Source organism: Pseudomonas sp. CMR5c, assembly GCF_003850545.1.
Classification (GTDB): Bacteria; Pseudomonadota; Gammaproteobacteria; order Pseudomonadales; family Pseudomonadaceae; genus Aquipseudomonas; species Aquipseudomonas piscis.
Window position 1 is genome coordinate 565,012 of sequence record NZ_CP027705.1, and the last position, 56,675, is coordinate 621,686.

52 protein-coding genes and 1 riboswitch (2 of these 53 only partly in view) are annotated in these 56,675 nt (G+C 63.7%); of the genes, 39 read left to right on the forward strand and 13 right to left on the reverse strand.

From position 1 onward, the window contains the following. The 10 genes from C4K40_RS02555 to C4K40_RS02600 all read left to right on the forward strand — a co-directional run. Positions 1–283, forward strand: the final stretch of a protein-coding gene (locus C4K40_RS02555) for a lipopolysaccharide kinase InaA family protein (protein WP_022641022.1). The gene continues 452 nt to the left of window position 1, outside the view; the window shows 283 of its 735 coding nt (coding positions 453–735); its start codon lies beyond the left edge, outside the window; its stop codon occupies positions 281–283. Beyond that, positions 280–1,032, forward strand: a complete 753-nt coding sequence (locus C4K40_RS02560) for a lipopolysaccharide kinase InaA family protein (protein ID WP_053132399.1) — start codon at positions 280–282, stop codon at positions 1,030–1,032. Before C4K40_RS02555 ends, C4K40_RS02560 begins: the two co-directional genes overlap by 4 nt. Next, positions 1,032–2,486, forward strand: coding sequence for a lipopolysaccharide kinase InaA family protein (locus C4K40_RS02565; protein ID WP_053132396.1), 1,455 nt, complete (start codon positions 1,032–1,034; stop codon positions 2,484–2,486). The genes C4K40_RS02560 and C4K40_RS02565 overlap by 1 nt, the downstream gene beginning before the upstream one ends. A gap of 236 nt (positions 2,487–2,722) precedes the next feature. Further along, entirely contained in the window at positions 2,723–4,480 is a 1,758-nt protein-coding gene (locus C4K40_RS02570; protein ID WP_053132393.1) for a carbamoyltransferase, read from the forward strand. Beyond that, entirely contained in the window at positions 4,464–5,594 is a 1,131-nt protein-coding gene (locus C4K40_RS02575; protein WP_022641025.1) for a glycosyltransferase, read from the forward strand. The genes C4K40_RS02570 and C4K40_RS02575 overlap by 17 nt, the downstream gene beginning before the upstream one ends. Beyond that, positions 5,594–6,490, forward strand: a complete 897-nt coding sequence (locus C4K40_RS02580; RefSeq protein ID WP_053132390.1) for an antimicrobial resistance protein Mig-14 — start codon at positions 5,594–5,596, stop codon at positions 6,488–6,490. The genes C4K40_RS02575 and C4K40_RS02580 overlap by 1 nt, the downstream gene beginning before the upstream one ends. An 8-nt stretch (positions 6,491–6,498) precedes the next feature. After that, on the forward strand, positions 6,499–7,923 hold the full coding sequence (locus C4K40_RS02585; protein WP_053132388.1) for a PIG-L deacetylase family protein: 1,425 nt from the start codon (positions 6,499–6,501) through the stop codon (positions 7,921–7,923). Beyond that, a complete protein-coding gene (locus C4K40_RS02590) occupies positions 7,920–8,876 on the forward strand; it encodes a glycosyltransferase (RefSeq protein ID WP_053132386.1) in 957 nt (318 codons plus the stop codon). Before C4K40_RS02585 ends, C4K40_RS02590 begins: the two co-directional genes overlap by 4 nt. 42 nt (positions 8,877–8,918) lie before the next feature. Next, entirely contained in the window at positions 8,919–9,686 is a 768-nt protein-coding gene (locus C4K40_RS02595; protein ID WP_053132384.1) for a glycosyltransferase family 2 protein, read from the forward strand. After that, the gene (locus tag C4K40_RS02600; RefSeq protein ID WP_053132381.1) at positions 9,676–10,836 is read left to right on the forward strand and encodes an O-antigen ligase; all 1,161 of its coding nucleotides are present in this window, start codon (positions 9,676–9,678) and stop codon (positions 10,834–10,836) included. Before C4K40_RS02595 ends, C4K40_RS02600 begins: the two co-directional genes overlap by 11 nt. 24 nt (positions 10,837–10,860) lie before the next feature. On the opposite strand, the gene C4K40_RS02605 is transcribed toward C4K40_RS02600, so the two are convergent. Then, positions 10,861–11,505: a phosphotransferase gene (locus C4K40_RS02605; RefSeq protein WP_053132378.1), complete on the reverse strand. Its 645-nt coding sequence runs from the start codon at positions 11,503–11,505 to the stop codon at positions 10,861–10,863. Positions 11,506–11,622: 117 nt separating this feature from the next. Between C4K40_RS02605 and msbA the strand changes: the two genes are divergently transcribed. From msbA to hldE, 4 genes are all read left to right on the forward strand, one after another. Next, on the forward strand, positions 11,623–13,425 hold the full coding sequence (msbA, locus tag C4K40_RS02610) for a lipid A export permease/ATP-binding protein MsbA (RefSeq protein ID WP_031320614.1): 1,803 nt from the start codon (positions 11,623–11,625) through the stop codon (positions 13,423–13,425). 184 nt (positions 13,426–13,609) lie between these two features. Next, complete coding sequence (locus C4K40_RS02615; RefSeq protein ID WP_022641330.1) at positions 13,610–14,314, forward strand: sulfotransferase family 2 domain-containing protein; 705 nt, start codon at positions 13,610–13,612, stop codon at positions 14,312–14,314. After that, complete coding sequence (gene cysC / locus C4K40_RS02620) at positions 14,307–14,918, forward strand: adenylyl-sulfate kinase (protein WP_053132375.1); 612 nt, start codon at positions 14,307–14,309, stop codon at positions 14,916–14,918. The genes C4K40_RS02615 and cysC overlap by 8 nt, the downstream gene beginning before the upstream one ends. Positions 14,919–15,020: 102 nt before the next feature. Next, positions 15,021–16,454 carry a bifunctional D-glycero-beta-D-manno-heptose-7-phosphate kinase/D-glycero-beta-D-manno-heptose 1-phosphate adenylyltransferase HldE gene (gene hldE, locus C4K40_RS02630; protein WP_031320616.1) on the forward strand — a complete coding sequence of 478 codons (1,434 nt, stop codon included), beginning with the start codon at positions 15,021–15,023 and terminating at the stop codon, positions 16,452–16,454. Between the two features lie 44 nt (positions 16,455–16,498). Here hldE and C4K40_RS02635 read toward each other — a convergent pair whose 3' ends face one another. The 4 genes from C4K40_RS02635 to C4K40_RS02650 all read right to left on the reverse strand — a co-directional run bounded on the left by C4K40_RS02635 (position 16,499) and on the right by C4K40_RS02650 (position 19,941). Next, a complete protein-coding gene (locus C4K40_RS02635; protein WP_053132372.1) occupies positions 16,499–17,470 on the reverse strand; it encodes a hypothetical protein in 972 nt (323 codons plus the stop codon). A gap of 41 nt (positions 17,471–17,511) precedes the next feature. Further along, on the reverse strand, positions 17,512–18,324 hold the full coding sequence (locus C4K40_RS02640; protein ID WP_053132369.1) for an aldo/keto reductase: 813 nt from the start codon (positions 18,322–18,324) through the stop codon (positions 17,512–17,514). Next, positions 18,321–19,496, reverse strand: coding sequence for an FAD-binding oxidoreductase (locus C4K40_RS02645; RefSeq protein WP_022641335.1), 1,176 nt, complete (start codon positions 19,494–19,496; stop codon positions 18,321–18,323). Before C4K40_RS02645 ends, C4K40_RS02640 begins: the two co-directional genes overlap by 4 nt. A 112-nt stretch (positions 19,497–19,608) precedes the next feature. Continuing rightward, positions 19,609–19,941, reverse strand: a complete 333-nt coding sequence (locus tag C4K40_RS02650; RefSeq protein ID WP_022641336.1) for a multidrug efflux SMR transporter — start codon at positions 19,939–19,941, stop codon at positions 19,609–19,611. Between the two features lie 104 nt (positions 19,942–20,045). On the opposite strand from C4K40_RS02650, the gene C4K40_RS02655 reads away from it, so the two are divergent. Both C4K40_RS02655 and waaA read left to right on the forward strand, forming a co-directional pair. After that, the gene (locus tag C4K40_RS02655; protein ID WP_022641337.1) at positions 20,046–20,936 is read left to right on the forward strand and encodes a LysR family transcriptional regulator; all 891 of its coding nucleotides are present in this window, start codon (positions 20,046–20,048) and stop codon (positions 20,934–20,936) included. Between the two features lie 22 nt (positions 20,937–20,958). Then, entirely contained in the window at positions 20,959–22,242 is a 1,284-nt protein-coding gene (gene waaA, locus C4K40_RS02660; protein WP_022641338.1) for a lipid IV(A) 3-deoxy-D-manno-octulosonic acid transferase, read from the forward strand. 64 nt (positions 22,243–22,306) lie between these two features. Here waaA and C4K40_RS02665 read toward each other — a convergent pair whose 3' ends face one another. Then, positions 22,307–23,740 carry a TolC family outer membrane protein gene (locus C4K40_RS02665; protein ID WP_031320617.1) on the reverse strand — a complete coding sequence of 478 codons (1,434 nt, stop codon included), beginning with the start codon at positions 23,738–23,740 and terminating at the stop codon, positions 22,307–22,309. Between the two features lie 196 nt (positions 23,741–23,936). Beyond that, positions 23,937–24,041: riboswitch (TPP riboswitch) on the forward strand. Positions 24,042–24,206: 165 nt separating this feature from the next. Here C4K40_RS02665 and thiC point away from each other — a divergent pair. After that, on the forward strand, positions 24,207–26,096 hold the full coding sequence (gene thiC, locus C4K40_RS02670) for a phosphomethylpyrimidine synthase ThiC (protein ID WP_022641340.1): 1,890 nt from the start codon (positions 24,207–24,209) through the stop codon (positions 26,094–26,096). A gap of 118 nt (positions 26,097–26,214) precedes the next feature. Then, positions 26,215–27,501 (forward strand): putative hydroxymethylpyrimidine transporter CytX, encoded by a 1,287-nt coding sequence (gene cytX / locus C4K40_RS02675; RefSeq protein ID WP_053132367.1) that lies wholly within the window; start codon positions 26,215–26,217, stop codon positions 27,499–27,501. On the opposite strand, the gene C4K40_RS02680 is transcribed toward cytX, so the two are convergent. Further along, the gene (locus C4K40_RS02680; protein WP_022641342.1) at positions 27,470–28,216 is read right to left on the reverse strand and encodes a DUF3298 domain-containing protein; all 747 of its coding nucleotides are present in this window, start codon (positions 28,214–28,216) and stop codon (positions 27,470–27,472) included. The genes cytX and C4K40_RS02680 overlap by 32 nt on opposite strands. Positions 28,217–28,440: 224 nt before the next feature. On the opposite strand from C4K40_RS02680, the gene C4K40_RS02685 reads away from it, so the two are divergent. The 9 genes from C4K40_RS02685 (at position 28,441) to C4K40_RS02725 (ending at position 37,702) form a co-directional block, all read left to right on the forward strand. Then, positions 28,441–29,058: an NUDIX domain-containing protein gene (locus C4K40_RS02685; protein ID WP_022641343.1), complete on the forward strand. Its 618-nt coding sequence runs from the start codon at positions 28,441–28,443 to the stop codon at positions 29,056–29,058. Beyond that, complete coding sequence (locus C4K40_RS02690; RefSeq protein ID WP_022641344.1) at positions 29,049–29,501, forward strand: DUF1249 domain-containing protein; 453 nt, start codon at positions 29,049–29,051, stop codon at positions 29,499–29,501. The genes C4K40_RS02685 and C4K40_RS02690 overlap by 10 nt, the downstream gene beginning before the upstream one ends. 119 nt (positions 29,502–29,620) lie before the next feature. Next, the gene (gene cpdA / locus C4K40_RS02695) at positions 29,621–30,436 is read left to right on the forward strand and encodes a 3',5'-cyclic-AMP phosphodiesterase (RefSeq protein ID WP_053132939.1); all 816 of its coding nucleotides are present in this window, start codon (positions 29,621–29,623) and stop codon (positions 30,434–30,436) included. A 65-nt stretch (positions 30,437–30,501) separates the two neighbouring features. Next, a complete protein-coding gene (locus tag C4K40_RS02700; RefSeq protein WP_022641346.1) occupies positions 30,502–31,110 on the forward strand; it encodes a YqiA/YcfP family alpha/beta fold hydrolase in 609 nt (202 codons plus the stop codon). A 42-nt stretch (positions 31,111–31,152) separates the two neighbouring features. Continuing rightward, a complete protein-coding gene (parE, locus tag C4K40_RS02705) occupies positions 31,153–33,057 on the forward strand; it encodes a DNA topoisomerase IV subunit B (protein ID WP_022641347.1) in 1,905 nt (634 codons plus the stop codon). Beyond that, complete coding sequence (locus tag C4K40_RS02710) at positions 33,057–34,040, forward strand: esterase-like activity of phytase family protein (RefSeq protein WP_022641348.1); 984 nt, start codon at positions 33,057–33,059, stop codon at positions 34,038–34,040. Before parE ends, C4K40_RS02710 begins: the two co-directional genes overlap by 1 nt. Beyond that, positions 34,037–34,558 (forward strand): TIGR02281 family clan AA aspartic protease, encoded by a 522-nt coding sequence (locus tag C4K40_RS02715; RefSeq protein ID WP_022641349.1) that lies wholly within the window; start codon positions 34,037–34,039, stop codon positions 34,556–34,558. Before C4K40_RS02710 ends, C4K40_RS02715 begins: the two co-directional genes overlap by 4 nt. A gap of 7 nt (positions 34,559–34,565) precedes the next feature. Further along, positions 34,566–36,824 carry a DNA topoisomerase IV subunit A gene (gene parC / locus C4K40_RS02720; RefSeq protein WP_053132365.1) on the forward strand — a complete coding sequence of 753 codons (2,259 nt, stop codon included), beginning with the start codon at positions 34,566–34,568 and terminating at the stop codon, positions 36,822–36,824. 167 nt (positions 36,825–36,991) lie between these two features. Next, a complete protein-coding gene (locus C4K40_RS02725; protein ID WP_022641351.1) occupies positions 36,992–37,702 on the forward strand; it encodes a membrane integrity-associated transporter subunit PqiC in 711 nt (236 codons plus the stop codon). A gap of 279 nt (positions 37,703–37,981) precedes the next feature. Here C4K40_RS02725 and C4K40_RS02730 read toward each other — a convergent pair whose 3' ends face one another. Beyond that, positions 37,982–39,514 carry an AhpA/YtjB family protein gene (locus C4K40_RS02730; protein WP_031320620.1) on the reverse strand — a complete coding sequence of 511 codons (1,533 nt, stop codon included), beginning with the start codon at positions 39,512–39,514 and terminating at the stop codon, positions 37,982–37,984. A gap of 133 nt (positions 39,515–39,647) precedes the next feature. Here C4K40_RS02730 and serB point away from each other — a divergent pair, with 133 nt between their 5' ends. Beyond that, a complete protein-coding gene (serB, locus tag C4K40_RS02735) occupies positions 39,648–40,862 on the forward strand; it encodes a phosphoserine phosphatase SerB (protein WP_022641353.1) in 1,215 nt (404 codons plus the stop codon). Between the two features lie 73 nt (positions 40,863–40,935). Here serB and asd read toward each other — a convergent pair whose 3' ends face one another. Genes asd through C4K40_RS02750 form a run of 3 tightly spaced genes read right to left on the reverse strand, consistent with a single transcriptional unit; the run spans position 40,936 to position 44,213 of the window. Next, on the reverse strand, positions 40,936–41,796 hold the full coding sequence (asd, locus tag C4K40_RS02740) for an archaetidylserine decarboxylase (RefSeq protein WP_053132362.1): 861 nt from the start codon (positions 41,794–41,796) through the stop codon (positions 40,936–40,938). Between the two features lie 19 nt (positions 41,797–41,815). Beyond that, positions 41,816–42,631, reverse strand: coding sequence for a thiosulfate sulfurtransferase (gene rhdA, locus C4K40_RS02745; RefSeq protein ID WP_022641355.1), 816 nt, complete (start codon positions 42,629–42,631; stop codon positions 41,816–41,818). Positions 42,632–42,674: 43 nt separating this feature from the next. Further along, positions 42,675–44,213 carry an HDOD domain-containing protein gene (locus tag C4K40_RS02750; RefSeq protein ID WP_031320621.1) on the reverse strand — a complete coding sequence of 513 codons (1,539 nt, stop codon included), beginning with the start codon at positions 44,211–44,213 and terminating at the stop codon, positions 42,675–42,677. Between the two features lie 165 nt (positions 44,214–44,378). Here C4K40_RS02750 and motA point away from each other — a divergent pair, with 165 nt between their 5' ends. Next, entirely contained in the window at positions 44,379–45,230 is an 852-nt protein-coding gene (motA, locus tag C4K40_RS02755) for a flagellar motor stator protein MotA (RefSeq protein ID WP_022641357.1), read from the forward strand. Between the two features lie 3 nt (positions 45,231–45,233). Next, the gene (motB, locus tag C4K40_RS02760; RefSeq protein ID WP_083456917.1) at positions 45,234–46,334 is read left to right on the forward strand and encodes a flagellar motor protein MotB; all 1,101 of its coding nucleotides are present in this window, start codon (positions 45,234–45,236) and stop codon (positions 46,332–46,334) included. Positions 46,335–46,406: 72 nt separating this feature from the next. On the opposite strand, the gene rsgA is transcribed toward motB, so the two are convergent. Further along, entirely contained in the window at positions 46,407–47,438 is a 1,032-nt protein-coding gene (gene rsgA, locus C4K40_RS02765; RefSeq protein WP_022641359.1) for a small ribosomal subunit biogenesis GTPase RsgA, read from the reverse strand. Between the two features lie 108 nt (positions 47,439–47,546). On the opposite strand from rsgA, the gene orn reads away from it, so the two are divergent. Then, positions 47,547–48,089 carry an oligoribonuclease gene (gene orn / locus C4K40_RS02770; protein WP_022641360.1) on the forward strand — a complete coding sequence of 181 codons (543 nt, stop codon included), beginning with the start codon at positions 47,547–47,549 and terminating at the stop codon, positions 48,087–48,089. 102 nt (positions 48,090–48,191) lie between these two features. Beyond that, positions 48,192–48,803: a trimeric intracellular cation channel family protein gene (locus C4K40_RS02775; RefSeq protein WP_022641361.1), complete on the forward strand. Its 612-nt coding sequence runs from the start codon at positions 48,192–48,194 to the stop codon at positions 48,801–48,803. Here C4K40_RS02775 and queG read toward each other — a convergent pair. Next, on the reverse strand, positions 48,785–49,864 hold the full coding sequence (gene queG / locus C4K40_RS02780) for a tRNA epoxyqueuosine(34) reductase QueG (protein WP_053132359.1): 1,080 nt from the start codon (positions 49,862–49,864) through the stop codon (positions 48,785–48,787). The genes C4K40_RS02775 and queG overlap by 19 nt on opposite strands. Positions 49,865–49,928: 64 nt before the next feature. On the opposite strand from queG, the gene C4K40_RS02785 reads away from it, so the two are divergent. The 7 genes from C4K40_RS02785 to hflX form a co-directional block, all read left to right on the forward strand. Further along, a complete protein-coding gene (locus C4K40_RS02785; RefSeq protein ID WP_053132355.1) occupies positions 49,929–50,789 on the forward strand; it encodes an NAD(P)H-hydrate dehydratase in 861 nt (286 codons plus the stop codon). Then, positions 50,777–51,247, forward strand: a complete 471-nt coding sequence (gene tsaE, locus C4K40_RS02790) for a tRNA (adenosine(37)-N6)-threonylcarbamoyltransferase complex ATPase subunit type 1 TsaE (protein ID WP_031320622.1) — start codon at positions 50,777–50,779, stop codon at positions 51,245–51,247. The genes C4K40_RS02785 and tsaE overlap by 13 nt, the downstream gene beginning before the upstream one ends. Positions 51,248–51,250: 3 nt before the next feature. Next, a complete protein-coding gene (locus C4K40_RS02795) occupies positions 51,251–52,678 on the forward strand; it encodes an N-acetylmuramoyl-L-alanine amidase (protein WP_201770013.1) in 1,428 nt (475 codons plus the stop codon). After that, positions 52,675–54,588, forward strand: coding sequence for a DNA mismatch repair endonuclease MutL (mutL, locus tag C4K40_RS02800; protein ID WP_053132353.1), 1,914 nt, complete (start codon positions 52,675–52,677; stop codon positions 54,586–54,588). The genes C4K40_RS02795 and mutL overlap by 4 nt, the downstream gene beginning before the upstream one ends. Further along, a complete protein-coding gene (miaA, locus tag C4K40_RS02805) occupies positions 54,588–55,559 on the forward strand; it encodes a tRNA (adenosine(37)-N6)-dimethylallyltransferase MiaA (protein ID WP_053132349.1) in 972 nt (323 codons plus the stop codon). The genes mutL and miaA overlap by 1 nt, the downstream gene beginning before the upstream one ends. Before the next feature lie 92 nt (positions 55,560–55,651). Further along, positions 55,652–55,912 carry an RNA chaperone Hfq gene (gene hfq, locus C4K40_RS02810; RefSeq protein ID WP_007921378.1) on the forward strand — a complete coding sequence of 87 codons (261 nt, stop codon included), beginning with the start codon at positions 55,652–55,654 and terminating at the stop codon, positions 55,910–55,912. A gap of 12 nt (positions 55,913–55,924) precedes the next feature. Further along, on the forward strand, positions 55,925–56,675 hold the 5' portion of the coding sequence (gene hflX, locus C4K40_RS02815) for a ribosome rescue GTPase HflX (RefSeq protein ID WP_022641367.1). It continues 551 nt past the right edge of the window; the window shows 751 of its 1,302 coding nt (coding positions 1–751); it begins with the start codon at positions 55,925–55,927; its stop codon lies beyond the right edge, outside the window.

Below are 56,675 nucleotides of genomic sequence, written 5' to 3' on the forward strand. Positions count from 1 at the left end.
CCATCGCTTCACCCATAACGATTTGAAATGGCGCAACCTGCTGGTCGATGACCAGGACCGCCTGTACCTGATCGACTGTCCGAACGGCGATTTCTGGCGTGGGTTCTGGCTCAAGTACCGGATCACCAAGGACCTGGCCTGCCTGGACAAGGTGGCCAAGTACCATCTTTCCGCCACCCAGCGCTTGCGCTTCTACCTGCAGTATCGCCAGCGCGATCGCTTGAGTGCCTCCGACAAGGAGCGCATTCGCCACGTGGTGAGATTTTTCGAGGGACGTGAATGACTGATTTCCTGGCGTCCGAGGAGCGTGCGCTGCTGGAGCGCAACGGCCTTGGCACTTTCGATCAGCTGTGGGCCAGGCAACTGGATGCGGTGGACGAACCCAATACCGGCCGTGGCGGCCATAGCAGTGTCTATCGCCTGGACGTGGAGGGGCATGGGTTCTACCTCAAGCGGCAAACCAACTACCTGACCCGGACCCTGCGCCATCCGTTCGGCGAGCCGAGCTTCTCCCGCGAGTTTCGCAATATCCGGCGCTACCAGGAGCTGGGTATCCCGGCCTTGCAGGCGGTGTTCTTCGGCATGCGCAAGGTCGCCGGCGAGACCCGGGCGATCCTCATGACCCGGGCCCTGGATGGTTGGGACGACCTGGATGCACTGCTGGCGCAATGGGCGCAGATGGCCGAGTCCCAGCGCCAGGCCGTGCTCGAGGCTTGTGGTCAATTGGCCCGGCAGCTGCACGGCCTGCGCCAGGTACATGGCTGCTTCTACCCCAAGCATATTTTCCTGCGCCCGGAAGGCGCGGGTTACCAGGCGCAACTGATCGACCTGGAGAAAACCCGGCCATTGCTGTTCGGCCAGCGCGATCGGGTCAAGGATCTCGAGCCCTTGTTGCGCCGGGCTTCGGTGTGGAGTGTCGAGGATGTGCGCTGCCTGTTGGCGGCCTACCTCGACCAGCCCCTGGACAGCTCCCTGCTGGACGCCTGGGTCGCTCGACTCAGTGCCCGCAGCAGCCACAAGGAATCTCGCTGATGCGTTTGTCCGAGCTGAAGCACGCAGGGCGCAATCCGGCCCTGCCCCTGAGCCTGGAGTTGGCGGACGCCGCCGGTGCGGCGCAGTTGCAGTTGTTGAGCCTGCTGCGCGTGCTGCCGGGGCAGCGTTATGTCGGTGCCGGGGTCTGGCGTGGGCGCACGGTGCTGGCCAAGTTGCTGGTCGGTTCCAAGGCGGCACGGCATTTCCAGCGGGAGCTGCAAGGTGTGCGCCTGCTGGCGGAGCAGGGGCTGACCACGCCATTGCTGCTGGCCGATGGCTTGCAGGAAGGCGAGGGCGGCTGGCTGCTCTTCGAGTTCCTGGAGGGTGCCCAGAGCCTGGGCGACGCCTGGAGCCAGGTGCAGGCCTTGCCAGTGCTGGCCGATGAGCAGGGCGAGGTGCTGGCCGAGGCGCTGGGGGCGATTGCCCGGTTGCATGCCAAGGGCCTGTGGCAGGAAGACCTGCACCTGGACAACCTGTTACGCCACGATGGCCAGTTGTACTTGATCGATGGTGCGGGCATCTGCGTCGAAGAGGCGGGCAAGCCCCTGTCGCGGCAGAAAGTCCTGGAGAATCTCGGGGTGTTCTTCGCCCAGTTGCCCAAGAACCTCGAGCCCTTCACCGAGGAATTGCTGGTGCATTACCTGCTGGCCAATGCCGAGCATGCGCTGCCCCTGGAGGCATTGCAGAAGCAGGTGGACAAGGTGCGAGGCTGGCGCCTGCGGGATTTCCTGAGCAAGGTCGGCCGCGAGTGCACGCTGTTCAGCGTACATCGCGGACCCTTCGTCCTGAGGGCGATCCGGCGCGAGGAAGAGGCGGCGATGCTGCCGGTGCTGGAGCAGGCCGACGCCCTGCTGGACCAGGGGCATCTGTACAAGACCGGTGGCGCGGCCAGTGTCGGGCGGATCGAGTCCGCGGGGCGCACCCTGGTGCTCAAGCGCTACAACATCAAGGGTTTCGCCCACTGGCTCAAGCGTTTCTGGCGTCCCAGCCGAGCCTGGCACTCATGGCGCGAAGGCAATCGCCTGGCCTTCCTCGGCATCGCCACGCCCAAGCCCCTGGCTGTACTGGAACGGCGCTTCCTCTGGCTGCGCCGGCGGGCCTACCTGGTGACCGAGTACCTGCCGGGGCCGGACATCATCGAGCGCTTCGCGCCGTTCGTCGACAGTGGCGAGGCACCTGAGCCGGAGCTGCGGGCCCTGGACCTGCTCTTCGCCAGTTTGCTCAGGGAGCGCATCAGCCATGGCGATCTGAAGGGCCATAACCTGTTCTGGCAGGAGGATCGCTGGTCCCTGATTGACCTGGACTCCATGTGCCAGCATTCCAGCGTGGAGAGCTTCGCTGCGGCTTATGCCCGTGATCGCGCACGTTTCATGCGCAACTGGCCTGAAAGCAGCAAGTTGTATCAAGTGATTGATCAGCGCTTGCCCAAGGCTCCCGACGCGTCTGAGGCCTGACCTGCGACCTGTGGTCGCTGCCATCGCCGCCATGAGCCCTGGAGGATCTTCCTGGGTCGTGGCGGCGATGGCGCGGGCGCGCCGCGATGTAGTCTGGCTTGTGGCTTGCCGCTAGAGGCTTGCCCCTGCTTTTACGCTATAATCCCGCCCTTTCGTTGTTTCTCGCCCTCTTGCGAGCACACTTTCTTTTCAAGGCGCTTTGCGCCCGCATGCAGACTAAACGAGGCTAGACCCCTGTGGCATTGACGATTCTTGGCCTGTCCGGCGCCCTTAGCCATGATCCTTCGGCGGCCCTGTACATCGACGGCAAGCTGATTGCCGCTGCTGAAGAAGAGCGTTTCGTGCGCGACAAGCATGCAAAGAACCGCATGCCCTACGAGTCGGCGAAGTTCTGCCTGGAACAGGCCGGGATCAAGCCTTCCGACGTCGATGTGGTAGCGATTCCATTCGCCCCGATCAGCCTGTTCGGCAAGGCGCGCTGGCACTACGCCAAGCGCTACTGGTATGCCCCGGACCGTGCCCTGGATGCGATCCTGATGGGCAACCGTCGCTACAAGCGCTATCGCAAGAAGATCGTCTGGTGCCTGGAACAACTGGGCTTCGATCCGAAGAAGATCAAGATCGAACCGGTCGAGCACCACCTGGCCCACGCTTCCAGCGCCTACCACTGTTCCGGCTTCAAGGAGAAGACCGCGATCCTCGGGATCGACGGCAAGGGTGAGTACGCCACCACCTTCTTCGGTTATGGCGAGAACGGCAAGATCCACAAGATCAAGGAATTCTACGATCCGGATTCCCTGGGCGGCCTGTACGGCGCGATCACCGAGTTCCTCGGCTTCGAGATGCTCGACGGCGAGTTCAAGGTCATGGGCATGGCGCCTTACGGCGATGCCAGCAAATACGACTTCTCGCGCCTGGCCAGCTTTGAAAACGGCGAGTTGGTGATCAACACCGACTACGCCAACGTCATCGGCCTGCGTCGCTATAAAGAGAAGGGCAAGGGTTTCTACTTCTCGCCGAAGCTGATCGAGTGGCTGGGTCCCAAGCGCGAAGGCGATATCGCCGACGAGCCATACATCCACTACGCCGCCAGCATGCAGGCACTGTTCGAGAAGCTGGCCCTGCAGATGATCGACCATTACCTGGGCGACACCCTGAAGGAAACCGGCAAGTTGGTCTTCGCCGGCGGCTGTGCGCTGAACGTCAAGCTGAACCAGAAGATCATCGCCCGTCCGGACGTGAAGGAACTGTTCGTCCAGCCGGCCTCCGGCGACGCCGGTACCGCAGTCGGTGCCGCGGCCTATGTGTCCCACGCCCGTGGCGTACCGGTGGAGAAGATGGAGCACGTCTACCTCGGCCCGGCGTACTCCAACGAAGACGTGATCGCTGCCTGTGCCCGGCACCCGAACCAGCCGGCCTGGCGCCAGATCGACAACACCCCCGAGCGCATCGCCAAGATCATGGTCGATGGCAACCCGGTGGCCTGGTTCCAGGGCCGCATGGAATTCGGCCCGCGCGCCCTGGGCGGCCGTTCGATCATCGGCTGCCCGAGCGCCACGGGCGTGGCCGACCGGATCAACGAGCAGATCAAGTTCCGCGAGCGCTGGAGGCCTTTCTGCCCGTCGATGCTCGACACCGTCGCACCACAGATGATCAAGGTCGACCATCCGGCACCGTTCATGACCTTCACCTTCGAAGTGGCTGAAGAGTGGAAGACCCGGGTACCGGAAGTGGTCCACGAGGACGGCACGTCCCGGGCCCAGGTGCTCAAGCGCGAATACAACCCGCGCTACTACGACATGATGAAGGCCCTGGAAGTCCTGACTGGCAACGGTGTGTCGCTGAACACCTCGCTGAACCGCCGTGGCGAACCGATGATCTGCTCGCCGACCGACGCCTTGAACATGTTCTACGGGTCCGACCTGCAGTACCTGATCATGGAAGACATCCTGGTGGTCAAAGACGGCGTGGATCCTTATGACACGGTCGGCTGAACGCCATGTGCTGCAGTTCTGCCACGGCTATGACGGGCCGTTCCTGGACTGCGCGCGGCAATATGCCAACCTGTTCGCGGGCAGCGGCTATCGGGTGACCACGGTCTTTCTGACCGGGGTCGCCGATGCCGAAGTCGCCGCGGGTTGCGCGTCCGACGAAGTGCTGTTCATGGAGTACAGCTCCAAGGCCATTCGTGGCCTGAAGCTGGGCGCTATCCGTGACCTGCGCAAGATCGCCGCATCACGCAACTTCAGCTTCTGCATCGCCCATCGCTTCAAGCCGATCTACATCGCCCTGCTGGGGACGCGCCTGCCGGTGATCGGCGTCCACCATGCGTTCAGCGACTACAAGCGCGGCAGCCGCAAGCTGTTCGCCGGGCTGTTCGGCAAGCGCCTGAGCCTGCTCGGGGTCTCCGACGCGGTGCGCGACGATATGCGTGCCTGCCTGCCCAAGTGGCCGGCGCAGCGGATCCAGACCCTGTACAACCGGATCGACCTGGAGGCCTTGCAGGCCAGCCAGCTGAACCGGGCCGCAGCCCGTGCCGAGCTGGGCCTGCCCGCCGATGCGTGGATCGTCGGCAACGTCGGGCGCCTGCATCCGGACAAGGACCAGGCCACCCTGTTGCGTGGTTTCGCCGCGGCAGTGCCGCAGCTACCCCAAGGCAGCCAGTTGGCGATCCTGGGTACCGGCCGCCTGGACAAGGACCTCAAGTCCCTGGCTCGCGAGCTGGGGATCGCCGATCGCGTGCTGTTCCTCGGCCAGGTTCCAGAGGCCCGGCGCTATTTCCGGGCGTTCGATGTATTCGCCCTGAGCTCCGACCACGAGCCTTTCGGCATGGTCCTGCTGGAGGCCATGGCCGCCGGCGTGCCCTTGCTGGCCACCGCGTGCGGCGGGGCCAAGGAAGTGGTCGAGGGTGTGGGCATCCTGTTTCCCCTGGGGGATGTCGAACACCTGGCCCAGGGCCTGCAGCACCTGGCGGCGATGGACGAACACCAGCGCCGGGTCTGCGCCGAGTTGATGCTCGATCGCTTGCGCGAGCGTTTCTCCGATCGGGCCGTACGCGACGTATTCTGGCGCTTGCCACAAGTCACCGAACTGACCGCGAGGGGCTGATGCTCAATCGATTCCAAGGCTGGCGCGAACGCGGCTGGTCAGTCATTGACGCATCGACCTATGCCAAGGCCTGGCAGCGTTTTGGTGGCAGCGTGGCAACCCATCCACTGGTGGTCGAGCAACTGGCGGACCTGGCGCAGATTCCAGTGCGCTACCTGGCCTGGGAGCGCAACGGCCAGCTACAGGCGGCCATCGCTACCTGGGGCCGGGACCTGGCGCTGTCCAAGGATGTGCTCAAGCGCGCGGGCAAGAAAGGACTGTTCGATATCGGCAATGCCGAGCTGATCTTGCCGGCAGCGGCGGACGCCGAGGCTCCGTTGCGTCATCGTGGCCGCTACCTTTCGGCCCTCAACGCGGGGCGTTTCGCCGGCCAGCGGCCCCAGGCCGAGCAGTTGGCCATGGCTCGCACCCCGGAAGAACTGTCGAAGAAGTTCCGCTACAACCAGCGCCGTGAACTGCGCTTGCTGGAGGAGGCGGGCGGCGTGGTGCGTCCGGTGAGCGAGTTCAGCAGCCCTGAACTGGCGGCTATCTACTGCGATCTTTTCCAGCGGCGCTGGGGATTCGCCGCCACCGGTGCCGAACGCATGGCCGAGGTGCTGGAGCGTCTGCGCGAGCTGCTGATTGGCTCGGTGATCTTCCTCAACGATGCCCCGATCGCCGTGCAGCTGATCTACCGGGTCGAAGCCCCGCAGTGGATCAGTGTCGAGTATGTGAACGGTGGCGTCGACCCCGAAACCCGGGAGTTCAGTCCAGGCAGCGTGTTGAGTTTCCTCAATACCCAGAGCGCCTGGGAACAGGCTCGGGCGCTGGGCAAGCCGCTACGGTTTTCCTTCGGTCGTGCCGACCGTGAATACAAGGATCGTTGGTGCAATCCTGTGCCGGTTTTCCAGGTGTGAGTCAGCCCATGAGCCGCAAGCAGCAACTGCTCAAGCGCCACCGGCGCAATAAACGAATCGCCTTGCTGATCGGCCTGGTGCTGTTGCTGCTGGCTGGCGTCCTGGTGGCCTGGTGGTTGCCGTTGTTGCTGGCGGTGGCTGCCTGGCTGGCCCACGAGGCCTGGTTCGCCGACCACCTGTTCTATTCGCCCAAGGATGACTACGACTACCAACTGAAGGCCAATGAGCAGCTTTCACTGCAGCTTGTCGAGGGTAAGTTGAGCCTGCCTAGCCCCTTGGCGCTGGGTGACAACGACACCTTGATCCTCAAGGTGCGCATCAAGTCCTCCTGGTTGGGGAGATTGTTCGATCCTGGAGTGCGGATACTTGGCGGGACGGCGGACTGCCAGGACTTCGAGCGCGGCGTGCAAGGAGTTCGCTACCTGAACCTGACTGGCCAGCAAGTTGCTCTGAACGAATCGAGGTTGGTGCTCGAGGGGCGTTTCTGTCGATTGGATCCCGGGGTCGAGTTGTTCATCCTGCGTCACCCCGACTATCTGGCCAAGCGAGTATTGGTGGTCGCTCCCCATGCCGATGATGCCGAGTTGGCGGCGTTCGGCCTGTACAGCCAGGCAGCCCAGAGTTGGATCGTGACCCTTACCGCCGGCGAGATAGAAGCTGAGCATTACCGGCAGATGGGGCTCGATGGTGTCGAAGCGGCGCGCTTGAAGGGCTCGCTGCGGGCCTGGGACAGCATCAGCGTGCCTTTATGGGCGGGTGTCCCACAGGAACGCTGCGTGCAGTTGGGGTATTTCTGCCTGCAGTTGGCGGCGATGCAAGCTGCGCCCGAGCAGCCGGTCGGTTCGCGAGAGGCCGATATGTTCGATACCCGTCCTTTCCGGCGCTTCAATCAATTGGGCCTGGCCAGTGATGTCAATGGGATTCCCTCCTGGCAGAACCTGGTGCAGGACTTGGTGGAACTGATCGAGCATATCCAGCCCCAGGTCATCGTTGTGCCTCATCCCCATTTCGATCCGCATCCGGATCATGTCTGTGCGCAACAGGCGGTGCTGGAGGCCCTGGGCAAGACCGGCAGCCAGCCCGAGTCCCTGCTTTATTATGCCAACCACCTGCATGACAACGATCGCTGGCCCATGGGACAGGCCGGTAGTGGCGTGGCCTTGCCACCACAGCTGGCGGCACAGTCACAGTTGCGACCATGGGCGTTGATCGTTCCCCCACAAAGGCAGTGGCACAAGGCCATGTCTTTGGGCATGATGCACGACCTGCAGCCACCGCCCCCCTTCAAGCGCAAGATCCGACGTCTCATTCAGCGTTATCTGGCTGGCCGGCATTGGCCCGCTTTTGGTGAAAACGAGTTTTTCCGCAAAGCAGTGCGTCAGCACGAGCTGTTCTGGGTCGACGAGAATCCAAGCAAAAGAGAGGAAGTGTGAGAGTTCTGTTTCTGGTTCAGAAAGAACAGCGGGCGATTCTTGATCGACTCTACGATGGCATCGCTGAGCAATGCGAATGCGATATGCGCATGTTGAGCAGTGCCGAGCAGGACAATCTGCGTAAGTACTTCCGCAAGCACGTGGACGTTGAGCGTTACGACCGGATCGTCTTCTTCCTGCGCTTCAAGAAGGAAATCAGACAGGTTAGGTTCATACAGACCCTGCCTAACCTGGTTATCCTCGAGCACGACGCGTACCAGAACTACATCCCTTGCAAGTACACCGGCAAGTTTAGTGCGCACTACCGCAAGTTGCCTTGGGCGCGGGTCATCAGCTCGGGATACGTGGTCAGTCAGCGTCTGTGTGAAGAAGGTTTCGATGCGCATTTCGTGCCCAAGGGCTACGACCAGGCGTTGCTGCAGGACCGAGCCCGTGAGCGGGATATCGAACTAGGTTTTGTCGGCAGTTTGAACAGCGTGGCGTACTCCGGTCGCAAAGAGATGCTGGAGTCGATCGCTGAAGTCGAGAATCTGCTCGTCACCCGGACCAAGTCGGGTGAAGAGTATTGCGAAACCTTGAATCGAATTCGCTACTTCGTCAGTGCCGATGTCGGCATGGGCGAATACATGATCAAGAACTTCGAGGCCATGGCTTGTGGTTGCGTACTGTTCGCCTTTGACCAGGGGAACGAAGAGAACCAGGCCTTGGGTTTTATCGATATGCAGAACATTGTACTGTATCGCGATCGCGAGGAACTGAGGCTGAAACTCCAGCAATTGCGCGCTTCGCCGGAGCTCAGCCAGTCTATCGCTCAGGCGGGACAGGCCTTGGTGGAGCAGCGTTACAGCTTCCGTTCGGTCGGCCATGCAGTGGTCGAATGCATGCGTGCGCCGCTTCGTGAGCGTGCGCCGCTGAGCTGGACAGAAAGATTGCGTGTGGCATTGGGCTTCTAAGAGCCTTGTGACAACTTCCCGCTAATGACTTGGTGCTATTAAATGCTGTTTAGCGAAACTAGCGATATATCGGTGGTGGTGACCAGTTGTGGTCGCTTCGACCTGTTGAAGCGAACTTTGGAATCATTCGATCGTTTCAACACCGCGCCGATCCGCCGGGTGTTTATCACTGAAGACTCTGGTGATAAAGAGGTAGAGAACTGCATTCCGGAGCATTGGCGGGCGCACACCCAGTTTTTTGTCAATGTTCCGCGTTTGGGCCAGTTGCGGTCCATCGACCTGGCGTATGAGCAGGTGCAGACTTCCTGGATCTTCCACTGTGAGGATGACTGGGATTTCTACCGTGAAGGTTTTATCGAAGAGTCCCAGGTCCTGCTGGAAAACGATCCCCAGGCGCTACAAGTCTGGCTGCGCAGTTTTCATCATGACCTGGCTGTACACAGTCCCTACATTTTCCTCAACGAGCGCAAGGTCGTCGACGGAATTCCTTTCTACTTGCTGGGCTCGCACAAGGCCGACTGGCAGGGCTTTTCACTGAATCCGGGCCTGCGACGCAAGGTGGATTACCTGCTGCACGCACCTTACTCGGCGTTTTCGGGAGAGAAGGATCTGTCGCGAATCTACGCCCGTGACAATCGTCATGGCTTGATTCTGGAAAATGACGCGGTGCTGCACACAGGATTTGGCGAGCACGTTGAACTTCCCAAGGAGCGGGTGGACAAGCAGCGCCGCAAGCGTCGTGACCGAATCAAGTTGGCGGCGGTTTTTATTCTTGGTCTCGCATTGGGTTGGTTGATACATGGAATTTGATCGTATGAAACTGGGGAAAACAGCGCTCTACTTCAGCACGCTGTTATGCGTGTTCTTGTTGAGCTACATAGTGGGTGGTTCTTCAAAGTGGACCAACAATATCTTCTACGCCTTCATTGCCTTGCCGGGATTGGTGTTCCTGCTCAAGGGTGATGGTCGTAAGTTGCTCAGGGAGCCTTTGGCCTGGGGGTGGCTGGTCTTCATCCTGTGGTTCTTCGTGCCGGGAATCATCGCCGGAAAGGCTCAGTTCTATAAGCACATCGTCTACACCCTGTTGTTTATGTTTGCGGTTGCGGCCCTGACTGCGCCGACATTCTTCCGCAGTCCGCAATTCATTCGCGCCCAGTTCTGGATCCTCTGCCTGTATATCTATGCCAGTGCGATCTATAGCTGGAGCACGGGAGAATTCGCTTTTGGTAGCCGGGTCGCTCTCTTGCCGGCTCGCCTGCAGAATGTGATCTACGCCAGCATCTGGCTGTTCTGTGCACTGGCACTGGCCTTGCCTTGGTGGGTGAAGTCCAAGCGCTGGGTTGAGGCGGGGGCGGCGATCCTAGTGTCGGTGGTGGCCGTGACCTTTGTCCTGCAGACCCGTACGGCGTTGGTCGGTGCGGCATTCCTCTTCGGCTTGTGGGTTCTGTATGGGCTGTACCACAAGCCTAAGGCCGTGGGGGCTGCGGTTATCCTTGGGTCGGCGATTCTTGCCGCGGTCATTTGGGGTATCCACAACGAGGCGTGGTTCCAGTCCTTGTGGACGCGCGGTGATTCCTACCGGAGCGAGTTGTTCCATGTGATGGTCGGTGAGTGGCAGAACTGCGGCTGGGCGCTGGGCTGCGGTGTTGGTTTCCACTCTAGCCAATTGCTCGCTGGCTGGATGCCGATCCAGCATCCACACAACATTTTTGTCGCTCTGGGGCTGTACACCGGTGCGCCGGCACTGCTGATCTTCATTGCCCTGATGGCGGCTTCGCTTGCCTATGCCTGGCGCCTGCGTGATGCCTGGGGCATGTACCTGGCCTGTGCGCTGGTGATGCTCAACTTCGATGGCAGTTTGTTGATCGGCAACCCGGATGAGCTGTGGCCACTGGTACTGCTGCCAGCAGCCATGATCCTTGGCCGGGTGTTGCAGGCCCGGCAAGCCCAGAGCCTGTAAGGCTGCTCCCCTAAGCGCCGCGCACTACGCCTGCTGCAAGACCTTGATCAGGTCTTGTCTCGAGCAGGTGTTCTGCGCGGCGCTGTAGTGTTCGAGAAAGGTCGCGCCCTGGTTCTTCAGCAACCACTGGCGATCTTCTGCGTAGCGCAGCATGTGTTTGAAGTTGCGCAGCCGCAGGTTCTTGCGTAGCGGCCGGCGACGCACTTGCAGGTCGGCAATGTCGATTAGGCCCAACTGTTTTTCCGGTGTCAGGACGATGTTGCCCAGGTGAGCCGAGCGGAAATAGATGCCGCTTTCGTGCAGCCTAGCCATGAAGGCGCCCAACTGGGCCCGCAGTGTCTCGCCTTGCTCTTCATTCCCAAGCAACTGACGCAGGGTCTGCCCCGGCAAGGGGCTGTAGTGCACCGCGTCGCGCTCGATGCTGGCAATGCGGTAGACCTGGCGCACCTTGGGGCAAGGGATGTGCCGTTCGTCCAGGGCCTTGCAGTTGTCGGCGAAACGTCGGGCGTAGGGATACCAGGCTGCAGAGGTCAGCAGGCGCTTGCGCCGAAAGAGCTTGAAGATCGAGCCGTCTGTCAGACGCAATACCTTGTCGCCATGGCCATCGGCCTCGAGGACTTCGGCGCCCTCGCGCAGGGTGAGGTAGCGGGCAGGGTCGAGGGCTTGCATCAATACTCCAGGGTCAACGCCGGCGGGCATGGATAGGGGCCGGTATACTACCTCAGCTCAGGCGTGAAAATGGCCTGTGTTATAGTACGCGGCTTATTTCTCATCCCACGAGTTCTCATGACTATCCCTACTCCTGCCGCGGCGTCGAGTCTGAAGATATACCTGCGCTTGCTGTCTTATGTGCGTCCCTACTGGGGAATGTTCGCACTGAGTATCCTGGGTTTCGTGATTTTCGCTTCCACCCAGCCGATGCTGGCGGGAATCCTGAAGTACTTCGTTGATGGGCTCAGTAATCCCAACGCGGTGCTGTTCCCCGATGTTCCTTATTTGCAGGACTTGCAGTTGCTGATGGCGGTGCCGCTGCTGATCATCCTGATCGCGGCCTGGCAGGGACTGGGCTCGTTCCTTGGCAACTATTACCTGGCCAAGGTCTCCCTGGGCCTGGTGCATGATCTGCGGGTCGAGTTGTTCAACAAGTTGCTGGTGTTGCCCAATCGTTATTTCGACACCCACAACTCCGGGCACCTGATCTCGCGTATCACCTTCAACGTGACGATGGTCACCGGGGCGGCCACCGATGCCATCAAGGTGGTGATCCGCGAAGGCCTGACCGTGATCTTCCTGTTCGGCTACCTGATCTGGATGAACTGGAAGCTGACCCTGGTGATGGTGGCGATCCTGCCGTTGATCGCGGTGATGGTGAGCAATACCAGCAAGAAATTCCGCAAGCAGAGCAAAAAGATCCAAGTGGCGATGGGAGACGTGACCCATGTCGCTTCGGAAACCATCCAGGGCTATCGCGTGGTTCGCAGCTTCGGTGGCGAGGAGTACGAGCAGCAGCGTTTCGCCCAGGCCAGCCAGGGCAATACCGACAAGCAGTTGCGCATGACCAAGACCGGCGCGGTCTATACCCCCATGCTGCAGCTGGTGATCTATTCCGCCATGGCCGCGCTGATGTTCCTCGTGCTGTTCTTGCGCGGCGATGCCACAGCCGGTGATCTGGTGGCCTATATCACGGCTGCGGGCTTGTTGCCCAAGCCGATCCGCCAACTGTCCGAAGTCAGCTCGACCATCCAGAAAGGCGTGGCCGGTGCCGAGAGCATCTTCGAGCAGCTGGATGTCCAGCCGGAGGTCGATACCGGAACCGTCGAGCGTGAACGTATCGACGGGCGCCTGGAAGTACGAAACCTGAGCTTCACCTATCCTGAAACCGATCGCGAAGTGTTGAAGGACATCAGTTTCAGTGCCGATCCAGGGCAGATGATTGCCCTGGTTGGCCGTTCCGGTAGCGGCAAGTCGACACTGGCCGGGCTGATTCCGCGTTTCTACCATCACGAAACCGGGCAGATCCTGCTGGATGGCATCGAAATCGAAGACTATCGCTTGCGCAACCTGCGCCGTCATGTCGCCCAGGTAACCCAGCACGTGACCTTGTTCAACGACACTGTGGCCAACAACATCGCCTACGGCGACTTGGCCGGGGCCCCGCGGGCGGACATCGAAAAGGCCGCCACCGACGCCTATGCCATGGATTTCATCGCGCAACTGCCCGATGGCCTGGACACCCAGGTTGGCGAGAACGGCGTACTGCTTTCCGGTGGCCAGCGCCAGCGCCTGGCGATTGCCCGGGCATTGCTCAAGAACGCCCCGCTGCTGATCCTCGACGAAGCCACCTCGGCCCTGGACACAGAGTCGGAGCGGCATATCCAGGCAGCCCTGGACAAGGTCATGAAAGGGCGCACGACCCTGGTGATCGCCCACCGCCTGTCAACCATCGAGAAGGCCGACCTGATCCTGGTCATGGACCAAGGGCGTATCGTCGAGCGGGGCACCCATGCCGAGTTGCTGGCGCAGAACGGTTACTACTCGCGGCTGCATGCCATGGGGCTGGAAGAACCAGTGCAAAACGGGGTCGCCTGACCCCTACCGGGATCGGCTCGCTCCCGCTCCCATTCCCCGAGGCCGCAACGGCCTTGGGGCATATGTATCGCCTTGCTTACAGTCTTGACCAAGGCTAAATAATTCCACGCTACGCGCTTGTTATGTTTTGCGCCTGAATCGTCGATTGGATCGAGAGGGCCATCCCTTTCGCGCAGGTGTCGGAATGCTGCAACGCTTTGTCTGGAAGCTCTTACCCAAGACCCAACGCAATTTCCTGCTGGGGCGCCTGTCAGTGGTGGATCGCCAGGCCGTGAACAAATCCATGTCCGCCAACGTGCGTTTCCCTCCTGCTTTTGCCCATCACTCCTGCTTGTTCATCCATGTCCCCAAATGTGCTGGCAGCAGTGTCTGCTCCGCGCTGTTCGATGGATGGACACCTGGGCACTTGCCGCTGTACTGGTATGAACAGCAGTTTCCAAAGACGTTCTCCAGCAGTTTCAAGTTTGCCTTCGTCCGTGATCCGTTGGAGCGGGCCTATTCGGCTTATACCTTCTTGCGGGGCAATCAACTATCGCGCCGAGATCAGGCTGCCCAGGCCCTGGCCGTGCATTATCGGGATTTCGATGATTTTGTCAGTCGCTGGCTACATCCGGAGAACATCAACCGACAAATACACTTCGTGCCCCAGGCTGACTTCCTCACCGATTCCCTAGGGCACTTGTCCCTGGATTTCGTCGGCTACCAGGAACACTTGCAACGCGATTTTCAATTGCTTTGCGAGCGCCTGGGCATCAAGGCGCAGCTTCCTCATCTGAACAGTACCCAGCAACGCGAGCACGCTCCCGTCCGGGAGTTGTGTTCGGTCCGTACCCGGCGCCTGGTACGTCGGGTCTATCAACGTGACTACGAGATGCTCGGTTATGAATGAACCTGCCAGCATGCCTTTGCAGCAACCGCAGATCCGTCCCTACAACCTGACACTGTCGGCCGCTGCCCGGGCCGAACTCAAGCATCAGCAGCCCCGCTGCCTGTGGTTGACCGGCCTGTCCGGAGCCGGCAAGTCGACCCTGGCCAACCTGCTGGAGCTGCGGCTCAACGAACTGGGCATGCATACCTTCGTCCTTGATGGCGACAATGTACGCAGTGGCCTGTGCCGGGACCTGGGAATGGGTGTCGAGGCGCGCAAGGAAAATATCCGGCGCATGGCCGAGGTGGCGCGGCTGATGGTGGAGGCCGGGCTGGTGGTGGTCGTCGCGGCGATCTCGCCGTTTCGCGCCGAGCGCGATGCCGCTCGGGCGCTGTTCGCTCCCGGGCAGTTCCTGGAAGTTCATGTGAGCACGCCATTCGATGCCTGTGCCCTGCGCGATCCCAAGGGCCTTTACCGGGCCGCGCGGGAAGGACGGATCAAGGACTTCACCGGGCTCGACAGTCCCTATGAGGAGCCGCTCGAAGCCGATTGCCGGATCGATACCGCAAGCATGGCGTTGCCCGAGGCGATCCGTTGCCTGCTGCAGCTTTTGCAGCGCAAATGAGCAAGGTCAATTCTTCGTCGGAGCCACGCAAGCCATAGAACTAGGCGGCGCCAACCCTGTGCTAATATCGCGCCCCTGTTCATTTTGTATGTGGGATGCTCCATGAAGTTGTCCATGCCGCGATTCGATCAAGCCCCCGTCTTGGTGGTCGGCGATGTCATGCTCGACCGTTACTGGCATGGTGGTACCTCACGGATTTCCCCTGAGGCGCCGGTGCCGGTAGTCAAGGTCGAGCAGATCGAGGACCGCCCGGGCGGTGCCGCCAACGTTGCCCTGAACATCGCCGCCCTTGGCGCGCCGGCCTCGCTGGTCGGGGTGACCGGCGACGACGAGGCTGCCGACAGCCTGGCCAACAGCCTGCAGGGTGCTGGCGTGCGGGCCTTGTTCCAGCGCATCAAGCACCAGCCGACCATCGTCAAGCTGCGGGTCATGAGCCGCCACCAGCAGTTGCTGCGTATCGATTTCGAAGAACCCTTCGCCACCGACGCCCTGGCCCTGGCAGCCGAGGTCGACACCTTGCTGGACGGCATCAAGGTGCTGGTGCTATCCGACTATGGCAAAGGTGCGCTGCGTAATCACCAGGTGCTGATCGCCGCCGCCCGGGCCCGCGGCATCCCGGTGCTGGCCGACCCCAAGGGCAAGGATTTCTCCATCTACCGTGGCGCCAGCCTGATCACGCCGAACCTCAGTGAGTTCGAAACCATCGTTGGCGGCTGCGCCGACGAGCACGAGCTGGTCAGCAAGGGTGCCAAGCTCATGCACGACCTGGAACTGGGTGCGCTGCTGGTGACCCGTGGCGAGCACGGCATGACCCTGCTGCGCCCGGATCATCCGCCCCTGCACCTGCCGGCCCGAGCCCGCGAAGTGTTCGATGTCACCGGTGCCGGGGATACCGTGATTTCCACGCTGGCGGCGGCGATCGCTGCTGGCGAGGAATTGCCCCATGCGGTGGGCCTGGCCAACCTGGCAGCGGGTATCGTGGTCGGCAAGCTGGGGACCGCGGCCATCAGCGCTCCCGAGCTGCGTCGGGCGATCCAGCGCGAAGAAGGCTCCGAGCGCGGCGTGCTGAGCCTCGACCAGTTGCTGCTGGCCATCGACGACGCGCGGGCGCACAACGAGAAGATCGTGTTCACCAATGGCTGCTTCGACATTCTCCATGCCGGACACGTGACCTACCTCGAGCAGGCCCGGGCCCAGGGCGATCGCCTGATCGTGGCGATCAACGACGACGCTTCGGTCAGCCGGCTCAAGGGCCCGGGCCGGCCGATCAACAGCGTCGACCGGCGCATGGCGGTCCTGGCTGGGCTGGGTGCGGTGGACTGGGTGATCAGCTTCCCCGAGGGCACCCCGGAAAACCTGCTGGCCCAGGTGCGTCCGGACGTTCTGGTCAAGGGTGGCGACTACGGCATCGACCAGGTGGTCGGGGCCGATATCGTCAAGGCCTATGGCGGTACGGTGAAGGTGCTGGGGCTGGTGGAGAACAGCTCGACCACCGCCATCGTCGAAAAGATCCGCAAGACCGACAAGGCCCAGTGAGACTCCTGTGCTGAATCACGGCGCCCCTTGGGGCGCCGTTTTTTTTAGCCCTGGCGCCGGTTCTTGGCGGGCACCATCTTGCGCAGGATCTGCCGTGCCTTGCCGGTCAGGCGTGCCAGCTGGGTGTCCTTTTCCGCTTCGCTCAGGCCGCGCTGCCTGAGCCAGTCCTTCCAGCGAATCCGCTCATCGCCGACCACCCAGCCTTCCTGCTGGGCGAAGCTCTCCGCCAGGTACAGGCCGCGGGTGCTGGCCGGATGCAGTTGATCCTTCTTCAGGGTGTACAGCTCGGCGCAGGGCTGGCCGTTTTCCAGGGGCATCAGGTACAGGTCGGGACGCTTGCGATCCAGGCGGGCCACCAGTTGGTCGCCCTCCAGGCGTTCGTCGACATGGAACAGGCTCAGGGACTTGGCTTCCTTGGGAACATCCAGGCGCAGGTCGTAGATCAGTTGCAGCGAGGCGGTGGGCAGGTGCACGTAGGCCCGGGGGCGTTCCAGCAAGTGCAGGTTGGCGCAGCGAACCGGGCGCGCCGCGCCGGACAGCGGGGTCAGGCGAAAGTGTGGCGTCTCGCGGTAATGCAGGGCCCCGGCATAGGGCGCCGGCAGCCAGGTATCGTTGAAGCGCCCGGCCAGCCAGCCTTCCGGGGTTTCCAGCAGGCATTCCTCGGCGATTTCCTGGATGGCGGTGTGCAGCGGCAGGTTCAGCTCGTGGGCCGGCACGTAGCCGGAGATCAGCTTCAGGACCACATCGCCACGGTCCTGGCGGCGCTGGCGCACCAGCACCCAATAGTCGCGGTTCTGCCAGTGCAGGGTCAGGCGTACCGAGACCCCGAGGTTCGCCAGTTCCAGGGCGAAGCGCTCGTTGTCGGCAACGCTCACCGGGCGCCGGCGTTGCAGGGTCTGGGCGAAGTTCAGCGGCATGCCGACGCTCTGGTAGCAGAGCCCTTCGGGAGTCGCTTCGACGAACAGGGGCAAGGTCTTGAAGTTGCTGGGGTTCTTTCTGATCAGCGGTCGCGACATCTCGGCTCCTTCCTGCGTCGGGGGCGGCCGCCTCGGCGGCGTCAGTTCTTGCCCAGGACCTGTGCCACGGTTGTCACGTTGTGGGCCAGGTGCAGTGGATTGATGGTCCCGACGATAGCACTGGCGACACCGGGCTGGTCAAACAGCAGCTCGAAACTGGCCCGTACCGGATCGGTGCCCGGGCTCAGGCAGACGTGGCCGCTGGCCAGGGCCTTCTTCACCAGGATGCCCTTGTGGTGGGCGGCGGCATAGTCAATGACCGCCTTCTCCGCCTGTTCGTTCAGATTGTAGGTAACCATGGCGCAATCGCCTTGCTCCAGGGCCTTCAGGCCGCCGTCGACGGTCTTGCCGGAGAAGCCGAAGCCGCGGATCTTGCCCTCTTGCTTGAGCTGGGCGAGGACTTGGTAGGCCGCGCTGTGCTCGAGGATTTCCAGGTCGTTGCCGTCGGAGTGCACCAGCACCAGGTCGATGAAGTCGGTTTCCAGGCGTTGCAGGCTGCGCTCCACCGAGAGCCGGGTATGGGCGGCGCTGAAATCGTGGCGGGAGACGCCATCGGCGAACTCCTCGCCGACCTTGCTGACGATCACCCACTCATGGCGCTGGCCGCGCAACAGCGGGCCCAGGCGCTCTTCGCTGCGGCCATAGGCCGGGGCGGTGTCGATCAGGTTGATGCCCAGGTCGCGGGTCAGCTTGAGCAGCATCCGTGCCTGTTGGTCGTCCGGGATCTGGAAGCCGTTGGGGTACTTGACCCCCTGGTCGCGGCCCAGCTTGACCGTGCCCAGGCCCAGGGGCGAAACCAGCAGGCCGGTGCTGCCCAGCGGGCGATGCAGATCGTGCAGGGTGAGTTGGCTCATGGCAGCAGTTGCTCCCAGGCCGGTTGGCCGAGCGGCGGGCGCGGCAGTTCCGGCAGCGGATCGCCGTGGGCCGGGCGGATACCATCACGTTCCAGGGCCGCTAGGACCCGGTCGGCGAAGTCCGGGGCCAGGGCCAGCTTGGTCGGCCAGCCCACCAGCAGGCGATCCTGTTCGGCGAGAAAGGCGTTGTCCGGGCGGACCAGGCCGGACTGTGCCGGTTCGGCGCGATCCACCCGCAAGGTGGCCCATTGCGCCTGGCTGAGGTCGACCCAGGGCAGCAGTTGGGCCAGTTCCTTCTGGGCGGCGGCGATCTGCGCCGCCGGTTCCCGAGCCACGCCCTCGGCCTCGGCGAGATCGCCGCCCAGGTACCAGACCCACTGGCCATCGGCGGCCGGGTGAGTAGTGACAGTGATACGCGGCTTGGGGCCACCGCCCAGGCAGTGGGCGTACAGCGGCTTGAGGGTCGTGCCCTTGACCAGCACCATGTGCAGCGGCCGGCGCTGCATGGCCGGTTGTTCCAGGCCCAGGGCCTGGAGCAGGTCGGCGGTGCCGGCGCCGGCACTGAGGACGATGCGCTGGGCGCGGATTTCGCGCTCATCGATCCGCAGTCCCGCCAGCTGGCCGTTTTCCACCAGGGGCTGGATCCGCTGGCCGGCCAGCAGGCTGTCGCCGGCCAGCTGGGCCAGGCGCTCGATGAGGCTGGGGACATCCACTACCAGTTCGGCCAGGCGGTAGACCTTGCCCTTGAAGCGCTTGTCCTGCAGGGCTGGCGGCAGTTGCTCGCCCTTGACCTGGTCGACCCGGCCACGCACGGCCTTGCTGGCGAAGAAGCTGGTGAGGTTGCCGGCCAGGGTGCCGGGGGACCAGAGATAGTGGGCCTCGGACAACAGGCGCACGCCGGCCAGGTCCAGCTCGCCATTGCCGGCCAGGGCCTCGCGCCAGCGCCGCGGCATGTCGGCGATGGCCTCAGAGGCGCCGGTGAGGGCTCCGTGCAGGGCGTACTTGGCGCCACCGTGGATGATCCCCTGGGACTTGACGCTCTGTCCGCCGCCGAGGCTGGCGTTCTCCACCAGGACAGTGGAAAAGCCCTGGCGTCGCAGGCGAGCGTTGAGCCAGAGACCGGCGACGCCTGCGCCGACGATCAGCACATCGGTGGAAATAGCGGATGGCATGCAGCAACCTCGGAGAACCAATCGAAGCCGCAAGTTTCTAGCTTCAAGCCTCAAGCTGCAAGCAACAACCGGCGCTTGCGCCTTCTTGTCGCTCGCGGCTTGCCGTTGTCTTTCAGTGGCCGGCGGTCTTGGAGAACAGCTGGATCACCGCCACGCCAAGGACGATCAACGCCATGCCCAGCATGGCCGGGACATCCAGCTTCTGGCCGTAGAGCACCAGCGCGGCGATGCTGACCATGACGATTCCCAGGCCTGACCACACGGCATAGGCCACGCCCACCGGGACCGTGCGCATCACCAGGGTCAGCATCCAGAAAGCCACGCCGTAGCCGGCGATGACCAACAGCAGCGGCTGCGGGGTACTCAGGCCCTTGACCGCTTTGAGAGAAACAGTGGCGATCACTTCCGCGCAGATGGCGATGGCCAGGTAGTAGTAAGCGTTCATGGGAGGGTCCTCGTGACAGGGGCTGCTTTCTGGGGTCGGCATTCTAGTGCTTGCCCAGATGGGGTAAAGTCATTTCCTATCTGAATAATAGATAGGGTCGCTCCATGAATACTCAATGGAACCTGGAACAGTTGCGGATGTTCGTCGGCGTGGCCGAATTGCGCTCGTTCTCGGCGGTGGCTCGTCAGCAACGCAAGGCCCAGTCCGCGGTCAGCAGTGCCATCTCGCTGCTGGAGGACGACCTGGGTGTGAGCCTGTTCGAGCGTAGCAGCGGCCGCCAGCCGAAGCTGACCGAGGCGGGTAGCGCCTTGTTGCAGGAAGCCCGGGAAATCCTTCGCCAGTGCGATCGCCTCAATGGCCGGGCGCTGGCCCTGATGCGAGGCCAGGAGGCCCGGTTGCGCCTGGCCCAGGATGAGGCGATGCCCTACCAGCCGGTGCTCGACAGCCTGGAAGCCCTGGCCGAGCGTTTTCCCAGCCTCGAAGTGCAGTTGGCCAGCAGTGCCCAGGGCGACGTGGCGCGCCGGCTGGTGGAGCGCCGGGCCGACCTGGGCCTGCTGTTCCACCATGAGCAGATGCCCGAGACCCTGGAGCGCCAGGCCCTGGGCAGTGTCGAGATGGTCACCGTATGTGGCGTGGGCCACCCCCTGGCCCGCCAGGGGCGGGTCGACCGGCAGATCCTCGCCCTGCACCGGCAATTGCTCATGGCACCGCAGCAGAGCGGCTACCCCGGAGGCGAGCAGTTCAGCCCCCAGGTGTGGCGGGCCGATAGCTTCTACGTCCTGGCCGAATGGCTGATGCGCGGCCTGGGCTGGGCCTGGCTGCCACGGCATGTGGTGCAGTACTCGGCCTACCAGCACCAGATGGTGGAATTGACCAGCGAGTGGACTCCGCCGGCGCTGGTGGTGGAACTGGCCTGGCGCCGCGACGAACCCCTGGGGTTGGCGGCGCGTTGGCTGGCTGAACGTTTTGCCGTGCACCTGAAGGCGATCGGCTAAAAAACCGATAAACTCCGCCGCCATGAATAGAACTCTCTACACCGCACTGTTTTACCTGGGGCTGCCTTTGGTGGCGATTCGGCTGTGGCTGCGCTCGCGCAAGGCGCCGGCCTATGCCAAGCGTATCGGCGAGCGTTTTTCCCTCGGCCTGCCGGCCATGCAGCCTGGCGGTATCTGGGTGCATGCGGTGTCGGTGGGCGAAAGCATCGCCGCAGCACCGATGATTCGCGGGTTGCTGGCGCGCCATCCGCAGTTGCCGATCACCGTGACCTGCATGACTCCCACCGGCTCCGAGCGGATTCGCGCGCTGTTCGCCGATGAGCCGCGGATCCAGCACTGCTACCTGCCCTACGACCTGCCGTGCGCCGCTGCGCGCTTTCTCGAGCGGGTACAGCCCCGGCTCGCGGTAATCATGGAAACCGAACTGTGGCCCAACCACATCGACCAGTGCGCTCGCCGGGGAATCCCGGTGGCCCTGGCCAATGCCCGGTTGTCGGCGCGCTCGGCCAAGGGCTATGGGCGTTTTGCCGGCCTGACCGCGCCGATGCTGGCGCAGATGAGCCTGTTTGCGGTGCAGACCCGGGCCGAAGCCGAACGTTTCCGCCAATTGGGCGCGCGTGCAGAGACGGTGCAGGTGACCGGCTCGATCAAGTTCGACCTGAACATCGACCCGCAGCTGCCAGAGCGCGCCGCCGAGTTGCGTCGACAATGGCAGGCCATGGAGCGTCCGGTATGGATCGCCGCCAGCACTCACGAAGGCGAGGATGCAGTGGTGCTCGAAGCCCATCGGCAATTGCTGGCCAGTTATCCGAATGCCTTGCTGATCCTGGTGCCGCGGCATCCGGAGCGTTTCGACTCGGTGTTCGAGCTGTGCCGGCAGCAGGAACTGGCAACGGTGCGGCGCTCCAGTGGCGAGTTGGTGACGCCCGCTACCTCGGTGCTGCTGGGGGACACCATGGGGGAGTTGCTGTTCCTCTATGCCCTGGCCGACAGCGCCTTCGTCGGCGGCAGCCTGGTGGCCAACGGTGGGCACAACCTGCTGGAACCTGCGGCCCTGGCCAAGCCGGTGATCAGTGGCCCGCACCTGTTCAACTTCCTGGAGATCGCTGCGATGCTGCGTGAGGCCGGGGCCTTGCAGGAAGTGGACGACGCCCAGGGCCTGGCGGTGGCGGTGCAGAGCCTGTTCGAGCTGCCCCAGGACGCACGCAAGATGGGCGAGGCGGGCCTGGCGGTCATGCGCGCCAACCAGGGCGCCTTGCAGCGCTTGCTCGACGGACTGGATCGCCTGTTGCAACAGCGCCCATAACGCTTGGCGTCGAATGACAAAGGCCACCTGAACGGTGGCCTTTGTCTTTTCCGGTCCGCTGCCCTCAGGGGCGAGCCTTGAGTTGCTCGGCGGCGGCCTTGGCCAGGTCCGGCGGCAGGAAGTCGCGGTCCGGGTTGTAGTCGGCCTTGAGGTAGCGGGCCAGGTCTTGCAGGTCCCCGGGGTTCAGGGTGCCTGCGGCCTGCTTCAGGCGCAGGTTGTCGAGGATGTAGTCGTAGCGGCTGTTGTTGTAGTTGCGTACCGAGCTGTACAGCTGGCGCTGGGCGTCGAGCACGTCGACGATGTTGCGTGTACCCACCTGGTAGCCGATTTCCGTGGCGTCCACGGCGCTCTGGTTGGAGATGATCGACTGGCGCCGGGCCTGGACCTGCTCGACGTCGGTGTTCACCGCCCGGTGCAGGTTGCGGGTGTTCTCCACCACCTGGCGTCGCAGGGATTCGCGCTGCTGCTCGGACTGGCTCAGGCGCGAATAGGACTCGCGGACCTGGGAACTGGTCAGGCCGCCGCTGTAGATCGGGATGTTCAGTTGCAGGCCGATGGAGCGCTGCTCGACGTCACTGCCATAGCGCGTCAGGGGATTGGGATTGCTGAAGCCCAGGGCATCGTTGTCGCCCTTCTTGTATTGCACCACGGCGTCCAGGGTCGGGGCGTGGCCGGCCTTGCGCTGCTTGAGGGTTTCCTCGGCGGCGCTGACCGCGTAGTTGCTGGCCAGCAGGTTGAGGTTCTGCTTGGCGGCGGTGTCGACCCAGGCCTTGGCGTCGTTCGGGGTCGGCGTCAGTACCGGCAGGGTATGGACGACGCCCTGGATCGCTTGGTATTCGCGATTGGTCAGGGTAATCAGGGCCTCGAAGGCATCTTCCACCTGGCGCTGGGCGACGATCCGGTTGGCCCGGGCGGTGTCGTAGCTGGCCTGGGATTGCAGCACGTCGGTCTTGTCCGACAGGCCCACGTCGAAGCGCTCGTTGGACTGGTCGAGCTGGCGCTTGAAGGCGGCTTCCTCGGCCTTGGTCGAGGCCAGGTTGTCCTGGGCGCGCAGTACCGCGAAGTAGGTCTCGGCGCTTTGCAGGATCAGGTTCTGCTCGGTGGCCGAGAGTTGCAGCGCGGCTTGTTCGTTGACGTCCTTGGCGGCTTGCAGTTGGAACCAGCGGTCGGCGCGGAACAGCGGCTGGGCCAGGGTCGCGCGGTAGACATTGCCACTGCGGGTAGAGGTCATCGACGGTTCGTCGAACTTGGTGCGGGTGTTGTTCATGTCCGCGCCGGCCGACAGGTTCGGCAGCAGCCCGGCCCGGGCCTGGGGCACGATTTCTTTCTGGGCGCCGTATTGGGCGCGTGCGGCGGCCAGGTCGGCGTTGTTGTCCACCGCTTCCTGGTAGACGCTGACCAGGTCGGTACGGGTGGGGGACAAAGGCGCTTCGGCTGCCCATGCCATTCCATTGGACGCACAAGACACGGCAACAGCCAGTGAGAGTTTGCGCAGCATTCGGCGATCCCTAGTGTTGATATTACGGAGATAATCCAGGCGCCAAGGCTAAGGCGCACCCTACAGAGCGTCAAGGCTCGACACTGGGCAACGAGTGTAGAGGCGTGGCCCTGGCGCAACAATCCGTCGATTGCGCCATTCATCACGCTTATCGCTCGGGTGTTGGCGTTCTGTCCCGGCTTTGTCTAGACTGGCCCGGTTCTTGTCGGGGTGCCTTGCTATGAGGCTGAGATCGGATAATCCGGATCCCGTTGAACCTGATCAGGTTAAGGCCTGCGTAGGGAACAAGATTTCTCGTCACCCGGCGAGTCCTCTTGTGCTTCGTCCGGGATGTTGTTCGACAATCGAACATTCCTCTTGAGTACCAAGCACTGCACTCACTAGTCGCCTAGACAGGGTGCGTCCGTCCGCTACAGGTTCGCTCCGACAAACTTCCACTGCCTGGATGCTGTCTGGAGAGCCCGTGATGACGACAAAACTAAAAAACGCTAGCAACCTCAGTGAGTCGGCCCAAGTCGACCAGCAATCGGTCCAGCCCTTTGCCCGCTCGCAAAAGATCTACGTCCAGGGTTCGCGCCCGGATATCCGCGTGCCAATGCGGGAAATCAGCCTGGATGTGACCCCCACCGACTTCGGCGGTGAAATCAACGCCCCGGTGACCGTCTACGACACTTCCGGTCCCTACACCGACCCCAACGTGCTGATCGATGTGCGCAAGGGCCTGGGCGACGTACGTTCGGCCTGGATCGACGACCGTGCCGACACCGAGCGCCTGGCCGGCTTGTCGTCCGACTTCGGCCAGCAGCGCCTGGCCGACGCCGAGCTGACCAAGCTGCGCTTCGCCCATGTGCGCAACCCGCGCCGGGCCAAGGCCGGGGCCAACGTCAGCCAGATGCACTATGCGCGCAAGGGCATCATCACCGCCGAGATGGAATACGTCGCCATCCGCGAGAACATGAAGCTGCAGGAAGCCCGCGCCGCCGGCCTGCTCAAGCAGCAGCACGCTGGCCACAGCTTTGGCGCCAGCATTCCCAAGGAGATCACCCCCGAGTTCGTGCGCGAGGAAATCGCCCGCGGCCGCGCGATCATCCCGGCCAACATCAACCACGTGGAGCTGGAGCCGATGATCATCGGCCGCAACTTCCTGGTGAAGATCAACGGCAACATCGGCAACAGCGCCCTGGGCTCGTCCATCGAAGAAGAAGTGGCCAAGCTGACCTGGGGCATCCGCTGGGGTTCGGACACGGTCATGGACCTGTCCACCGGCAAGCACATCCATGAAACCCGCGAGTGGATCATCCGCAACTCGCCGGTACCGATCGGCACCGTACCGATCTACCAGGCCCTGGAGAAGGTCAACGGCGTGGCCGAGGACCTGACCTGGGAGCTGTTCCGCGACACCCTGATCGAGCAGGCCGAGCAGGGCGTGGACTACTTCACCATCCACGCCGGCGTGCTGCTGCGCTATGTGCCGCTGACTGCCAAGCGGGTCACCGGCATCGTCAGCCGCGGCGGCTCGATCATGGCCAAGTGGTGCCTGGCCCACCACAAGGAGAACTTCCTCTATACCCACTTCGAGGAAATCTGCGAAATCATGAAGGCCTACGACGTCAGCTTCTCCCTGGGAGATGGCCTGCGTCCGGGCTCGGTGGCCGACGCCAACGACGAAGCCCAGTTCGGCGAGCTGGAAACCCTCGGCGAACTGACCAAGATCGCCTGGAAGCACGACGTGCAGTGCATGATCGAAGGCCCTGGCCACGTGCCGATGCAGCTGATCAAGGAGAACATGGACAAGCAGCTGGAATGCTGCGACGAGGCGCCGTTCTACACCCTCGGCCCACTGACCACCGACATCGCCCCGGGCTACGACCACATCACCTCGGGCATCGGCGCGGCGATGATCGGCTGGTTCGGGTGCGCCATGCTCTGCTACGTCACGCCCAAGGAACACCTGGGTCTGCCGAACAAGGATGACGTCAAGACCGGGATCATCACCTACAAGATCGCCGCGCATGCTGCGGATCTCGCGAAAGGTCACCCGGGGGCGCAGATCCGCGACAACGCCTTGAGCAAGGCGCGCTTCGAGTTCCGTTGGGAAGACCAGTTCAACCTCGGCCTGGACCCGGACACCGCGCGTGCGTTCCACGACGAGACCCTGCCCAAGGATTCGGCCAAGGTGGCGCATTTCTGCTCCATGTGCGGGCCGAAGTTCTGCTCGATGAAGATCACCCAGGAAGTGCGCGAGTACGCCGCCAACCAGCGTATCGAGGCGGTGGATGTCGATGTGGCCAAGGGCATGGCCGAGCAGGCCGAGCGCTTCAAGCAGGAAGGCAGCCAGCTGTACAAGAAAGTCTGAGAGGCACCGGTAAGCGCCTGACTGCAAGCGGCAAGCAAGGGCCCCAGGGTTCTTGCTTGCCGCTTGCGGTTCGCAGCTGCTCCTTGCCTCTGTCCCTTTTTCTTTCGAGATCACCGCCTTGAGCAGTCCAACCAGTACCTACTCTCCCGACCTTGCGGTACCTGCCGACAAACGCGTATTCGGCGCCCGCGACCTGTTTTCCCTGTGGTTCTCCCTCGGTATCGGCCTGATGGTGTTGCAGACCGGCGCGCTGCTGGCGCCGGGGCTGGGGCTGGCCCATGGGGTGCTGGCGATCCTGCTGGGCAGTGCGGTGGGGGTGCTGTTGCTGGCTGCCGTGGGGGTGATCGGCAGCGATACGGGGTTGTCCGCCATGGCCGCCCTCAAGCTCAGCCTGGGACGCCACGGCGCCCGGTTGCCGGCGTTGCTCAACCTGTTGCAACTGGTGGGTTGGGGGGCGTTCGAGATCATCGTCATGCGCGATGCCGCCAGCCTCCTGGGAGCCCGGGCCTTCGGCGAAGGCAGCACCTGGACCAGCCCCGTGCTCTGGACCCTGTTGTTCGGGGCGCTGGCCACCTTGCTGGCGGTCAGCGGACCCTTGACCTTCGTCCGGCGGATCCTGCGCAAGTGGGGGATCTGGCTGCTGCTGGCAGCCTGCCTGTGGCTGACCTGGAACCTGTTCGCCCGGGCGGACCTGGCGGCGTTGTGGAAACGGGCCGGGGATGGCTCGATGCCGTTCGCCGTGGGCTTCGATATCGCCATCGCCATGCCGCTTTCCTGGTTGCCGTTGATCGCCGACTACTCGCGCTTCGGCAAGAGCGCGCGGGATGTGTTCGGTGGCACCGCCCTGGGGTTCTTCATCGGCAATGCCTGGCTGATGACCCTGGGAGTGGCCTATGCCCTGGCCTTCGCGGCAGACGGCGAGGCCAATGCCTTGTTGCTGGCGCTGGCCGGGGCCGGGTTGGGAATCCCGCTGCTGTTGATCCTGCTGGACGAGTCGGAAAACGCTTTCGCCGACATCCATTCGGCGGCGGTCTCCACCGGCATCCTGCTGCGGCTGAAGGTCGAGCACCTGGCCCTGGGCATTGGCGTGCTCTGCACCCTGATCGCCTGCCTGGCGCCATTGGCCCAGTACCAGAACTTCCTGCTGCTGATCGGCTCGGTGTTCGCGCCGCTGTTCGGCGTGGTGCTGGTGGATCACTTCATTCTGCGCCGGCGCGGTGCCCAGGCGTCGCTGGTGGCCTGGCACGGGCCGGCACTGCTGGCCTGGCTCGGTGGGGTGAGCACCTACCACCTGCTGGCCAATTTCTATCCGGATGTGGGGGCAACCCTGCCGTCGCTGTTGCTGGCAGGGCTGCTGCACGGAGTGCTGGGCTTCAGTCGGCGTCGGGAAGCAGCTCGGGCTTGAGTATGCCGCGCAGGCGCGAGTAGGGGATCTGCAGCTCGACGTGGCCCAGGGGGGCTGGGGCGATGCTGCTGACGTCGTACTTGAGGGTCACCACGTTGCGGGTCAGGGCCACGTTCGGGGTCTTCTGGAAAGGCCAGGCCCTGATGAACTCCGCCTCGCGATCCAGGTGGGTGCTGATCAGCCAGTTGTTGTGGGCGACCCGGGCGGCCTTCCAGAACATCTCTTCCTGGCCTGGCAGCAGCATGTCGGCCAGGTCCAGGGCCTTGTGCTGCTGGCGCGAGTAGTTGACGAAGCCGCGGCCCGGTGTGCCGTTGGCGGTGCCGGTGTCCAGGTAGCTGGCCAGTTCGACGATCACCAGGCCGTCATGCTGGTCGCGTAGCTTGGACTGCAGGTACATGCCGTGGCGGTCCGCGGCGCTGCGCAGGAACTGCTCGCGGTAGGCCACCAGGCTGGCCGGCGTCGGCGCATCGGGGCTGGTACGAGTCATCTGCAACAGGCGTTTCTCGACGATGGCATCCAGTTGCGGCTCGGCGGGGAAGTGCACGAGGTCGAGGTTGACCAGCGGGCAGTCGGCGCCGCTGCAGCCGGACTTGAGTTGTTCGGATTTATCTCGGGTGACCTCCAGAGGAGCCTTGTAGCTTGGCTGGAACAGGCTCTGGCAGGCGCCCAGGGTCAGGGCGATGCAGGCCACGGAGGCGATTTTGACAAGCGACATGGGCGTCCTTCATAAACCAGGGGGAGGCGAAAGCTACCGGCTTCGACTACCTGCGGGGCAGTCGGTTCGCCACTAAGCTCAATGGAGGCAATTAGAGTAGGTTTAGCCCCTCGCCGTCTATCCCGCTGAGGGCAAAGGGGCTGCATCGGCAGGCGCGAGCGCGTTAGGATTGCGCGAAGTCGAGGAGGATCCTCGGATCGAACATGTAGTACACGAGGATTGTTATGACTGACTTTGCCCACTCCACGCCGAGTGCCGTCGAGATCATCCGGCGCGAAAACTGTTTCCAGGGTTTCTATCGGCTCGAACGCCTGCACTTGCGCCACGAGCTGTTCGCCGGCGGCATGGGGCCTGAAATCAATCGTGAAGTCTTCGTCCGTCACGATGCGGTCTGCGTACTGCCGTACGATCCGCAGCGCGACGAGGTGGTGCTGATCGAGCAGTTCCGTATCGGCGCCATGGGCAAGGCCGCCTCGCCCTGGCTGGTGGAACTGGTGGCCGGCCTGATCGACAAGGACGAGCAGCCCGAGCAGGTCGCCCGTCGCGAGGCGCAGGAAGAGGCGGGCCTGGACATCTCGGCGCTGTGGCCCATGACCCGGTATTTCCCGTCGCCCGGCGGCAGTACCGAGCTCGTCCATCTGTACCTGGGACGCTGCGACAGCAGTGCCGCCGGCGGGCTGTACGGGCTGGAGGAGGAAGCGGAGGATATCCGGGTTTCGGTGATGGCCTACGAGGATGCCCAGCAGGCCATGCGTGACGGGCGGATCTGCAATGCGGCCAGCATCATTGCCTTGCAGTGGCTGGCGCTCAACCGCGCGGAAGTGAGGGGGTTATGGTCGTAAACAAGGTGCGTGATCGCTATCGGGTGGACCTCGCGGGGCTGCAAGCTTCCTGCGAGGCCAACTACGCCCGGTTGATGCGCCTGCTGCCCGACATGCGCAACCAGCCGGAGGCGCGACGCATCGCCGTGACCCAGGGCGAGCAGATGCTCGGCGTGCTGGCCCTGGAGGTGGTGCTGGCCTGTCCCTATACCACCACCTTGCAGGTGCGCCAGGAGCACAGCCTGCCCTGGCTGCCGGTCCCGCAGCTGGAGGTGCAGGTCTACCATGACGCGCGCATGGCCGAGGTGATCAGCGCCGAGCACGCCCGGCGCTTTCGCAGCATCTATCCCTATCCCAACGCCTTCATGCACCAACCGGACGAGAAGGCCCAGCTGAACATCTTCCTCGGGGAGTGGTTGAGCCATTGCCTGGCCTGCGGGCACGAGTTCGAGGCCGTGCGCTAGGCCGGCAAGCGGACAGGATGAAGATGTGAACTGGGTCCGGTTCCGCGGTTTCCCCCTGGCGACTTCCCCAGCATAATTGCCCCATTCCTCATGCCTTGGTCCTGCCCTGGGAGAACCCCTTGCCAAGCGTATCCGCTTCGCCCACCGATGATTCCGTGCTGCTGGTGCAACTGTCGGACAGCCACCTGTTTGCCGAGACGCACGGCACGCTGCTGGGCATGAACACCGCCGACAGCCTGCAACGGGTCATCGACCTGGTGCTGGCGCAACAACCCAAGATCGACCTGGTGCTGGCCACCGGCGACTTGTCCCAGGACGGCAGCCTGCAGTCCTACCAGCGCTTTCACCAGTTGAGTGCGCAGATCCCGGCACCCGCTCGCTGGCTGCCCGGCAACCACGACGAACCAGGCATCATGCAATTGGCCGCCCAAGGCAGCGAATTGCTGCAACCTGTGGTGGATATCGGCAACTGGCGCATCACCCTGCTGGATTCGTCCGTACCGGGTTCGGTGCCGGGGTTTCTCCAGGACGAGCAGTTGCAACTGCTGGCCCGTTCCCTGGATGAGGCGCCAGGGCGTCATCACTTGATCTGCCTGCACCATCATCCGGTGTCCATCGATTGTGCGTGGATGGAGTCCATCGGCCTGCGCAATGCCGAGGCGTTATTCGAAGTGATCGAGGGGCGGCCGCAGGTCAGGGCCCTGTTGTGGGGCCATGTCCACCAGGAAATCGACCGCCGGCGCGGCGGCCTGCGACTCTTGGCCTCACCCTCGACCTGCATCCAGTTCGAGCCCCGCAGCGACGACTTCAAGGTCGAGGAGCGGGCGCCGGGTTATCGCTGGTTGCGGCTGCTGGCCGACGGACGGCTGGAAACCGGCGTGCAGCGGGTCGAGGGTTATGCCTTCACCGTGGACTACGGCAGCGACGGTTACTGAAGCCGCTTCGTAACCCGGCGCCATCCCTGTAAACTGCGGCTTTTGCCCAGGCACAGGGAGTCTGCATGTCCGCTTCCATCCTTTATATCCACGGCTTCAATAGCGCCCCGGCCTCGACCAAGGCCTCCCAGTTGCGCCGGGTCATGGAGCAGATCGGCCTGGGCGACCAGTTGCGGGTACCGGCCTTGCACCATCATCCGCGCCAGGCCATCGGCCAGCTGGAGCAGGCGATCGTCGAGCTGGGCCGTCCATTGCTGGTCGGCAGCTCGCTCGGCGGCTACTATGCGACACACCTTGCCGAGCGCCACGGTCTGAAAGCCTTGCTGATCAACCCCGCCGTCAACCCGCATCGCCTGTTCGACGGTTACCTGGGCCCGCAGCAGAACCTGTATACCGATGAAACCTGGGAGCTGACCCTCGATCACGTGGCGGCCCTGGAGGCATTGGAGGTCCCGCCGCCCCAGGATCCGGAGCGTTACCAGGTATGGTTGCAGACCGGGGACGAGACGCTGGACTATCGCCACGCCCAGGCGTATTACCGCGCTTGCGCCTTGCGCATCCAGGCGGGTGGCGACCATAGTTTCCAAGGTTTTACCGGCCAATTGCCGGCGATATTGAATTTTGCCGGCATTACCGCCGATCAGTACCAGGCGTTCGACTTCACCGCACTGTGAAGCCGCGCCCCATATTCATTGAACGACTAACGACGAGAACCCATGGCCACTCCCAGCGCTAGCTCCTATAACGCAGACGCCATCGAAGTCCTCTCGGGACTCGACCCGGTGCGCAAACGCCCGGGCATGTACACCGACACCACGCGGCCCAACCACCTGGCCCAGGAAGTCATCGACAACAGTGTCGACGAAGCCCTGGCCGGCCATGCGAAGTCGATACAGGTCATCCTGCACGCCGATCATTCCCTGGAAGTGTCCGACGACGGTCGTGGCATGCCGGTGGACATCCATCCGGAAGAGGGCGTATCCGGCATCGAGCTGATCCTCACCAAGCTCCACGCCGGCGGCAAGTTCTCCAACAAGAACTACCAGTTCTCCGGCGGCTTGCACGGGGTGGGCATTTCCGTGGTCAACGCCCTGTCCAGCCAGGTACGGGTGCGGGTCAAGCGCGATGGCAGCGAGTACCAGATGACCTTCGCCGACGGCTACAAGGCTTCCGAGCTGGAAGTGGTCGGCAGCGTTGGCAAGCGCAATACCGGTACCTCCGTATTCTTCGCCCCGGACCCGAAATACTTCGATTCGCCGAAATTCTCCGTCAGCCGCCTCAAGCACGTGCTCAAGGCCAAGGCCGTGCTGTGCCCGGGGCTGCTGGTCAGCTTCGAGGACAAGGGCACCGGCGAGAAGGTCGAGTGGCATTACGAAGATGGCCTGCGTTCCTACCTGGTGGATGCTGTCAGCGAGTTCGAGCGCCTGCCGGCCGAGCCGTTCTGCGGCAGCCTGGCGGGTAACAAGGAGGCGGTGGACTGGGCCCTGCTGTGGCTGCCCGAGGGCGGCGACAGTGTCCAGGAAAGCTACGTCAACCTGATTCCTACCGCCCAGGGCGGTACCCACGTCAACGGCTTGCGCCAGGGGCTGCTGGACGCCATGCGCGAGTTCTGCGAGTTCCGCAACCTGTTGCCGCGCGGCCTCAAGCTGGCACCGGAGGACGTCTGGGAGCGGATCGCCTTCGTCCTGTCGATGAAAATGCAGGACGCGCAGTTCTCCGGCCAGACCAAGGAGCGCCTGTCGTCCCGCGAGGCTGCGGCGTTCGTTTCCGGGGTGGTCAAGGATGCCTTCAGCCTGTGGCTCAACGCCAACCCCGAACTGGGCATGCAACTGGCGGAGCTGGCCATCAGCAACGCCGGCCGACGCCTCAAGGCCAGCAAGAAGGTCGAGCGCAAGCGCATCACCCAGGGCCCGGCATTGCCGGGCAAGCTGGCCGATTGTGCCGGCCAGGACCCGATGCGTTCCGAGCTGTTCCTGGTGGAAGGTGATTCCGCCGGTGGTTCGGCCAAGCAGGCGCGGGACAAGGAGTTCCAGGCGATCCTGCCGCTGCGCGGGAAGATCCTCAACACCTGGGAAGTGGACGGCAGCGAGGTCCTGGCCAGCCAGGAAGTGCATAACATCGCCGTGGCCATCGGTGTCGACCCAGGCGCCGAGGACATGAGCCAGCTGCGCTACGGCAAGATCTGCATCCTCGCCGACGCCGACTCCGACGGCCTGCACATCGCCACCTTGCTCTGCGCCCTGTTCGTGCAGCATTTCCGCCCGTTGGTGGATGCCGGCCACGTCTATGTAGCCATGCCGCCGCTGTACCGGATCGACCTGGGCAAGGAGATCTTCTACGCCCTGGACGACGCCGAGCGTGACGGCATCCTCGATCGCCTGGTGGCCGAGAAGAAACGCGGCAAGCCGCAAGTCACCCGATTCAAGGGCCTGGGCGAAATGAACCCGCCGCAACTGCGCGAGACCACCATGGACCCCAATACCCGGCGCCTGGTGCAGTTGACTCTGGACGACGTCGAGGCCACCGCGGAAATCATGGACATGCTGCTGGCCAAGAAACGCGCCGGCGACCGCAAGTCCTGGCTGGAGTCCAAGGGCAACCTGGCCGAGGTGCTGGCCTGATGCACAAAGGCCTGGTCCTGGCCCTGGCGCTATCGGCAACCTCGGCGGTGGCCGCGCCGGCCCCCGAGCTGACCCTGCTGTCCGAGCATCCGGTAGAAGGCATGCGCGGCGGCAATCTCTCGGGGCTGGCGCTGTGCGGCCAGCAGCTGTGGACCGTGTCGGATCGCGACGACGACCAGATCTACCGGCTCGATACCCGCGACAGCGTCTGGCAGGCCGAGACGGTCAAGCTGGAAGTGCCACCGGTACCCGATATCGGTTTGCCCTGGGGGCTGAAGTCACGGACCTGGGCGGCGTCCTTCGTGCGTGGCGGGGACCTGGACTTCGAAGGCATCTCCTGCGATGCCGCCGGCAACAAGTATGTGGTCAGCGAAGCCCATGCCTCGGTGTTGCAGGTACCGGCCCAGGGCGCGCCCGAGTGGTTGAAGATTTCCCCGCTGATGGTCCGCGAAGCCCGGGCCAGTGGCATGCTGCTGCACTTCAATGCATTGTTCGAGGGGCTGGCGGTGAACCCGGCCGGAGATCGTATCTGGCTGGCGGCGGAGCGTGAGCGGCGTGGCCTGTTGTTGATCAAGCGCGGGCAGAGCACCTGGGATTGCGATGGCGGTTGCGTGCTGCTCAGCGAAGCCGGCCTGCAGATGCAGCCCGAGCAGGTGCCCCATGCCAAGGCCGTGACCCGTGACTTCGCCGATCTTTCGCTGTTCGACGGCAAGCTGTTCACCCTGGAACGCAACGCCTACCAGATCTGCCGCCGCGATGCGCAGAGCGCCAAGGTCGAGCAGTGCTGGTCCTTCGCTGCCGAAGCCCTGGTGGAGTCACGGCGTTATCCACAGCCCTACGGCCTGGCCGAAGCCCTGGTGGTGGATGCCGAAGGCGCCTGGATCGGCCTGGACAACAACAATGGTGCCCGCGCCGATGGTGAAAGCCGGCCGATCGTCTGGCGCTTTGCCGCGCCGCAAGGCGGCTGGAGTGCCAAGCCGTGAGCCAGCAACCGGGGCGCAGTGCCGGCCGAGTGTTGTTGATCCTGGCCTGGGCGGCGGGACTGTTCCTGGCCACGCGGTTCTTCGCCGATTGGGAAGCGCGCCAGGAGAACCCCAACACTGTCGTCAGTTCGCAACAACATGAGGGTTACATCGAAGTGAAGCTGGTCGGCAACGGCCAGGGGCATTTCGTCGCCAGCGGCCACATCGACGGCCAGCCGGTGCAGTTCATGCTCGATACCGGCGCCACCGAAGTCTCGATCCCCTCCGGGCTGGCCGAGCGCCTGGGCCTGGAGCGAGGACTGCCGGTGACCCTGAGCACTGCCAACGGTCGCAGCGAGGGCTACCGGACCCGTATCGAGCGCCTGCAGCTGGGCGATATCACCTTGCACGATGTCCGGGCCCTGGTGGCTCCAGGGCTCGACGGGGACCAGGTCCTGCTGGGCATGAGCGCTTTGAAGAAACTTGAATTTACTCAGCGCGGCGGCACCATGCTGCTGCGCCAGACCACGAACCAATGAGGCCCGCATGAGCGACTCCCTTGATCTCAGCCTGGATGGCGTAGAACGCCGGTCACTGGCTGACTTCACCGAAAATGCCTACCTCAACTACTCCATGTACGTGATCATGGACCGTGCGCTGCCGCATATCGGCGACGGCCTGAAACCGGTACAGCGGCGTATCGTCTACGCCATGAGTGAGCTGGGGCTGGATGCCGATTCCAAGCACAAGAAGTCCGCCCGTACCGTGGGTGATGTGCTCGGCAAGTTCCACCCGCACGGCGACTCCGCCTGCTACGAAGCCATGGTGCTCATGGCCCAGCCGTTCAGCTACCGCTACACGCTGGTGGACGGCCAGGGCAACTGGGGGGCGCCGGACGATCCCAAGTCCTTCGCGGCCATGCGCTACACCGAGGCGCGCCTGTCGCGCTATTCCGAGGTGCTGCTCAGCGAGCTGGGCCAGGGCACCGCGGACTGGGGGCCGAACTTCGACGGCACGCTGCAGGAGCCGCTGGTACTGCCGGCGCGCCTGCCGAATATCCTGCTCAACGGTACCACCGGCATCGCCGTGGGCATGGCCACCGACGTACCGCCGCACAACCTGCGGGAAGTGGCTTCGGCCTGCGTACGCCTGCTGGACGAGCCCAAGGCCACGGTGGAACAGCTATGCGAGCACATCCAGGGGCCGGACTATCCCACCGAGGCGGAGATCATCACCCCGCGTGCCGACCTGCTGAAGATCTACGAGACTGGCCGTGGCTCGGTGCGCATGCGCGCCGTGTACCGGGTCGAAGATGGCGACATCGTGGTTTCCGCGTTGCCGCACCAGGTCTCCGGAGCCAAGGTGCTGGAGCAGATCGCTGCCCAGATGCAAGCCAAGAAGCTGCCGATGGTGGCTGACCTGCGGGACGAGTCGGACCATGAGAACCCTTGCCGCATCGTGATCATCCCGCGCTCCAACCGGGTCGATCCGGGCGAGCTGATGCAGCACTTGTTCGCTACCACCGATCTGGAATCCACCTATCGGGTCAACGTCAACATCATCGGCATGGACGGCAAGCCGCAACTGAAGAACCTGCGCGCGCTGCTGGTGGAATGGCTGGAATTCCGGGTCGCCACCGTGCGCCGCCGCTTGCAGTTCCGCCTGGACAAGGTCGAGCGCCGCCTGCACCTGTTGGACGGCTTGCTGATTGCCTACCTCAACCTGGATGAAGTGATCCACATCATCCGTACCGAGGACCAGCCACGGGCCAGGCTGATCGAGCGTTTCGCCCTCAGCGAGATCCAGGCCGACTACATCCTCGACACCCGCCTGCGGCAACTGGCGCGACTGGAAGAGATGAAGCTGCGGGCCGAGCAGGACGAACTGCTCAAGGAACAGGCCAAGCTGCTGGCGCTGCTCAACAGCGAGGCCAAGCTCAAGAAGCTGGTGCGCACCGAGCTGCTGCAGGATGCCGAGACCTATGGCGACGACCGCCGTTCGCCGATCGTCGAGCGTGCCGAAGCCAAGGCCCTGTCGGAAAACGAGCTGATGCCGACCGAGCCGGTGACTATCGTTCTGTCGGAAAAAGGCTGGGTCCGCTGCGCCAAGGGGCATGATATCGACGCTACTGGCCTGTCCTACAAGGCCGGCGATGGCTACAAGACCGCCGCTGCCGGGCGCTCGAACCAGTTTGCGGTGTTCATCGACTCCACCGGCCGCAGTTATTCGGTGGCGGCCCACACGCTGCCATCGGCCCGTGGCCAGGGCGAGCCACTGACGGGCCGCTTGACGCCGCCGCCGGGCGCGACTTTCGAGTGCGTGCTGCTGCCGGACGACGAGGCGCTGTATGTGATCGCCTCCGATGCCGGCTACGGCTTCGTGGTCAAGGGCGAGGACTTGCAGGCCAAGAACAAGGCGGGCAAGGCGCTGTTGAGCCTGCCGAACAATGCCAAGGTCCTGGCGCCAAGGCCGGTGGCCGATCGCGAGCAGAACTGGCTGGCTTCGGTGACCACCGAGGGTCGCCTGCTGGTGTTCAAGATCAGCGACCTGCCGCAGCTGGGCAAGGGCAAGGGCAACAAGATCATCGGTATTCCCGGTGAGCGGGTCGCCAGTCGCGAGGAGTATGTGACCGATATCGCGGTGCTGCCGGAAGGCGCGACTCTGGTACTGCAGGCGGGCAAGCGCACCCTGTCGCTCAAGGCCGACGACCTGGAGCACTACAAGGGCGAGCGCGGGCGCCGCGGCAACAAGCTGCCACGGGGTTTCCAGCGAGTGGACGCGTTGTTGGTAGAGCCTCTCAGTTGAGAGGCGCGATCAGCCATTTAACTGGTCGATCGTTGTTGGAACACTGGAGTCATGGCGCATATTCACGGATGATATGCGCTTTCAAACGCCGGCCTGGTCCGGCGTTATTCTGTTTTTTTGAGTATTTTCACTGTGGCTGGCCTGTTGGCCGCCACCTGGATGGGATGATGACTGTTCTGCGCCTTCCTTTTATTTTCCTGCTCGCGGGCGTTCTCGGCCTGGCGGGTTGCAGCGTTCACCAACCGGTGTCGCTGTATCAGCTGGACAGCGGAAGTCCAGCCCAGCCGGCCAGCACCGGCATGTCGGTATTGCTGGGTCCGGTCCTGATTGCCGATTACCTGCAACGTGAAACCCTGCTGCAGCGCCAGGATGATGGCAGCCTGCAGGCCGCGACCGACGGCCGTTGGGCCGGCAGCCTCTCTTCGGATATCGACCAGTTGCTGCTGCGCCAGGTAGCCGGTCACCTGGACAGCCAGCGAGTGGTGCTGGCCCCGGCCACCAACGGCTTCACTCCGGATGTGCAGGTCCTGCTGTCGATCACCCGCCTGGACTCCGGCAAGACCCAGCCGGCGGTGCTGGATGCCCAGTGGCGCCTGATCGACCGGCGCGGCCAGGTACGCGACAACCGTATCGTTCACCTGCAGGAACAGCATGCGGGGACCACCGCGTCCCAGGTGCAGGCTCAAGGCGTGCTGTTGCAGCGCCTGGCCGAACAGCTGTCCGGTGCCCTCAAGCCCCTGGCCAACCAGCCTGCGGTGGCCGAGGTGCCGCGCAAGGCGCCAGCGGCGCCGGCACCCAAGCCGGCTGAGCCGGAAAAGCGGCCGAAGATGCCGATGGCCACGCCGATCCGTACGGATATGGAAGTGTTCCGCTTCTGATGTGATCCGCAGCAAGACAAGGCCCGCCATTGGCGGGCCTTGTGGTTTCTGGGGGCAGGCACAAAAAGCCTGTGCAGGGTAAGCCGATCAGCTAAGGACGCTGTAGGCGCGAGGCTTGCCCGTGATGACTGCAGGGTGCTGCGTGTATCTGGTCGACACGTGCGACCGTTAACGAGCATTGCGAGCAATCGAGCATCGACCGGCTGATCCTCCAGGGGATCGCCTTGCTCAACTGATCGGCATCACGCGCCGGGCGGGCTTCGTTGAGCAGGGCAGGCGTTACAGCTTGGCCCGGGTCTCGTGCATGCGCGCCAGCTGGCGTTCCAGCATCGACGGGTAGGGTTCCATCAGGCGCTCGACGCAGCAGGCACCTTCCGGGCTGGCGATCGGGCGGATACGGGCCCGTTGGCGCAGCAGTACATCGTCGTTGACCTTGCGCTCCACCAGCAGCAGGTTGCGGCTGTGCTGGGACAGCGCCAGGGCGTCCTGGGCGGTTTCGGTCAGCAGCAGGTCGATCTGGCTCAGGCCGAACAGCCCTTCGCCCAGGGTCAGGCCCAGTTGCAGTTGCAGGGTGATGCCGCTGTCCGCCACCTCGATCTGCAGGGCGTGGCCCAGGGCGCGCAAGAGCTCGCCGCAGCAGATGGCGTTGGTCAGGTAGTCATCGCCGCTGTCTTCGCTGTGGAACAGCATCAGCGTGCTGCCATCGTTCAGGGTGTGCAGCTCGCTCTGGTACAACGAGGCCGCCTGGTCGAGGCAATCACGATAGCGTTCGAGCAATTCCGTCAGGCGCGCCCGGGGCAGGCGCCGCAGCTGTTCCTGGGCGCCCAGTTGCACCGCCAGCACGGCGCTGTGCTGGGGTTCGGCGGGGACCTCGGGCTGCGCCTGGGGCTTGGCCAGTGGCGCCGAGGGTGAGGAGTGATCGCGCAGGTCGGCGAACGGGTCTTCTTCGTCCAGTTCGTCTTCCTCGGCACTGACCAGATGCCGTGGCGCTGGTTTCAAGCCGGCCACCGGGGCGCTTTCATCGAAGCTCGGATCGCGCAGGTTGCGGATCTCGAAAGCCGGGGCGTCTTCTTCCTCGTCCTGTTCTTGCGGTTCGGGCTGTGGCTCGGGCTCGGGGATTTCCGGGGCGAGGCGGGCGTGCAGCTGGCGCGCCAGGTCGCCGATTTCATCCTGGCGCTGGATCGCCGGGGTATGTTCGTCCAGGTCCCGCAGCCAGACCCGCAGCTGCAGCAGCGGGGTGGAGATATGGCGACCCAGGCGCAGGCTCAGGGCGAGCGCCAGGGCCAGCAGGATGGCACTGAGGATGCCCATGCTCTGCAGGCTGATGGTCATCGGCTGCTGGAACTGGGCCATGTCCAGGCTGATCCGCAGGTTGCCGGCGGTGACATCCTGGAAGGTGATCTTGGTCTGGTACACACCCTCGGTTTCGCCCAGCAGGCTGCTCTTGGGCCGTTGGCCAGCCTCGGCGAGAATGCGGTTGTCGACGCTGTAGATCGCCGCGTGGGCCACCAGCGGATTCTTGGTCAGGTTGTTGAGCAAGACGTTGAGGCTGAGGATGTCGTTGGACACCAGCAGCTCGGTGGCCGAGGTGGCGGTCTGGGTGGTCAGGCTCTGGCCCAGGGCGTCCGCCTGCTCATGCATGGCTTGCTTGAACTGCAGGCCCATCACGCCGGCATAGATCACCAGGGCCAGGGCGACCAGGATCACGTTATGGCTGGCAATACGCAATGCAATCGGTACACGGCGGTGGCGCAGTGCACGGAAGATCAGCAAGAAGAAGTTATCGTTTTTAACTGGCGTGGGCCGGTTCACTGAGCTCGGCTCTTTAGTCCGTGAAGTTGACGCGCAGTATAGCGAGAGGCCCTAGGCCGGCAAAGCGCTGGCTGTGCCCGATGGTCAGCGAAAGTGGGTAGAATGCGCTTTTTTTCCACCTCGGGGGTGCGCCTTGCGCGAAATTGTCCTGATAAACATCACCGGCGAAGATCGTCCCGGTCTGACTGCGGCCATTACCGGCGTCCTGGCCCAGGGTGGTGTGAACATTCTCGACATCGGTCAGGCGGTGATCCACGACGCCTTGTCGTTCGGCATCCTGGTCGAGATCCCGGATGACGAGCGCAGCTCCTCGGTGCTCAAGGACATCCTGTTCACCGCCTACAAGCTCGACCAGCAGGTGCGCTTCACCCCGGTGTCCGAGGAGGATTACCAGCAGTGGGTGGCAGGGCAGGGCAAGCAGCGCCACATCGTCACCCTGCTGACCCGCAAGGTCACCGCCGAGCAGTTGCAGCGGGTGAGTTCGATCACTGCCAAGTACGGCTTGAACATCGACCATATCGATCGCCTGTCCGGGCGCATGCCCCTGGATATGCCCGCCGACCAGGGCAAGGGCTGCATCGAGTTCTCGGTGCGCGGCGAAGCTGCCGATCCCCAGGCGCTGCGGGCCGAATTCCTCAGCGTGGCCCAGGAGTTGAACGTCGACATCGCCTTCCAGGAAGACTCGCTGTTCCGCCGCAACCGGCGCCTGGCGGTGTTCGACATGGACTCGACGCTGATCGAGGCCGAGGTCATCGACGAGTTGGCCAAGGCCGCCGGGGTCGGCGATCGGGTCGCGCAAATCACCGAGCGGGCCATGGCCGGCGAGCTGGATTTTCGCGCCAGCTTCAAGGAGCGCCTGGCTCTGCTCAAGGGGCTGGACGTCAGCGTGCTGGACTCCATCGGCGCCTCCCTGCGCCTGACCGAGGGCGCCGAGACCCTGTTCGCCGAACTCAAGCGCCTGGGCTACAAGACCGCGATCCTGTCCGGTGGCTTCACCTATTTCGCCAAGCAGCTGCAAGCCAAGCTGGGCATCGACTACGTGTTCGCCAACGAGCTGGAAGTGGTGGATGGCAAGGTCACCGGCGTGGCGGTGGAGCCGATCGTCGATGCACAGCGCAAGGCCGACCTGCTGCGTGAACTGGCCCAGAAGGAAGGCTTGCGCCTGGAGCAGACCATCGCGGTCGGCGACGGTGCCAACGACCTGCCGATGCTGGGTATCGCCGGCCTGGGCGTGGCGTTCCGCGCCAAGCCGCTGGTCAAGCAGTCGGCCAAGCAGGCGATCTCGACCCTGGGCCTGGACGGCGTGTTGTACCTGTTGGGCTTGCGCGATCGTGACGGGCAGCCTTGATCGGGAACGAGTCTTCGCCCATGAAAAACGCCGCTGATCAGCGGCGTTTTTTGTTTGCGGTGTCAGCCAGGCATCAAGCCTTGGGCGCGCCCAGTCCCTGGCCCATGCGGACTGGCGAACCGGCCGCCAGCCCTTCGGCCCATTGCACCTGGTCTGGGCCGAACAGCACGATGGCGGTGGAGCCCAGCTTGAAGCGGCCCATCTCGGCGCCTTTTTCCAGGTGGATCGGGGCGCGGGCGGCCTCGTCGTAGCGCACGGTCTTGAGCTCGCGCTTGGGTGGCGTCACCAAACCGGCCCAGACGGTTTCGATCGAGGCGACGATCATCGCGCCCACCAGCACCAGGGCCATGGGGCCGCGCTCGGTGTCGAAGATGCACACCACGCGCTCGTTGCGGGCGAACAGCTCGGGGACGTTTTCCGCGGTGGTCTGGTTGACCGAGAAGATCCGTCCGGGGACGTAGACCATTTCTCGCAGGGTGCCGGCCAGCGGCATGTGCACGCGATGGTAGTCCTTGGGGGACAGGTAGATGGTGGCGAAGTCGCCGCCCATGAACGGCGCAGCCAGGGTCGGATCACCACCCAGCAGCTCCAGAACGCTGTAGCTGTGGCCCTTGGCTTGGAATACCCGGCCATGTTCGATCGGCCCGAGCTGGCTGACGGCGCCGTCGGCGGGGCTCAGCACCGCGCCCGGAGTCGGGTCCAGCGGCCGTGCGCCGTCTTTCAGGGCGCGGGTGAAGAAGGCGTTGAAGTGCTCGTAGGCGGTCACGTCCTCGACCTGGGCCTCGGACATGTCTACCTGGTACTGCTTGGCGAACCAGCTGGTGAAGGCATTCTTGAACCAGCGCACGCGGCACTCGGCGATGCAGCCGGCCAGGCGCGACAGCAGGTGGTGAGGCAGCAGGTACTGGCTGATGATGAACAAACGCTTTTTCATTGGGTGTCCTTAAAAAACCTTAAATCTCTACGGGCGTATCGGGATGATTGCCCCATTCGCCCCACGAGCCGGCGTAGCCTTTGACCCGTGGATAGCCCAGCGCCTTGGCCACCAGGTAGGTGAAGCCGGAGCGGTGGTGGGTCTGGCAGTGGGTGATCACTTCTTTGTCTTTGCTGATGCCCAGGCTCTCGAGGATCTGCGGCATGTCACGGCGGATGCGCAGGTGGCGGGCCTGGTCCATGCCGGCGGTCCATTCGAAATTCACTGCGCCGGGAATATGCCCGCCCTTGGCGGCCAGGACCTTCTCGCCCGAATACTCCAGCGGGCCGCGGGCGTCCCAGATGGCCAGGTCGGCAGCGCCGAGGCGGCTCTGCAGGTATTCGCGGGTGGCGGTAGGTTCGTCGTGCAGGGTCAGGGGCACCGGGCCGCCGACGATTTCCGGTACCTCGGTGGATACCGGCAGGCTTTCCGCCAGCCAGGCCGGCAGGCCGCCATCGACGTAGTGATAGTGCCGGTGGCCGATCACATCCAGCAGCCAGATGAAGCGTCCGGCCCAGCCGCCGCCTTCATCGTCATACACCACGTAGACCGCGTCGGGGTTGTGTCCGAGTTCACCGAACAGCGCCTCGAGGGCGGCCTTGGGTGGCAGCAGTCCCGGGGCTGGCGCCTGGCCGAGCTGGGTACGCTTGGGGTCGACGAAGCGTGCCCCGGGAATATGCCCGGTGCTGTAGCGGGCGGCGCTGGTCAGGTCGACCAGGATCAGTTCGCGGGCGTCGAGGCGGGCGAGCAGGTCACCGGGCTCGATGACCAGCGGCAAGCCGGAAAAATCAGACATGTCAGGTCCCCAGGGCACAAAGGGTGGAATTGTAGCGCAAGCGTTACTGGCTGCGGTTGGTAAAGCTGTGCAAGGCCTTCTCGATGCACTGGGCGGTCTTGCCGAAGGCCTGGACGCTGGTTTCGGCGAAGGGCACGCCGTCCTGGTCGGCGATCGCCAGCAGTAGAACCCGACCATTGCAGGACAGCGAGCGGATCAGCAGGTGCTCGCCACGGAACAACTGGCGCAGGGCCCCGGGCAGGTGGGGAGCGAATTGCCGATAGTTGTCCGGGGTCAGGCGGATCTGCGCGGATTTCTCCAGCAAGCGCTGTAGCAGCGGGTTTTGCTTGGCTTGCAGGCTCAGTCCGGCGGCTTCCCTGGGCAGGCCATGCAACTGCTGCACTCGCAACTGGCTGTGGCTGCGATCGACCATCAGCAGCATGATCCGCCGCATGCCACATGCCGCCAGGGCATCCCGGGCAAACCCGGTGAGGTGCACGGCATTGGTGAAGGGACTCGGTTCGAGCAGCAGCTCGCTGCACAGCTGGCGCCACTTGGCCAGTTCCAGGGGTGTTGGCGCGGGTGCCGGCAGCTCGCCGTTGTGCAGGCGGCGCACGTTCCAGGGCCAGAGCAGGGCCTGGGCCGGGTGCCAGAGATCGGGCTGGCTGTCGTTGCGGGCGCTGTTGGCTGCTTGTTGGTGCAACTGTTGCTGGACCTCGGCGACCGGTATCTGCAGGTACAGGGCGGTGAGGTTCTGCCAGCGTTGGCCGTGGGGGTTGTTCCAGGAAAATTGCGCCGCCAGGGCCATGCCGTTGGCCAGCAGGACGCAGTTGGCCGGCTGGTTCAGCCAGCGCCGCAGCTCCGGGTCGTCGTCCAGGCGCTGTTGCTGGCGCAGCGGGTTATCGCTGTCGCGGGCGATCAGCAGGACCTTGGCCAGCAGGTGTTGCTCGCTGGTCAGCAGGCGGTAGCCCTGTTGCACCCAGATCGGCAGGTGCCAGGCTTGAACCAGGGCTTGGCAGACCTCCATCAGGCGTACGCCGAACAATTGCAGTTCAACCTTGCGCGCCGACTCATGCTTGTAGATGACCCGCAGCTCCCACTCTTCCATCAGCTTGGGGTAGCTCAAGGCGATGGCCCATAGAGGAGAGAGGAACAGCAGGCTGCCCCAGTGGATGTCCTGCCACAAGCGGGCCAGGCGCCCGGCGAAGAAACCGTTGGCTTGTTGGGTGGCGTGCTGGCTGATCAGCTGCAATTGCCGCAAGGCCTGGGGAATTTGCTCTTCGGGCAGGGTCGGCAGTTGTTCCAGCAGTTCCTGGGTACGCTTGAGGCCCAGGCGGTTGACCGCGATCTCCAGGTTCTCCGCCGGCTCGCTCATGCTGCCATGGGTGTGCCGGTTGGCCTCGCGGATCACGCTGAGGGCCAATGCCGGGCTATTCTGCATCAGGTCGGCGATTTCCCGCAGCGAACTGCGGTTGTTGGCGATGGCCTTGCAGACCCGGTCGTGGCTGGCTTGCGGCACCGGCAGGCGCACGGCGCCGAGAAGCTTGAGCCAGGCCTCTAGAGAGCTGGGGGCAGAGTGCGGGGTGCTGGTTTCATTGGACATGGTCGGGCGCAATCATCGTCTGCTGTGAACACGCCCTGAGCGGGCCAAACTGGCTTTTCACCTTAACTGGCTATAGTCTGGCGCAGTTTTGCCGATAAGTAGAAGAAGAGTTTTAAGAACTTCCGAATATGACCTTGAACCCGACTCATAAGTACTCTCCTATCTATGGCTAAAATCATCGGCATCATCGTCGTATTCGCTAGCGTGCTCGGCGGATACGTGCTTTCCCACGGCAAGATCGCAGCGCTGATCCAGCCTTTCGAGGTGTTGATCATCGGTGGTGCGGCCTTTGGTGCGTTCCTCCAGGCCAACCCCGGCTACATGACGATGCACGTCGTCAAGAAATCCCTGGGGATGTTCAGCTCGCGTTTCACCCATACCTTCTACTTGGAAGTGCTGGGCCTGATCTACGAGATCCTCAACAAGAGCCGCCGCGAAGGCATGATGGCCATCGAGGGCGACATTGAGGACGCGGCAGCCAGCCCGATCTTCGCCAAGTACCCGGCGGTGCTCAAAGACGAGCGCATGACCGCCTACATCTGTGATTACCTGCGCATCATGTCCTCCGGCAACATGGCTCCCCACGAGCTCGAAGGCCTGTTCGACATGGAGCTGTTCAGCCTCAAGGAAGAACTCGAGCACCCCTCCCATGCGGTAACCGGCATCGCCGACGGCATGCCCGGTTTCGGTATCGTCGCGGCGGTACTGGGTATCGTGGTGACCATGGCGTCCCTGGGCGACGGTGACCAGAAGTCCATCGGCCTGCACGTGGGTGCGGCGCTGGTAGGTACCTTCTTCGGTATTCTCGCGGCTTATGGTTTCTTCGGTCCGCTGGCCCATTCCCTGGCCCACGATGCCAAGGAAGAGCTGAACGTCTATGAAGCCATCAAGGCATCCCTGGTGGCCTCCGCTTCCGGCATGCCGCCTTCGCTGGCGGTGGAGTTCGGGCGCAAGGTCCTCTACCCGGCGCACCGTCCGAGCTTCGCCGAGCTGGAACAAGCGGTTCGCGGTCGCTAAGTCATGGAAAACAATCAGCCGATTATCATCAAGCGCGTCAAGCGCTTCGCTGGCGGTCATCACGGGGGCGCCTGGAAAATCGCCTTCGCCGACTTCGCCACGGCGATGATGGCGTTCTTCCTGGTGCTGTGGCTGTTGTCCACGGCCACCCCGGAACAGAAGATCGCCATCGCCGGTTACTTCAAGGACCCGATCGGCTTTTCCGAAAGCGGTACGCCCTACATCATCGACCTGGGCGGCTCGCCGGAACTGGCGCCGGAAAACACCCTGAACCCCGAGATCCAGTCCCAGCCCCAGCCGGACAAGGTCACGGTGGACTCCGAGCAAGTTGAGGGCATGGCCGAGCAGGTCGAGCGCGAGCGTCTCGAACTGCTGCTGCAGGAGCTGCAGAACAAGGTCGAGGAAAACCCCCAACTGCAGAAGTTCAAGGACCAGATTCTTTTCGAGATCACGCCTGACGGCTTGCGCATCCAGATCATGGACGCCGAGAACCGGCCGATGTTCGACTCCGGCAGTGCCCGCCTGAAGCCGTATTTCGAAGACATCCTGCTGGCCATGGCCGACACCATCAAGGCGGTGCCGAACAAGATCAGCATCAGCGGCCATACCGATGCCACGCCTTATTCGGGCAGCGGCGAGTTCGGCAACTGGGAGCTGTCGGCCAACCGTGCCAACGCCGCTCGTCGAGCACTGGTGGCCGGTGGTTATCCTGATCCGCAAGTGGCGCGGGTAGTGGGTTTTGCTTCTTCGGCGCTGTTCGATCGCAAGGATCCGTTCAATCCGGTCAACCGGCGTATCGACATCGTGGTGCTGACCAAGCGCGCCCAGCGCGCCATCGAGGGCGAACAGGGCGACCAGAAGACTCCGGCGCCAACCCAGGGCACTGGAGCCCCTGGCGAAGTACCGGCTGCAGCGGCCGATCCGCACGCCTTGCCGCCGGGCAGCGAGCCACTGCCGGCCCACGAAGTGCGCCAGCGCCTGAACATCTTCGAAGACGGCGTGCTGAAGATGGATGAGCAGGGCGCAGCGGGCCAGACTCCTGCACCTGCACCTGCACCTGCACCTGCACCTGCACCTGCACCTGCGGCGCCGGCACCCCGGTGACACCGGGAACTGCCAGGTAAAAAGCACAAGGCCGCGATCATCGCGGCCTTGTGGTTTCTGCGTGGGGCAGGGTCAGTAGCTGTCGTCGGGCAGGCTGGCGATGATCGAGCGGTAGCTGTTCATCCGCTGTTGCTGGATGCGGCCATCTTCCAGGGCCTTGAGCAGGGCGCAGCCGGGCTCGCGGTCGTGCTTGCAGTCACGGAAGCGGCAGGTGCCCAGCAGGTCGTTGAACTCGATGAAACCCGCTTCGACGTCGGCGCGGCTGACGTGACCCAGGCCGAATTCACGAATACCGGGGGAGTCGATCAGTTCGCCGCCACCGGGGAAGTGGAACAACCGGGCGGTGGTGGTGGTGTGGGTGCCCTGTCCGGAAAACTCCGACAGCGGGCCGACCCGGGTGAAGACGTCCGGCAGCAGGCTGTTGACCAGGGACGACTTGCCCACCCCTGACTGGCCGACGAACACGCTGATGCGGCCATTGAGCAGCGCTTGTAGTTGCTCCATGCCGTCGCCGTGATGGGCCGAGACTTCCAGCAGCGGATAGCCCAGCTGGCGATAGACCGCCAGCAGGGCGTTGAGCGCCGGGGCGTTCTGCTCGTCGATCAGGTCGGCCTTGTTCAGCAGCAGCAAGGGGCGGATTCCGGCGTGCTCGGCGGCCACCAGGTAACGGTCGATGAGGTTGGCGTGGGGTTCTGGCATGGGCGCGAAGACGATCACGATCATGTCGACGTTGGCCGCTACCGGCTTGAGCTGGCCACGGCTGTCGGGGCGGCAGAGCTCGGTGCTGCGGGGCAGTTGGGCGACGATCACCCCTATGCCCTGGTTGCCGGCGCGCCAGACCACCTGGTCGCCGGTCACCAGCGCTGGCAGGTTGGCCCGCAAGTGGCAGCGAAACACCTGGCCGGCCAGTTCGCCTTCGCGGGCCTCGACTTCGACCTGGACGCCGAAGTGGGCGATCACCAGGCCGGTCTGTTCCGGCCCCAGGTCGCCCCCTTCCAGCGCCTCCATGACGGAGGACTCACGTTTGGCGGCGCGGGCTGCGCGCTCACCCTGGATCTTTTCGATGCGCCAGTTCTGGCGACGATTGAGCTGGCGTTTGGCCATTGATGTTCCGTGTCGATAATTACGGCGATTGGGTAAAACGGCGGCGAGTTTAGCACGCCGGGCAGGCCCTCTAGGCTAAACTGCGCAACTACGCCGAGGAGCCCACCCATGCAGAACCCGCAGAACCTGATTTGGATCGATCTGGAAATGACCGGTCTGAACCCCGACACCGACGTCATCATCGAGATGGCGACCATCGTCACCGATAGCAACCTGAACACCTTGGCTGAAGGACCGGTCATCGCCATCCACCAGAGCGACGAGATCCTTGCCGGCATGGATGAGTGGAACACTCGCCAGCACGGCAATTCCGGCCTGACCCAGCGGGTGCGTGAAAGCCGCATCGACATGGCCGAGGCCGAAGCCCAGACCATCGCCTTCCTGGAGCAATGGGTGCCCAAGGGCAAGTCGCCGATCTGTGGCAACAGCATCTGCCAGGACCGGCGCTTCCTCTATCGCCACATGAAGAGCCTGGAAAGCTATTTCCACTACCGCAACCTCGACGTCTCGACCCTCAAGGAACTGGCTGCCCGCTGGGCGCCCGAGGTGCGCGACAGCTTCAAGAAGGGCAGCACGCACCTGGCCCTGGATGACATCCGCGAATCCATCGCCGAGCTGCAGCACTACCGCAAGCACTTCATCAAGCTCTGAACATGCAGGCGAGCGGGCGGGTTGCCTCGCGCCCGCTGCCGCCCTCTTTTGGTGCCCGCGCCAACTGAGTAGACTGCGCGCCTTCTTGAAGGGACCGCCAACATGTTGCTGATGCTTTATCTGATCGCCATTACCGCCGAAGCCATGACTGGCGCCCTTTCTGCCGGACGTCGCGGCATGGACTGGTTCGGCGTGGTGCTGATCGCCTGCGTCACCGCCCTGGGCGGCGGTTCGGTACGCGATGTGCTGCTCGGGCATTACCCCCTGACCTGGGTCAAGCATCCCGAGTACCTGGTGCTGACATCGGTGGCGGCCCTGGTGACGATCTTCATCGCCCCCTTGATGCGCCACCTGCGCTCGCTGTTTTTGGTGCTCGATGCGGTCGGCCTGGTGGCCTTCACCCTGATCGGCTGCATGACGGCCCTGGAGATGGGCCACGGCATGCTGGTGGCTTCGGTCAGCGGGGTGATCACCGGGGTCTTCGGCGGCATTCTCCGGGATATCTTCTGCAACGATATTCCGCTGATTTTCCGTCGTGAGCTGTACGCCAGCGTGTCCTTCGCCGCGGCCTGGTGCTACATGCTGTGCATCTACCTGCAACTACCCAGCGAACAGTCGATCCTGATCACGTTGTTCGGCGGCTTCCTGCTGCGCTTGCTGGCGATTCGCTTTCACTGGGAAATGCCCAAGTTCGTCTACAACGACGAGCATTGACGGCTGGCATGCTGGGCCAGGGCCCACTGCACATGTTCGCGCACCAACTCCGACGGGTAGTCCTGGCGGGCCTTGAGGGCCTCCAGGACTGGAATGGTGGACGGCGCGTTGCCCAGGCCCACCGCGAGGTTGCGCAACCAGCGCTCGTAGCCGGCGCGCCGCAGCGGTGAGCCTTCGGTGCTGCTGAGAAACTGCTCTTCATCCCACAGGAACAGCTCCGCCAGCTCGGCGTTGTCCAGGTTGTGCCGGGGCTTGAAGTCGCCCTCGCCCGAGGTGCGGGCGAAACGGTTCCAGGGGCAGACGATCTGGCAGTCGTCGCAGCCAAATACCCGGTTGCCGATCAGCGGGCGCAATTCTTCGGGGATGGCGTTCTTCAGCTCGATGGTCAGGTAGGAAATGCAGCGCCGGGCATCCAGCTGGTAGGGGCCGACGAAGGCGTTGGTCGGACAGATATCCAGGCAGGCGCTGCAACGCCCGCAATGCTCGCTGGCATGGGGCTCGTCCACTGGCAGCGGCAGGTCGACGAACAGTTCGCTGAGGAAGAAGTAGCTGCCGGCCTTGCGGTTGAGGACCAGGGTGTTCTTGCCGATCCAGCCCAGGCCGGCCTGTTCGGCAATGGCTTTTTCCAGCACTGGCGCACTGTCGACGAAGGCGCGGTAGCCGAAGGGCCCGATGACCTGCTGGATGCGCTCGGCCAGTTGCTGCACGCGCTTGCGGATCAGCTTGTGGTAGTCGCGGCCCAGGGCATAGCGCGAGACGTAGGCCTTGGACGGCTGGGCCAGGCGCTGGGCCATCTGGGTGTCGCCGGGCAGGTAGTCCATGCGCAGCGAAACCACGCGCAGGGTGCCGGGCACCAGTTCCGCAGGGCGCGAGCGTTTGTTGCCGTGGGCGCCCATGTATTCCATTTCACCGTGGTAGCCAGCGGCGAGCCAGCGTTCCAGATGGCTTTCGTGTTCGGCAAGGTCCAGGCCGCTGATGCCGACTTGCTGGAAGCCCAGTTCGCGGCCCCAGTCCTTGATGGATTGGGCGAGGGCGGGAAGATCCTGGGTGATGACGGACATGAGGCGAGAGAAACCGACTACTGAGGTGCGTATAATTCTGCCAGACATCGGAGCCGGAAGACGCATGCCGCAGACAAAACACCCCTTGCCAGACATCCAACTGCTGACGGCCGGTCAGTTGCCGCGCCTGGCTGCCCGTCCAATGGATGCCCATAAAGGCCAGTTCGGCCATGTGCTGTTGATCGGTGGCGACCGGGGTTTTGCCGGTGCTGCGCTGCTGGCGGCCGAAAGTGCCTTGCGCAGCGGTGCGGGCCTGGTGTCGCTGGCCACTCGCAGCGAGCACGTGGCGGCAGCCGGCGCCCGGCTGCCCGAGGTCATGACCCTGGGTACGCACTCGGCCAACCAGTTGATGGAGCTGCTGGCCCGGGCCACGGTGTTGGTCGCCGGTCCTGGCCTGGGCCAGGGCGCCTGGGGGCGCAGCCTGCTGTCGGCGGCGGCCAATGCACCGTTGCCCCAGGTCTGGGATGCCGATGCCCTGAACCTGCTGGCCCTGGGTGGCCTGCAGGTGCCGAGCGGCAGCGTGATGACCCCGCATCCGGGGGAAGCGGCGCGACTGCTGGGGCTGGCCACTGCGGATATCCAGGCCGATCGCCCGGCTGCGGCCCTTGCCTTGAGTCGCAAGTATGGTGTGGTGGCGGTGCTCAAGGGGGCGGGCAGCCTGGTGGCCAGCCCCAATGGGCGTTTGGCCCGCTGCGATGCCGGGCATCCGGCGATGGCTACGGCCGGCCTGGGCGATGTCCTGGCTGGTTTGCTCGGCGCGTTGCTGGCCCAGGGCCTGCCGGCGTTCGAGGCAGCTTGTCTGGCGGTCTGGCTGCATGCCAGTGCCGGCGAGCAGCAAGGAAAAATGGGCCGTGGGCTGGCGGCCAGTGATCTGATTCCAGCCATTCGTCAGTTGTTGGAGGAGCAAGCACCGTGTCTGAGTTAACCCTTTATCTGGCCGACGAGCAGGCCATGGTGGAATTTGGTGCACGCATTGCTCAAATCACCGGTGGCGTGGGAGTGATCTTTCTCGAAGGGGACCTGGGGGCGGGCAAGACTACCTTGTCCCGGGGGATCATCCGCGGCCTGGGGCACACCGGCGCGGTGAAGAGCCCGACCTTCACCCTGGTGGAGCCCTACGAGATCGGTGCGGTGCGGGCCTTCCACTTCGACCTGTATCGCCTGGTCGATCCGGAGGAACTGGAGTACCTGGGGATCCGCGACTATTTCGAAGGCGATGCCCTGTGCCTTCTGGAGTGGCCCCAGCGCGGTGCAGGCTTTTTGCCAAAGCCCGACCTGACCATTACCATTACCCCGCAAAACAATGGGCGTTGCGTACATCTATTGTCCCAAGGCTCGCGAGGCGAGTCCTGGTGTGCCGCTTTGGCGTTGGAATTCAAATAATTGATGGGGTTAGGTATGCGCATTCGCGCGTTGGTTGCTGTCGTAGGACTGTTGCTTACGGCATTGGCCGTCGATGCTGTGGCCGCTACACAGGTTCGCAGCGTCCGCCTCTGGCGGGCACCGGATAACACGCGATTGGTATTCGACCTCTCCGGCCCGGTTCAACACAGCGTCTTTACCCTCACGGCCCCGGATCGCCTGGTGATCGATATCAATGGCGCCACCCTCGGTGGTTCGCTGAATGTCGCCACGGCCAATACCCCGATCACTGCCATGCGCTCGGCGCAGCGGACTCCCACGGACCTGCGGGTAGTGGTGGATCTGAAGAAGGCCGTCACGCCGAAGAGCTTCACCCTGGCCCCCAATGCCCAGTACGGCAACCGCCTGGTGGTCGACCTGTTCGACAACCCGGCCGACGCAGCGCCACCGACTGCGCCGCCGCCAGCCGTGGCTACCGTCCCGGCAGTGCCTGTCACGCCGGCAGAACCGGCGATCAAGCTGCCTCCGGCCCCGGCGGGCAAGCGCGACATCATCGTGGTGATCGATGCCGGCCACGGCGGCGAGGACCCGGGCGCGTCCGGCTCCCGTGGCCAGCACGAGAAGGACGTGGTGTTGTCCATCGCCCGTGAACTGCAGCGCCAGATCAACGGCGTCAAGGGCTACCGTGCCGAGTTGACCCGTACCGGCGACTACTTCATTCCTCTGCGTGGCCGGACCGAGATCGCCCGCAAGAAGGGCGCCGACCTGTTCGTTTCGATCCACGCCGACGCCGCGCCGTCCACGGCGGCTTTCGGTGCCTCGGTGTTCGCCCTGTCCGAGCGCGGTGCCACTTCGGAAACCGCGCGCTGGCTGGCGGATAGCGAAAACCGTTCCGATTTGATCGGTGGTGCCGGCAACGTCAGCCTCGATGACAAGGACCGGATGCTGGCCGGGGTACTGCTGGACCTGTCGATGACCGCATCCCTGACCTCCAGCCTGAACGTCGGGCAGAAGGTGTTGAACAACATCGGCCGGGTCACGCCACTGCACAAGCAGCGGGTGGAGCAGGCTGGGTTCATGGTGCTCAAGTCGCCGGACATTCCTTCGATCCTGGTGGAGACCGGCTTCATCTCCAACTCCAACGAGGCCTCGAAACTGGCCACCGCCAGCCACCAGCAGGCCCTGGCGCGCTCCATCAGCAGCGGCGTGCGACAGTTCTTCCAGCAGAATCCGCCCCCAGGCACCTATATCGCCTGGCTGCGGGATTCCGGAAAGATCGCCCAGGGTCCCCGTGACCACCGGGTCAACCCGGGAGAAACCCTGGCCATGATCGCGGTGCGCTACCAGGTTCCGGCCGCTGCCTTGCGCAGTGCCAACAACCTCAAGGGCGATGAATTGAAAGTGGGGCAGGTTCTGACCATCCCCGGTACTGAACTGGCGGCCAAGGAATGAGTGAGTCAGTAGTCGGCGGTTCGCGCATCGAGCTGCTCAGCCCGCGCCTTGCCAACCAGATCGCCGCCGGCGAGGTGGTCGAGCGTCCGGCCTCGGTGGCCAAGGAACTGCTGGAAAACAGCCTCGACTCCGGCGCCCGGCGGATCGAGGTGGAGGTCGAGCAAGGTGGCGTGAAGCTGTTGCGGGTACGTGATAACGGCGGTGGTATCGCCCCTGACGACTTGCCGCTGGCCCTGGCACGTCACGCCACCAGCAAGATTCGTGAGCTGGAAGATCTCGAAGGCGTGCTCAGCCTCGGTTTTCGCGGCGAAGCCTTGGCGTCGATCAGTTCGGTGGCCCGGCTGACTCTGACTTCACGTACCGCCGAGGCCAGCGAGGCCTGGCAGGTGGAGACCGAAGGCCGCGACATGACCCCGCGGGTGCAGCCAGCGGCGCATCCGGTCGGCACCTCGGTGGAAGTGCGCGACCTGTTCTTCAATACCCCGGCCCGGCGCAAGTTCCTCAAGGCCGAGAAGACCGAGTTCGATCACCTGCAGGAAGTTATCCGGCGCCTGGCGCTGGCGCGCTTCGACGTGGCTTTTCACCTGCGCCACAATGGCAAGACCATCTTCAGCCTGCACGAGGCCGCCGACGAGATGGCTCGGGCCCGGCGCGTGGGCACCATCTGCGGTCCGGGCTTCCTCGAGCAGGCGCTGCCGATCGAAGTCGAACGCAACGGCCTGCGCCTGTGGGGTTGGGTCGGCTTGCCGACCTTCTCGCGCAGCCAGGCGGACCTGCAGTACTTCTTCGTCAACGGCCGCGCGGTCCGCGACAAGCTGGTGGCCCACGCGGTGCGCCAGGCTTACCGTGACGTGCTGTTCAACGGCCGGCACCCGACTTTCGTGCTGTTCCTAGAGCTCGATCCCACTGGGGTCGACGTCAACGTGCATCCGACCAAGCACGAAGTACGCTTTCGTGAAGGCCGGATGGTCCACGACTTTCTGTATGGCACCCTGCACCGGGCCTTGGCTGATGTGCGTCCGGAGGATCAGCTGGCGGCTCCTGCTTCGACTGCCGAAATGGTCCGCCCAAGCGGCCAGCAGGCTGGTGAGTTCGGGCCCCAGGGCGAGATGCGCCTGGCTTCGCCGGTACTCGAGCAGCCCCAGGGCGAGCAACGTCCGGCGTTTTCCTCGAGCGCAGCGGGTGCGGGTTATCAATATCAGTACACGCCACGCCCAGCGCAGCCGGTGAATGCCGGGGAGAGCCAGGCGGTCTACCGCGAATTCTATGCGCCGCTGGAAAATGCCCCGAGCGCGAGCGGCGCGTTGCCGGAACGCCAGGGCGACATTCCTCCCCTGGGATATGCCCTGGCCCAGCTCAAGGGCATCTATATCCTGGCCGAGAACGCCATTGGCCTGGTGCTGGTGGACATGCATGCCGCCCATGAGCGGATCATGTACGAACGGCTGAAGATAGCCATGGCCAGCGAGGGGCTCAGTGGCCAGCCGTTGTTGGTGCCCGAGTCGCTGGCATTGAGCCAGCGCGAAGCCGATTGCGCCGAGGAGCACGCCCAGTGGTTCCAGCGCCTGGGCTTCGAATTGCAGCGCCTGGGCCCTGAGAGCCTGGCGATTCGGCAGATTCCCGCGTTGCTCAAGCAGGCCGAGGCCAATCGCCTGGTGCAGGACGTACTGGCGGACCTGATGGAATACGGTACCAGTGATCGTATCCAGGCCCACCTCAACGAACTACTGGGAACCATGGCCTGCCATGGTGCCGTGCGCGCCAATCGGCGCCTGGCCATCCCGGAGATGAACGCACTGCTGCGCGACATGGAAAACACCGAGCGCAGCGGCCAGTGCAACCACGGCCGGCCGACCTGGACCCAGATGGGCCTGGACGACCTGGACAAACTCTTTTTGCGCGGCCGTTGATGACCCAGCTTCCTCCCGCGATTTTCCTGATGGGCCCGACCGCGGCGGGCAAGACCGACCTGGCCATCGAGCTGACCAAGGTATTGCCCTGCGAATTGATCAGTGTCGACTCGGCGCTGGTCTATCGCGGCATGGATATTGGTACCGCCAAGCCCTCCAGGGAGCTGCTGGCGCAGTTTCCCCATCGCCTGATCGATATCCTCGACCCGGCCGAAAGTTATTCGGCGGCGGATTTTCGTACCGATGCCCTGGCGGCGATGGCCGATATCACCGCTCGGGGCAAGATCCCGCTGCTGGTGGGGGGCACCATGCTGTATTACAAGGCGCTGCTCGAAGGCCTGGCGGATATGCCGCCGGCGGACCCGCAGATCCGCGCCGAGCTGGAAGAAGAGGCGGCGCGCCTTGGTTGGCAGGCGCTGCACGACCAGTTGGCGGCGGTAGACCCGGAGTCCGCGGGGAGAATCCATCCCAATGATCCCCAGCGTTTGACCCGGGCATTGGAAGTCTATCGGGCCAGTGGCCTGACGATGACCGCCCATCGCCAGCGTCAATTGGCGCAAAGTACCGAAGCAGGCGCTTCGGGACACGGCCAATTGCCCTATACTGTCGCCAATCTGGCCATCGCTCCGGCGAATCGCCAGGTACTGCACCAACGTATTGCACAAAGATTCACACAAATGTTGGAACAGGGATTCATCGATGAGGTCGTAGCTCTGCGTTCCAGAAGTGACCTGCATGCCGGGTTGCCGTCTATACGTGCAGTGGGCTACCGCCAAGTCTGGGATCACCTGGATGGCAAGTTGACGTTCGCCGAAATGCAGGAGCGGGGCATCATCGCCACGCGCCAATTGGCGAAACGCCAGTTTACCTGGTTACGCAGCTGGTCCGGCCTGCAATGGTTGGACAGCTTGGATTGCGACAATCTGCCACGCGCCTTGAAATACTTAGGGACGATCTCCATATTGGGCTGAGTCCTTGCAATTGCCGTCTATCCTTGGGGGTGTGACGGCTTTGGCCATCTGTTTTCCGGTTTTTATTATTGATCCTTAAAGGAGTGCGGCACATGTCAAAAGGGCATTCGCTACAAGACCCTTACTTGAATACATTGCGTAAAGAGAAAGTTGGGGTTTCCATCTATCTGGTCAACGGCATCAAGCTGCAAGGCACGATCGAGTCCTTCGACCAATTCGTCATCCTGCTGAAAAACACCGTCAGCCAGATGGTGTACAAGCACGCTATCTCGACAGTGGTTCCAGTTCGCCCGATTCGCCTGCCTAGTGCATCCGAGTCCGAACAGGGTGACGCTGAGCCAGGTAACGCCTGATAGGAGTCTCCTTTGTTCTTTGAGCGCCACGGTGGTGGTGAACGAGCCATCCTCGTTCACTTGGAAGGTCAGGACCCTGAGGCGCGCGAAGATCCGCAGGAGTTTCAGGAGCTGGCAGTATCGGCCGGCGCCGAGACCGTCGCGTTTATCAGCGTGCCGCGTCATCGGCCAACCGCCAAATACCTGGTTGGCAGCGGCAAGGTCGAGGAATTGCGCGACCTGGTCAAAGCCGAACAGGTAGACCTGGTGATTTTCAATCACGTCCTCACGCCCAGCCAGGAACGCAACCTCGAACGCGCATTCGAGTGTCGCGTGATCGACCGCACGGGGCTGATTCTCGATATCTTCGCTCAACGAGCCCGTACTCATGAAGGCAAGCTCCAGGTCGAACTGGCCCAGCTTGAGCACATGAGCACCCGATTGGTTCGTGGCTGGACTCACCTCGAACGACAGAAAGGCGGTATCGGTCTGCGTGGTCCGGGGGAAACCCAGCTGGAAACCGACCGACGCCTGCTGCGAGTGCGTTTGCGCCAGATCAAGGCGCGCCTGGAAAAGGTCCGCAGCCAGCGTGAGCAGGCTCGTCGCGGCCGCAAACGGGCCGATATCCCCTCGGTATCGCTGGTGGGTTATACCAACGCCGGCAAGTCCACCCTGTTCAATGCTGTCACCGTGTCCGATGTCTACGCGGCAGACCAGCTTTTCGCCACCCTCGACCCTACCTTGCGCCGGCTTGAGCTGGATGACTTGGGGCCGATCGTGCTGG

Coding starts and splice junctions, on each gene's coding strand:
- waaA (WP_022641338.1), top strand. CDS start 20,959: ATGAATAGAACTCTCTACACCGCACTGTTTTACCTGGGGCTGCCTTTG.
- C4K40_RS02795 (WP_201770013.1), top strand. CDS start 51,251: ATGGGGTTAGGTATGCGCATTCGCGCGTTGGTTGCTGTCGTAGGACTG.
- rhdA (WP_022641355.1), bottom strand. CDS start 42,631: ATGTCTGATTTTTCCGGCTTGCCGCTGGTCATCGAGCCCGGTGACCTG.
- C4K40_RS02700 (WP_022641346.1), top strand. CDS start 30,502: ATGTCCGCTTCCATCCTTTATATCCACGGCTTCAATAGCGCCCCGGCC.
- msbA (WP_031320614.1), top strand. CDS start 11,623: ATGACTATCCCTACTCCTGCCGCGGCGTCGAGTCTGAAGATATACCTG.
- C4K40_RS02645 (WP_022641335.1), bottom strand. CDS start 19,496: ATGCCATCCGCTATTTCCACCGATGTGCTGATCGTCGGCGCAGGCGTC.
- C4K40_RS02650 (WP_022641336.1), bottom strand. CDS start 19,941: ATGAACGCTTACTACTACCTGGCCATCGCCATCTGCGCGGAAGTGATC.
- C4K40_RS02615 (WP_022641330.1), top strand. CDS start 13,610: ATGCTGCAACGCTTTGTCTGGAAGCTCTTACCCAAGACCCAACGCAAT.
- parE (WP_022641347.1), top strand. CDS start 31,153: ATGGCCACTCCCAGCGCTAGCTCCTATAACGCAGACGCCATCGAAGTC.
- motB (WP_083456917.1), top strand. CDS start 45,234: ATGGAAAACAATCAGCCGATTATCATCAAGCGCGTCAAGCGCTTCGCT.
- C4K40_RS02710 (WP_022641348.1), top strand. CDS start 33,057: ATGCACAAAGGCCTGGTCCTGGCCCTGGCGCTATCGGCAACCTCGGCG.
- motA (WP_022641357.1), top strand. CDS start 44,379: ATGGCTAAAATCATCGGCATCATCGTCGTATTCGCTAGCGTGCTCGGC.
- C4K40_RS02655 (WP_022641337.1), top strand. CDS start 20,046: ATGAATACTCAATGGAACCTGGAACAGTTGCGGATGTTCGTCGGCGTG.
- C4K40_RS02600 (WP_053132381.1), top strand. CDS start 9,676: ATGGAATTTGATCGTATGAAACTGGGGAAAACAGCGCTCTACTTCAGC.
- asd (WP_053132362.1), bottom strand. CDS start 41,796: ATGAAAAAGCGTTTGTTCATCATCAGCCAGTACCTGCTGCCTCACCAC.
- C4K40_RS02575 (WP_022641025.1), top strand. CDS start 4,464: ATGACACGGTCGGCTGAACGCCATGTGCTGCAGTTCTGCCACGGCTAT.
- C4K40_RS02635 (WP_053132372.1), bottom strand. CDS start 17,470: ATGTCGCGACCGCTGATCAGAAAGAACCCCAGCAACTTCAAGACCTTG.
- C4K40_RS02580 (WP_053132390.1), top strand. CDS start 5,594: ATGCTCAATCGATTCCAAGGCTGGCGCGAACGCGGCTGGTCAGTCATT.
- thiC (WP_022641340.1), top strand. CDS start 24,207: ATGACGACAAAACTAAAAAACGCTAGCAACCTCAGTGAGTCGGCCCAA.
- C4K40_RS02785 (WP_053132355.1), top strand. CDS start 49,929: ATGCCGCAGACAAAACACCCCTTGCCAGACATCCAACTGCTGACGGCC.
- C4K40_RS02560 (WP_053132399.1), top strand. CDS start 280: ATGACTGATTTCCTGGCGTCCGAGGAGCGTGCGCTGCTGGAGCGCAAC.
- C4K40_RS02750 (WP_031320621.1), bottom strand. CDS start 44,213: ATGTCCAATGAAACCAGCACCCCGCACTCTGCCCCCAGCTCTCTAGAG.
- C4K40_RS02605 (WP_053132378.1), bottom strand. CDS start 11,505: ATGCAAGCCCTCGACCCTGCCCGCTACCTCACCCTGCGCGAGGGCGCC.
- hldE (WP_031320616.1), top strand. CDS start 15,021: ATGAAGTTGTCCATGCCGCGATTCGATCAAGCCCCCGTCTTGGTGGTC.
- C4K40_RS02680 (WP_022641342.1), bottom strand. CDS start 28,216: ATGTCGCTTGTCAAAATCGCCTCCGTGGCCTGCATCGCCCTGACCCTG.
- C4K40_RS02640 (WP_053132369.1), bottom strand. CDS start 18,324: ATGAGCCAACTCACCCTGCACGATCTGCATCGCCCGCTGGGCAGCACC.
- parC (WP_053132365.1), top strand. CDS start 34,566: ATGAGCGACTCCCTTGATCTCAGCCTGGATGGCGTAGAACGCCGGTCA.
- C4K40_RS02595 (WP_053132384.1), top strand. CDS start 8,919: ATGCTGTTTAGCGAAACTAGCGATATATCGGTGGTGGTGACCAGTTGT.
- C4K40_RS02685 (WP_022641343.1), top strand. CDS start 28,441: ATGACTGACTTTGCCCACTCCACGCCGAGTGCCGTCGAGATCATCCGG.
- queG (WP_053132359.1), bottom strand. CDS start 49,864: ATGTCCGTCATCACCCAGGATCTTCCCGCCCTCGCCCAATCCATCAAG.
- hfq (WP_007921378.1), top strand. CDS start 55,652: ATGTCAAAAGGGCATTCGCTACAAGACCCTTACTTGAATACATTGCGT.
- cysC (WP_053132375.1), top strand. CDS start 14,307: ATGAATGAACCTGCCAGCATGCCTTTGCAGCAACCGCAGATCCGTCCC.
- C4K40_RS02690 (WP_022641344.1), top strand. CDS start 29,049: ATGGTCGTAAACAAGGTGCGTGATCGCTATCGGGTGGACCTCGCGGGG.
- C4K40_RS02665 (WP_031320617.1), bottom strand. CDS start 23,740: ATGCTGCGCAAACTCTCACTGGCTGTTGCCGTGTCTTGTGCGTCCAAT.
- rsgA (WP_022641359.1), bottom strand. CDS start 47,438: ATGGCCAAACGCCAGCTCAATCGTCGCCAGAACTGGCGCATCGAAAAG.
- miaA (WP_053132349.1), top strand. CDS start 54,588: ATGACCCAGCTTCCTCCCGCGATTTTCCTGATGGGCCCGACCGCGGCG.
- orn (WP_022641360.1), top strand. CDS start 47,547: ATGCAGAACCCGCAGAACCTGATTTGGATCGATCTGGAAATGACCGGT.
- C4K40_RS02775 (WP_022641361.1), top strand. CDS start 48,192: ATGTTGCTGATGCTTTATCTGATCGCCATTACCGCCGAAGCCATGACT.
- mutL (WP_053132353.1), top strand. CDS start 52,675: ATGAGTGAGTCAGTAGTCGGCGGTTCGCGCATCGAGCTGCTCAGCCCG.
- C4K40_RS02585 (WP_053132388.1), top strand. CDS start 6,499: ATGAGCCGCAAGCAGCAACTGCTCAAGCGCCACCGGCGCAATAAACGA.
- C4K40_RS02565 (WP_053132396.1), top strand. CDS start 1,032: ATGCGTTTGTCCGAGCTGAAGCACGCAGGGCGCAATCCGGCCCTGCCC.
- C4K40_RS02725 (WP_022641351.1), top strand. CDS start 36,992: ATGACTGTTCTGCGCCTTCCTTTTATTTTCCTGCTCGCGGGCGTTCTC.